At 68.2% G+C, this 55827-nt stretch carries 63 protein-coding genes and 1 tRNA gene (2 of these 64 only partly in view); 9 read left to right on the top strand and 55 right to left on the bottom strand.

The genetic code is table 11. The features are described from left to right. Positions 1-485 carry the 3' portion of a PH domain-containing protein gene (locus ACIBCU_RS08095; RefSeq protein ID WP_399230051.1) on the top strand. Its footprint begins 1069 nt before the window's first position, so 485 of the gene's 1554 nt are visible here — the last part of the coding sequence; its start codon lies off the left edge, out of view; it ends in the stop codon at positions 483-485. Between the two features lie 30 nt (positions 486-515). Here the strand turns inward: ACIBCU_RS08095 and glmM are convergent, their stop codons facing one another. The 4 genes from glmM to ACIBCU_RS08075 form a co-directional block, all read right to left on the bottom strand. After that, positions 516-1874, bottom strand: coding sequence for a phosphoglucosamine mutase (gene glmM / locus ACIBCU_RS08090; RefSeq protein WP_362935009.1), 1359 nt, complete (start codon positions 1872-1874; stop codon positions 516-518). A gap of 219 nt (positions 1875-2093) precedes the next feature. Further along, positions 2094-2621, bottom strand: coding sequence for a 30S ribosomal protein S9 (gene rpsI / locus ACIBCU_RS08085; protein ID WP_362888532.1), 528 nt, complete (start codon positions 2619-2621; stop codon positions 2094-2096). A 45-nt stretch (positions 2622-2666) separates the two neighbouring features. Continuing rightward, a complete protein-coding gene (gene rplM / locus ACIBCU_RS08080) occupies positions 2667-3110 on the bottom strand; it encodes a 50S ribosomal protein L13 (RefSeq protein ID WP_030914195.1) in 444 nt (147 codons plus the stop codon). A gap of 227 nt (positions 3111-3337) precedes the next feature. Then, positions 3338-4957, bottom strand: a complete 1620-nt coding sequence (locus tag ACIBCU_RS08075; protein ID WP_362935012.1) for an ATP-binding cassette domain-containing protein — start codon at positions 4955-4957, stop codon at positions 3338-3340. 67 nt (positions 4958-5024) lie between these two features. Here ACIBCU_RS08075 and ACIBCU_RS08070 point away from each other — a divergent pair, with 67 nt between their 5' ends. Next, positions 5025-5876 (top strand): hypothetical protein, encoded by an 852-nt coding sequence (locus tag ACIBCU_RS08070; RefSeq protein WP_399230048.1) that lies wholly within the window; start codon positions 5025-5027, stop codon positions 5874-5876. Between the two features lie 70 nt (positions 5877-5946). Then, positions 5947-7833, top strand: coding sequence for a hypothetical protein (locus tag ACIBCU_RS08065; protein ID WP_399230046.1), 1887 nt, complete (start codon positions 5947-5949; stop codon positions 7831-7833). On the opposite strand, the gene truA is transcribed toward ACIBCU_RS08065, so the two are convergent. The 32 genes from truA to ACIBCU_RS07905 all read right to left on the bottom strand — a co-directional run bounded on the left by truA (position 7802) and on the right by ACIBCU_RS07905 (position 26024). Continuing rightward, positions 7802-8656: a tRNA pseudouridine(38-40) synthase TruA gene (gene truA / locus ACIBCU_RS08060; RefSeq protein WP_362935021.1), complete on the bottom strand. Its 855-nt coding sequence runs from the start codon at positions 8654-8656 to the stop codon at positions 7802-7804. The two genes, ACIBCU_RS08065 and truA, sit on opposite strands and share 32 nt — an antisense overlap. Positions 8657-8734: 78 nt before the next feature. Next, on the bottom strand, positions 8735-9238 hold the full coding sequence (gene rplQ / locus ACIBCU_RS08055; protein ID WP_362935024.1) for a 50S ribosomal protein L17: 504 nt from the start codon (positions 9236-9238) through the stop codon (positions 8735-8737). Positions 9239-9455: 217 nt separating this feature from the next. Then, positions 9456-10478: a DNA-directed RNA polymerase subunit alpha gene (locus ACIBCU_RS08050; protein WP_024491600.1), complete on the bottom strand. Its 1023-nt coding sequence runs from the start codon at positions 10476-10478 to the stop codon at positions 9456-9458. A gap of 137 nt (positions 10479-10615) precedes the next feature. Beyond that, positions 10616-11020 (bottom strand): 30S ribosomal protein S11, encoded by a 405-nt coding sequence (rpsK, locus tag ACIBCU_RS08045; protein ID WP_003956432.1) that lies wholly within the window; start codon positions 11018-11020, stop codon positions 10616-10618. A gap of 104 nt (positions 11021-11124) precedes the next feature. After that, positions 11125-11505, bottom strand: a complete 381-nt coding sequence (rpsM, locus tag ACIBCU_RS08040; RefSeq protein WP_014047799.1) for a 30S ribosomal protein S13 — start codon at positions 11503-11505, stop codon at positions 11125-11127. A gap of 197 nt (positions 11506-11702) precedes the next feature. After that, positions 11703-11816 carry a 50S ribosomal protein L36 gene (gene rpmJ, locus ACIBCU_RS08035; RefSeq protein WP_003956441.1) on the bottom strand — a complete coding sequence of 38 codons (114 nt, stop codon included), beginning with the start codon at positions 11814-11816 and terminating at the stop codon, positions 11703-11705. A gap of 60 nt (positions 11817-11876) precedes the next feature. Then, complete coding sequence (gene infA / locus ACIBCU_RS08030) at positions 11877-12098, bottom strand: translation initiation factor IF-1 (RefSeq protein WP_003956442.1); 222 nt, start codon at positions 12096-12098, stop codon at positions 11877-11879. A gap of 189 nt (positions 12099-12287) precedes the next feature. Beyond that, positions 12288-13124: a type I methionyl aminopeptidase gene (gene map / locus ACIBCU_RS08025; RefSeq protein ID WP_104788307.1), complete on the bottom strand. Its 837-nt coding sequence runs from the start codon at positions 13122-13124 to the stop codon at positions 12288-12290. A gap of 123 nt (positions 13125-13247) precedes the next feature. Then, positions 13248-13907 carry an adenylate kinase gene (locus tag ACIBCU_RS08020; RefSeq protein WP_399230042.1) on the bottom strand — a complete coding sequence of 220 codons (660 nt, stop codon included), beginning with the start codon at positions 13905-13907 and terminating at the stop codon, positions 13248-13250. Further along, a complete protein-coding gene (secY, locus tag ACIBCU_RS08015) occupies positions 13907-15226 on the bottom strand; it encodes a preprotein translocase subunit SecY (RefSeq protein WP_362935031.1) in 1320 nt (439 codons plus the stop codon). The genes ACIBCU_RS08020 and secY overlap by 1 nt, the downstream gene beginning before the upstream one ends. A 223-nt stretch (positions 15227-15449) precedes the next feature. Further along, the gene (gene rplO, locus ACIBCU_RS08010; RefSeq protein ID WP_014047794.1) at positions 15450-15905 is read right to left on the bottom strand and encodes a 50S ribosomal protein L15; all 456 of its coding nucleotides are present in this window, start codon (positions 15903-15905) and stop codon (positions 15450-15452) included. Between the two features lies 1 nt (position 15906). Further along, a complete protein-coding gene (rpmD, locus tag ACIBCU_RS08005) occupies positions 15907-16089 on the bottom strand; it encodes a 50S ribosomal protein L30 (RefSeq protein WP_214920405.1) in 183 nt (60 codons plus the stop codon). Next, a complete protein-coding gene (gene rpsE, locus ACIBCU_RS08000) occupies positions 16089-16691 on the bottom strand; it encodes a 30S ribosomal protein S5 (protein WP_014047793.1) in 603 nt (200 codons plus the stop codon). The genes rpmD and rpsE overlap by 1 nt, the downstream gene beginning before the upstream one ends. A 47-nt stretch (positions 16692-16738) precedes the next feature. After that, complete coding sequence (gene rplR, locus ACIBCU_RS07995; protein WP_033297607.1) at positions 16739-17122, bottom strand: 50S ribosomal protein L18; 384 nt, start codon at positions 17120-17122, stop codon at positions 16739-16741. Positions 17123-17125: 3 nt separating this feature from the next. After that, complete coding sequence (gene rplF, locus ACIBCU_RS07990; RefSeq protein ID WP_147959075.1) at positions 17126-17665, bottom strand: 50S ribosomal protein L6; 540 nt, start codon at positions 17663-17665, stop codon at positions 17126-17128. Between the two features lie 21 nt (positions 17666-17686). Then, the gene (gene rpsH, locus ACIBCU_RS07985; RefSeq protein ID WP_104788302.1) at positions 17687-18085 is read right to left on the bottom strand and encodes a 30S ribosomal protein S8; all 399 of its coding nucleotides are present in this window, start codon (positions 18083-18085) and stop codon (positions 17687-17689) included. A 221-nt stretch (positions 18086-18306) separates the two neighbouring features. Then, entirely contained in the window at positions 18307-18492 is a 186-nt protein-coding gene (locus ACIBCU_RS07980) for a type Z 30S ribosomal protein S14 (RefSeq protein WP_003948630.1), read from the bottom strand. 2 nt (positions 18493-18494) lie between these two features. After that, on the bottom strand, positions 18495-19052 hold the full coding sequence (rplE, locus tag ACIBCU_RS07975; RefSeq protein ID WP_073718383.1) for a 50S ribosomal protein L5: 558 nt from the start codon (positions 19050-19052) through the stop codon (positions 18495-18497). Further along, complete coding sequence (gene rplX, locus ACIBCU_RS07970; protein WP_362935034.1) at positions 19052-19375, bottom strand: 50S ribosomal protein L24; 324 nt, start codon at positions 19373-19375, stop codon at positions 19052-19054. Before rplX ends, rplE begins: the two co-directional genes overlap by 1 nt. Before the next feature lie 2 nt (positions 19376-19377). Continuing rightward, positions 19378-19746 (bottom strand): 50S ribosomal protein L14, encoded by a 369-nt coding sequence (rplN, locus tag ACIBCU_RS07965; RefSeq protein ID WP_003974257.1) that lies wholly within the window; start codon positions 19744-19746, stop codon positions 19378-19380. Positions 19747-19846: 100 nt separating this feature from the next. Next, positions 19847-20131, bottom strand: a complete 285-nt coding sequence (rpsQ, locus tag ACIBCU_RS07960; protein WP_069171155.1) for a 30S ribosomal protein S17 — start codon at positions 20129-20131, stop codon at positions 19847-19849. Beyond that, entirely contained in the window at positions 20131-20355 is a 225-nt protein-coding gene (gene rpmC / locus ACIBCU_RS07955) for a 50S ribosomal protein L29 (RefSeq protein ID WP_014047786.1), read from the bottom strand. Before rpmC ends, rpsQ begins: the two co-directional genes overlap by 1 nt. Beyond that, a complete protein-coding gene (gene rplP / locus ACIBCU_RS07950) occupies positions 20355-20774 on the bottom strand; it encodes a 50S ribosomal protein L16 (RefSeq protein ID WP_014154587.1) in 420 nt (139 codons plus the stop codon). The genes rpmC and rplP overlap by 1 nt, the downstream gene beginning before the upstream one ends. A gap of 5 nt (positions 20775-20779) precedes the next feature. Then, on the bottom strand, positions 20780-21616 hold the full coding sequence (gene rpsC / locus ACIBCU_RS07945) for a 30S ribosomal protein S3 (protein ID WP_014047784.1): 837 nt from the start codon (positions 21614-21616) through the stop codon (positions 20780-20782). Then, positions 21616-21963, bottom strand: coding sequence for a 50S ribosomal protein L22 (gene rplV / locus ACIBCU_RS07940; RefSeq protein WP_056552397.1), 348 nt, complete (start codon positions 21961-21963; stop codon positions 21616-21618). Before rplV ends, rpsC begins: the two co-directional genes overlap by 1 nt. Before the next feature lie 43 nt (positions 21964-22006). Next, positions 22007-22288, bottom strand: a complete 282-nt coding sequence (gene rpsS / locus ACIBCU_RS07935) for a 30S ribosomal protein S19 (protein WP_003966956.1) — start codon at positions 22286-22288, stop codon at positions 22007-22009. A gap of 12 nt (positions 22289-22300) precedes the next feature. Next, a complete protein-coding gene (gene rplB / locus ACIBCU_RS07930) occupies positions 22301-23137 on the bottom strand; it encodes a 50S ribosomal protein L2 (protein ID WP_099173848.1) in 837 nt (278 codons plus the stop codon). Between the two features lie 39 nt (positions 23138-23176). Beyond that, positions 23177-23500, bottom strand: a complete 324-nt coding sequence (gene rplW / locus ACIBCU_RS07925; protein WP_014154589.1) for a 50S ribosomal protein L23 — start codon at positions 23498-23500, stop codon at positions 23177-23179. After that, positions 23500-24150: a 50S ribosomal protein L4 gene (gene rplD, locus ACIBCU_RS07920; protein ID WP_099173849.1), complete on the bottom strand. Its 651-nt coding sequence runs from the start codon at positions 24148-24150 to the stop codon at positions 23500-23502. The genes rplW and rplD overlap by 1 nt, the downstream gene beginning before the upstream one ends. Before the next feature lie 4 nt (positions 24151-24154). Further along, positions 24155-24799: a 50S ribosomal protein L3 gene (gene rplC, locus ACIBCU_RS07915; protein ID WP_014154591.1), complete on the bottom strand. Its 645-nt coding sequence runs from the start codon at positions 24797-24799 to the stop codon at positions 24155-24157. A 14-nt stretch (positions 24800-24813) separates the two neighbouring features. Beyond that, a complete protein-coding gene (gene rpsJ, locus ACIBCU_RS07910; RefSeq protein WP_003948644.1) occupies positions 24814-25122 on the bottom strand; it encodes a 30S ribosomal protein S10 in 309 nt (102 codons plus the stop codon). A gap of 443 nt (positions 25123-25565) precedes the next feature. Further along, positions 25566-26024, bottom strand: a complete 459-nt coding sequence (locus ACIBCU_RS07905; RefSeq protein ID WP_399230034.1) for a MarR family winged helix-turn-helix transcriptional regulator — start codon at positions 26022-26024, stop codon at positions 25566-25568. Between the two features lie 185 nt (positions 26025-26209). On the opposite strand from ACIBCU_RS07905, the gene ACIBCU_RS07900 reads away from it, so the two are divergent. Both ACIBCU_RS07900 and ACIBCU_RS07895 read left to right on the top strand, forming a co-directional pair. After that, entirely contained in the window at positions 26210-27181 is a 972-nt protein-coding gene (locus tag ACIBCU_RS07900; protein WP_399230032.1) for an alpha/beta hydrolase fold domain-containing protein, read from the top strand. A 55-nt stretch (positions 27182-27236) separates the two neighbouring features. Then, a complete protein-coding gene (locus ACIBCU_RS07895; protein WP_362935045.1) occupies positions 27237-27692 on the top strand; it encodes a GNAT family N-acetyltransferase in 456 nt (151 codons plus the stop codon). A gap of 29 nt (positions 27693-27721) precedes the next feature. On the opposite strand, the gene ACIBCU_RS07890 is transcribed toward ACIBCU_RS07895, so the two are convergent. After that, positions 27722-28882 carry a hypothetical protein gene (locus tag ACIBCU_RS07890; RefSeq protein WP_362935048.1) on the bottom strand — a complete coding sequence of 387 codons (1161 nt, stop codon included), beginning with the start codon at positions 28880-28882 and terminating at the stop codon, positions 27722-27724. A 312-nt stretch (positions 28883-29194) separates the two neighbouring features. Here ACIBCU_RS07890 and ACIBCU_RS07885 point away from each other — a divergent pair, with 312 nt between their 5' ends. Further along, positions 29195-31180 (top strand): PIG-L family deacetylase, encoded by a 1986-nt coding sequence (locus tag ACIBCU_RS07885; protein WP_399230874.1) that lies wholly within the window; start codon positions 29195-29197, stop codon positions 31178-31180. Between the two features lie 109 nt (positions 31181-31289). Here ACIBCU_RS07885 and tuf read toward each other — a convergent pair whose 3' ends face one another. The 13 genes from tuf to ACIBCU_RS07820 all read right to left on the bottom strand — a co-directional run bounded on the left by tuf (position 31290) and on the right by ACIBCU_RS07820 (position 48553). Beyond that, entirely contained in the window at positions 31290-32483 is a 1194-nt protein-coding gene (gene tuf / locus ACIBCU_RS07880) for an elongation factor Tu (protein WP_329231830.1), read from the bottom strand. 158 nt (positions 32484-32641) lie between these two features. Further along, entirely contained in the window at positions 32642-34771 is a 2130-nt protein-coding gene (fusA, locus tag ACIBCU_RS07875; RefSeq protein ID WP_362935051.1) for an elongation factor G, read from the bottom strand. 38 nt (positions 34772-34809) lie between these two features. Then, the gene (rpsG, locus tag ACIBCU_RS07870) at positions 34810-35280 is read right to left on the bottom strand and encodes a 30S ribosomal protein S7 (RefSeq protein ID WP_018101248.1); all 471 of its coding nucleotides are present in this window, start codon (positions 35278-35280) and stop codon (positions 34810-34812) included. Positions 35281-35282: 2 nt separating this feature from the next. Then, entirely contained in the window at positions 35283-35654 is a 372-nt protein-coding gene (gene rpsL, locus ACIBCU_RS07865; protein WP_003948652.1) for a 30S ribosomal protein S12, read from the bottom strand. 492 nt (positions 35655-36146) lie between these two features. Continuing rightward, positions 36147-40046 carry a DNA-directed RNA polymerase subunit beta' gene (locus ACIBCU_RS07860; protein WP_362935054.1) on the bottom strand — a complete coding sequence of 1300 codons (3900 nt, stop codon included), beginning with the start codon at positions 40044-40046 and terminating at the stop codon, positions 36147-36149. A gap of 129 nt (positions 40047-40175) precedes the next feature. Next, on the bottom strand, positions 40176-43661 hold the full coding sequence (gene rpoB, locus ACIBCU_RS07855) for a DNA-directed RNA polymerase subunit beta (RefSeq protein ID WP_362935057.1): 3486 nt from the start codon (positions 43659-43661) through the stop codon (positions 40176-40178). Positions 43662-44272: 611 nt separating this feature from the next. Then, positions 44273-44656 carry a 50S ribosomal protein L7/L12 gene (gene rplL, locus ACIBCU_RS07850; RefSeq protein WP_362935060.1) on the bottom strand — a complete coding sequence of 128 codons (384 nt, stop codon included), beginning with the start codon at positions 44654-44656 and terminating at the stop codon, positions 44273-44275. 85 nt (positions 44657-44741) lie between these two features. Further along, positions 44742-45305 (bottom strand): 50S ribosomal protein L10, encoded by a 564-nt coding sequence (gene rplJ / locus ACIBCU_RS07845; protein WP_104788253.1) that lies wholly within the window; start codon positions 45303-45305, stop codon positions 44742-44744. A gap of 395 nt (positions 45306-45700) precedes the next feature. Next, the gene (gene rplA / locus ACIBCU_RS07840) at positions 45701-46423 is read right to left on the bottom strand and encodes a 50S ribosomal protein L1 (protein WP_014154604.1); all 723 of its coding nucleotides are present in this window, start codon (positions 46421-46423) and stop codon (positions 45701-45703) included. 82 nt (positions 46424-46505) lie between these two features. Next, a complete protein-coding gene (gene rplK, locus ACIBCU_RS07835) occupies positions 46506-46940 on the bottom strand; it encodes a 50S ribosomal protein L11 (RefSeq protein WP_018550660.1) in 435 nt (144 codons plus the stop codon). 178 nt (positions 46941-47118) lie between these two features. After that, positions 47119-48012: a transcription termination/antitermination protein NusG gene (gene nusG / locus ACIBCU_RS07830; RefSeq protein WP_362933797.1), complete on the bottom strand. Its 894-nt coding sequence runs from the start codon at positions 48010-48012 to the stop codon at positions 47119-47121. A 74-nt stretch (positions 48013-48086) separates the two neighbouring features. Next, positions 48087-48374: a preprotein translocase subunit SecE gene (gene secE, locus ACIBCU_RS07825; protein ID WP_031096325.1), complete on the bottom strand. Its 288-nt coding sequence runs from the start codon at positions 48372-48374 to the stop codon at positions 48087-48089. Between the two features lie 106 nt (positions 48375-48480). Then, positions 48481-48553, bottom strand: a tRNA-Trp gene (locus ACIBCU_RS07820). A 214-nt stretch (positions 48554-48767) separates the two neighbouring features. Between ACIBCU_RS07820 and ACIBCU_RS07815 the strand changes: the two genes are divergently transcribed. Beyond that, positions 48768-49994, top strand: coding sequence for a pyridoxal phosphate-dependent aminotransferase (locus ACIBCU_RS07815; RefSeq protein ID WP_362933794.1), 1227 nt, complete (start codon positions 48768-48770; stop codon positions 49992-49994). 123 nt (positions 49995-50117) lie between these two features. Further along, complete coding sequence (locus ACIBCU_RS07810) at positions 50118-51131, top strand: adenosine deaminase (protein ID WP_362933792.1); 1014 nt, start codon at positions 50118-50120, stop codon at positions 51129-51131. Here ACIBCU_RS07810 and ACIBCU_RS07805 read toward each other — a convergent pair. Beyond that, on the bottom strand, positions 51124-51705 hold the full coding sequence (locus tag ACIBCU_RS07805) for a TetR/AcrR family transcriptional regulator (RefSeq protein WP_362933790.1): 582 nt from the start codon (positions 51703-51705) through the stop codon (positions 51124-51126). The two genes, ACIBCU_RS07810 and ACIBCU_RS07805, sit on opposite strands and share 8 nt — an antisense overlap. Positions 51706-51792: 87 nt before the next feature. Here ACIBCU_RS07805 and ACIBCU_RS07800 point away from each other — a divergent pair, with 87 nt between their 5' ends. After that, complete coding sequence (locus ACIBCU_RS07800; RefSeq protein ID WP_399230025.1) at positions 51793-52428, top strand: NAD(P)-dependent oxidoreductase; 636 nt, start codon at positions 51793-51795, stop codon at positions 52426-52428. Between the two features lie 21 nt (positions 52429-52449). On the opposite strand, the gene ACIBCU_RS07795 is transcribed toward ACIBCU_RS07800, so the two are convergent. The 4 genes from ACIBCU_RS07795 to ACIBCU_RS07780 form a co-directional block, all read right to left on the bottom strand. Then, entirely contained in the window at positions 52450-53505 is a 1056-nt protein-coding gene (locus ACIBCU_RS07795; protein ID WP_399230023.1) for a UDP-N-acetylmuramate dehydrogenase, read from the bottom strand. 64 nt (positions 53506-53569) lie between these two features. After that, positions 53570-55000, bottom strand: coding sequence for an MFS transporter (locus ACIBCU_RS07790; protein ID WP_399230021.1), 1431 nt, complete (start codon positions 54998-55000; stop codon positions 53570-53572). Between the two features lie 135 nt (positions 55001-55135). Then, on the bottom strand, positions 55136-55690 hold the full coding sequence (locus ACIBCU_RS07785) for a TetR/AcrR family transcriptional regulator (RefSeq protein ID WP_362933778.1): 555 nt from the start codon (positions 55688-55690) through the stop codon (positions 55136-55138). Between the two features lie 108 nt (positions 55691-55798). After that, positions 55799-55827: the final stretch of a MaoC family dehydratase gene (locus ACIBCU_RS07780; protein ID WP_362933775.1), read on the bottom strand. Its footprint extends 400 nt past the window's final position; the window shows 29 of its 429 coding nt (coding positions 401-429); the start codon falls outside the window, past its right edge — the gene reads right to left on this strand; its stop codon occupies positions 55799-55801.

Below are 55827 nucleotides of genomic sequence, written 5' to 3'. Positions count from 1 at the left end.
TCACCTCTCCCGGCGGCGGTGTGTGGGCGGCCGCCGGCTCGGTGGCCACGCTCACCCTCCTGACCTGGGCCTGGCGCGCCACCCGCGTCCTTACGCCCGGTGACGCCGCCGGGGAGGAGAGGGAGGAGACGCAGGGAGAGCGGTTCCTGCCCGCCCGCTTCCTGGAGCACACCGACTACAACCCGAACGGCTTCGGCACCCACATAGTCCTCGGGGGCGCGGGGCCCGCGGTGACACCGCACCCCGGGCCGGGCCGGTTCGCGGCGAGACGGATCCCGGTGGAGCGGCTCACCGTCGGGGGCGTACGGCGTGTGGTGGGCGGCGACGGCGACGCCGTCCCCCGGGGCTGGCACATCGCCGAGCTCGACGACGCGGGCGCGCCGGTCCGCCTCGCGGCCGCCCCCGCCGACCTGAACCGCATCCTGCACGAGCTGGCCCACGGCCGCCCGGCCCCGGCCCCGGACGCGGGAAGGGCCCGGCCATGAGGCCGGGCCCTTCCGGGAGTTGCGCGCGTGTCAGCCGAGCGCGGACTTCACCACGTCGGCCAGCTGCCCGGCCACGGCGCGGGCCTGTTCGAGGTCGGCTGCCTCGACCATGACCCGTACGAGGGGCTCGGTGCCCGACTTGCGCAGGAGTACGCGACCGGTGTCACCCAGCGCGTGCTCGGCCTGGGACACCGCGGCGGCCACCTCGGGTGAGGTGTCCACGCGGGACTTGTCGACGTCCGGCACGTTGATGAGGATCTGCGGGAGGCGCTGCATCACACCCGCCAGGTCGGCGAGCGTACGTCCGGTGGCGGCGACCCGGGCCGCGAGCATCAGCCCGGTCAGCGTGCCGTCACCCGTCGTCGCGTGGTCCAGGACGATGACGTGCCCGGACTGCTCGCCGCCCAGCGCGAAGCCCTCGGCCTTCATCGACTCCAGGACGTACCGGTCGCCGACGGCGGTCTGGACGAGCTGGATGCCCTCCCGCTCCATCGCCATCTTGAAGCCGAGGTTGGACATGACCGTCCCGACGACGGTGCCCTTGCGCAGCATGCCGGCGTCGCGCATGGCGAGGGCGAGCACCGCCAGGATCTGGTCGCCGTCGACCTCCGCGCCGGTCGCGTCCACGGCCAGGCAGCGGTCCGCGTCGCCGTCGTGCGCGATGCCGAGGTCCGCGCCGTGCTCGACGACGGCGGCCCGCAGCAGCTCCAGGTGGGTGGAACCGCAGCCGTCGTTGATGTTCAGGCCGTCCGGTTCGGCGCCGATGGTGATGACTTCGGCCCCGGCCCGGGCGAACGCCTCGGGCGAGACGCGGGCGGCGGCGCCGTGCGCCTCGTCGAGGACGACCTTCAGTCCGTCGAGCCGGTTCGGCAGGACGCCGATGAGGTGGGCGACGTAACGGTCGAAGCCCTCGGTGTAGTCGGTGACGCGGCCCACGCCGGCGCCGGTCGGACGGCTCCACGGCTGACCGGTGCGGTGCTGCTCGTAGACCGTCTCGATGCGGTCCTCCAGCTCGTCGGCGAGCTTGTGCCCGCCGCGCGCGAAGAACTTGATGCCGTTGTCCGGCATCGCGTTGTGGCTGGCCGAGAGCATGACGCCGATGTCCGCGCCCAACGCGCCGGTGAGGTACGCCACGGCAGGGGTGGGCAGCACCCCGACACGGAGCACGTCCACGCCGGCGCTGGCCAGGCCCGCCACGACGGCGGCCTCCAGGAACTCTCCGGACGCACGGGGGTCGCGGCCCACCAGCGCGGTGGCCCGATGCCCCTCGAAGGTGCCCGCTTCGGCCAGTACGTGCGCCGCCGCGACCGAGAGCCCGAGCGCGAGCTCGGCCGTCAGGTCCGCGTTGGCGACGCCGCGCACGCCGTCCGTGCCGAAGAGTCGTCCCACTGGTGTCCTCCGAAGGTGCTCCGAAACCGCAAACCAAAGTAATCAAAACAGGGCGAAGCGAGGCAAGCCACAACAAAGAAGGGTGCGCCTGAGGCCACCGACCCTATGAACGTGCAAACGTCTTATGCCGTTATACGCCCGCACGAGTTGATAAACGAACGCCCCAGCAGCACGGTGTGTGCCGCCGGGGCGAACGTGTGAAGCAGACGAGCAGGCGATTTAGCGCTTGCTGTACTGCGGGGCCTTACGGGCCTTCTTGAGACCGGCCTTCTTGCGCTCGACCGCACGGTCGTCGCGGGAGAGGAAGCCGGCCTTCTTCAGCGTGGCGCGGTTGTTGTCCGCGTCCGCCTCGTTCAGCGCGCGGGCCACGCCGAGGCGCAGGGCGCCGGCCTGACCGGAGACGCCGCCACCCGAGATGCGGGCGATGACGTCGTAGCGGCCGTCGAGCTCGAGCACCTTGAAGGGCTCGTTGACTTCCTGCTGGTGCACCTTGTTGGGGAAGTAGTCCTCAAGGGTGCGACCGTTGATCTTCCACTTGCCGGTGCCCGGAACGATCCGGACGCGGGCGATGGCGTTCTTGCGGCGGCCCAGGCCGGCCGCGGGCTGCGGGTCGCCGAAGCGGCCCGCGAGCGACTCGGAGGTGTACTCACCCTCGACGGGGACCTCCGACTCGAAGGTGGTCACCTCGGCGAAGGTCTCTTCGCCCTCGGTGCCCTCGACGGGCGTCTCAACAGTGGTCTCGGCCACGATTCTCCTCAGATCTTTCTTTACGTCTTAGGGGGGAGGCCGGAACTACTGCGCGACCTGGGTGATCTCGAACGGGACCGGCTGCTGCGCAGCGTGCGGGTGCTGGTCGCCCGCGTAGACCTTGAGCTTCGAGAGCATCTGACGACCCAGGGTGTTCTTGGGGATCATGCCCTTGATGGCCTTCTCGACAGCCTTCTCGGGGTTCTTCGAGAGGAGCTCGTCGTAACGCACGGAACGGAGACCGCCCGGGAAGCCCGAGTGGCGGTACGCCATCTTCTGGGTCTTCTTGTTACCGGAGAGGTGAACCTTCTCGGCGTTGATGATGATGACGAAGTCGCCCATGTCCATGTGGGGGGCGTAGATCGCCTTGTGCTTGCCTCGGAGGAGGTTCGCAGCCGTGGTGGCCAGACGGCCGAGAACGATGTCCTCGGCGTCGATGATGTGCCACTGGCGAGTGACATCGCCGGGCTTGGGGCTGTACGTGCGCACTTCGTAGCCTTCGCTTCTTCAGTGGATGAGGTCCAGACACATGGCACCCCTGAAGCGATCATGCAGCTGGGGCTCACAATGCCGGGAACGCTGCCCGTATGCGAGCCACTGGTAACTGCTCCAGAGAACCTACGTAAGGGCTCTTCGCGTGAGCACGACGAAGCCGATACGTATAACAACCCCCGACAGTACCCGCCCCGCCCGGGACGGGTCAAAACGCGCCGGCCCTACCGCTCCCGCTCGACCCTGCGCTCGTCCCAGACGGGCTCCGTGGACTCCCGCACCACCCCGTCCGAGCCGAAGACCAGATAGCGGTCGAAGGACTTCGCGAACCAACGGTCGTGCGTGACGGCCATGACCGTCCCGTCGTACACCTCGAGCCCGTCCTGCAGGGCCTCGGCCGACTCCAGGTCCAGGTTGTCCGTCGGCTCGTCCAGCAGCAGCGCGGTCGTGCCGGCCAGCTCCAGGAGCAGGATCTGGAACCGAGCCTGCTGCCCGCCGGACAGCCTCTCGAAGGCCTGGTCGCCCTGGCGCTCCATCTCGTAGCGCCGCAGCACCGACATCGCGCCGCCGCGGTCCTTGGCGTGCTCCGTCCAGAGGATCTCGACGAGCGTCTTGCCCAGCAGCTCCGGATGGGCGTGCGTCTGCGCGAAGTGGCCGGGCACGACCCGCGCCCCGAGCTTCCACTCACCGGTGTGCGCGACCGGCTCCCCGGCCAGCAGGCGCAGGAAGTGCGACTTCCCCGACCCGTTGGAGCCGAGGACCGCGACCCGCTCCCCGTAGTAGATCTCCAGGTCGAACGGCTTCATCAGACCGGTCAGCTCCAGGTTGGCGCACGTCACCGCCCGCACCCCGGTCCGCCCGCCGCGCAGCCGCATCCTGATGTCCTGCTCGCGGGGCGGCTCCGGCGGCGGGCCCGCCTCCTCGAACTTCTTGAAGCGGGTCTGCATCGCGTGGTAGCGGTTCGCCATGTCGGGACTGTTCGCCGCCTGCTGCCGCATCCGCAGGACGAGCGCCTTCAGCCGGGCGTGCTCCTCCTCCCAGCGCCGCAGGAGCTCCTCGAAGCGCGCGAACCGCTCCTTGCGGGCCTGGTGGTACGTCCCGAATCCGCCGCCGTGCACCCAGACGTCCGAGCCGGCGGGGCTGGGCTCCACGCTCACGATCTTCTCGGCGGCCCGCGAGAGCAGCTCCCGGTCGTGGGAGACGAAGAGGACCGTCTTACGGGTCTCCTTGAGCTTCTCCTCCAGCCACCGCTTGCCGGGTACGTCCAGATAGTTGTCCGGCTCGTCCAGGAGCAGCACCTCGTCCGGGCCCCTCAGCAGCGCCTCCAGGACCAGCCGCTTCTGCTCGCCCCCGCTGAGCGTGCGCACCTCGCGCCACTGCGCCTTCTCGTACGGGACGCCGAGCGCGGCCGTGGTGCACATGTCCCAGAGCGTCTCGGCCTCGTACCCCCGCGCCTCCGCCCAGTCGCTGAGCGCCTGCGCGTACGCCATCTGCGCGGCCTCGTCGTCCACGGTGAGGATGCGCTCCTCGGCCGCGTCGACCGCCTCGGCCGCCTCCCTGATACGGGGCTGGGCCACGGACACCAGCAGGTCGCGGACGGTCCGCTCGTCCCGTACGGAGCCCACGAACTGGGCCATCACGCCCAGCCCGCCACTCACCGAGACCGAGCCGCCGTGCGGCTGGAGCTCTCCGGCGAGCAGCTTCAGCAGCGTCGTCTTGCCCGCCCCGTTCGCGCCGACGAGGGCGACGACGGCGCCGTCGGCCACCCGGAACGAAGCGTCGCCGAGCAGCACCCGTCCGTCCGGTAGGTAGTACTCCAGATGGCCCGCTTCAAGATGTCCCATGCACAGCATTGTCACGGCATGCGAACCGTTGACCCAACCGGATTACGGTCGGTCTAGGATTCGCCGCATGAGCTTTGGGCAAGGGGGGCCCTCCTGGGGGCCGGGAGAGAGCCGGACTCCGGACTGGGCGGCGCTGGCGGAGGCGTCCGCGGCACGCGGCAGGCGCAAGAAGTGGCTGATGATCGGCGGTGGCGCGCTGGCCACCGCCGCCGTGGCCGCGATCGTGGCCACGGCCGTCATCACGACGAACGGAGGCGGGGCCTCCGGGTCGGACAAGAACGCGAGCGAGCTGCCGGCCCCCGCCGACCTGCCCTCGGAGACCTCCGTGCCGGAGCCCTCCTTCTCCTCGGTGGCACCGCCGCCCCCGCCGGACCCGAAGGACTACATAGCCGACGAGAGGAAGGACAAGGCGCCGGTCGACGTCAACGCCTTCTTCCCCGGCAGGAAGCTGACCATGGGCGACCGCGTCTACGCCAAGGGCGCCACCGCCCGTACGGCGAACTGCGCCGCGACGACCCAGGGCGCGCTCGGCTCGATCCTCGAGAGCAACGGCTGCGACCAGGTCATCCGCGCGACATACAGCAAGGGGGGCGTGGCGGTCACCGTCGGCCTCGCCGTCTTCGGCACCGAGGCGGAGGCCAGGAAGGCGGCCCAGCAGGCGTCCGGCGGAGTCGCCTCGCTCAGCGGTTCGGGAGTCCCCACCTTCTGCCGCGGCGGATCCGTCTGCCGGCGCACCGCCAACTCCCACGGCCGTTACGCCTACTTCACGATCGGCGGCTACACCAGCGGGAAGAACGTCACCACGGCCTCCAAGGACGCGTACAAGGTGGGTGACGACCTCACCGACTTCACCTTCCGGCAGATCCGTCACCGCGGCGAGGTCCAGGCCTCGGCGGCCGCAGGGGCCCCCGTCGTCTGACCGCCCGTGCTGTGCTCCCTCCCCCCACGCACCAGTCCCCGTCCCTCCCCTCGACCGAGGACCCGCAGCCGTGCGTCTGACCACCCTCTTCACCCTCCCGCGCGTCCTGCGCCACAGTGACGCGACAGGCGCCGGTCTGCCCCCGGACGAGGCCGTGGTCCTCGACGCCCCGGACCCCTCGCTGCGGGTGGCCCTCGCCGCCGCCGCGGCGGGTGACCACGCCCCGGCCGCCGAACTGCTCGCCCTCACCCGCGAGCACGCCCAGTGGGAGCGCAGGGACACCTGTGTCACCCGCCTCGCACGGGCCTCGCTGCACCACCCGGGCTGGCTGGACAGCTGGCTGGAGGAGTCCCCGGAGGATCCCGACGCCGTGCTGGTCAAGGCCGACCAGTACATCTGCCAGGCCTGGCAGATACGGACGGGGGCCCGGGCCAAGCACGTCGAGGCCGACCAGTTCCGGGCGTTCCACGCGGTGCTGCGGGACTCGGTGCCGGTGATATCCGCCGCCGCCGAGCTCAACCCCGACGACCCCGTCCCGTGGCGCGTCGCGCTGACCCAGGCCCGGGGCATCCAGGCCCCCCGGGACGTCTTCGACACCTATCTGGCCGAGGCGAACGCACGCGACCCGCACCACGAGGGCTGCCACACCCAGGCGCTCCAGTACCTCTGCGACAAGTGGTACGGCTCGCACGAGGAGATGTTCGACTTCGCCGAGCGCGCGGCCGACCAGGCACCTCCCGGCTCCCGGCTCCACGCGCTGCCGCTCCAGGCCGTCGTCGAATACCTGATCGCCGACGAGGAGACGTCCGGCCCCGACCACACCGCCCGCGCCGAGGCGGCGGTGACCCGCGCCCAGGCTCTGTCCGACAGCTACGCGCCGGGGGACCGGGAGGCCGCCGGCTTCCGGAACCACCTGGCCCTGGTCCTGTGGTCGATGAACCGCTACGAGGAGGCCCTCACGGCCTTCCGCAGTATCGGGGTGCACGCCACGACCTTCCCGTGGACCTATTTCGGCGAGCCCCGGGCCGAATTCCTGGAGGCCCGCTCCGACACCCGCGTCGAGCTGGCGATGAAGATCCCCTTCTTCCGCCCCTCCCCCGAGCCCCCGGCCACCGGCACGCCCGAATGGGAGCGTGAGCTGGCACCGCGCTCGGTCGCCATCGCCTCCACCGGCCCCACCGAGGTGGCCCAGGCCGCCCTGATCTGCGGCCACAGCCTGCGAACGGCTCCGGCCGGCAGCCATCACACGTACGTCGAGATCGTCCCGGACCCCGTACGCGGCAAACGCGCGGCCCTGCTCCCGGAGGACCCGCTCACCTCGGCGGCCGACAACTTCACCACGGCCGAGGAGTGGCCCGCCCTGGTCCTGCACCGCACCCCGGAACGCAGCAGCTTCACCCTGCTGCACCGGGGCAGGAAGGTGACGGACCACACCTGGGAGACCGCCGCACCCGCCACCGACCACGCCGAGGCGGGCGCGACGGCCGCCGCGCTGGCCCGGGTGTACAAGCTGACCGACCCGCGCCCCCTGGCCCACATCCTGCGGGCCACCGGCGATCCCGCCCGCCACCAGGAAGAGCTCGTCGCCGCCCTGGGCCTCCCGCCGCTGCCCGCCGGATACGGCGGCGAGCAGGAGATCCTCACCGCGCTCCCCGGGGCCAGGGTGCTGGCCCGGCGCGGCTTCCTCGCGGGCATGCGGGACACCATGACCACCAAGGAGGGCGTCCACCCGGAGGCCCCCGCCCCGGACGAACCGCACCCGGCCCGCTGGTGGGTCCTGCGCACGGCCGGACTGCTCTTCTTCAGCGCGGCGGCGGTCTACGCCTGGTGGACGCCCGACATCGGCTGGTTCCGCTCCACCGCGTCCACCGCCGTCGCCCTGTACTTCGCGGCCAAGCTGCTCCGCGCCTGGCGCCGCAGACCGGTCAGCAGCAGCCCACCCCCGGAAGCGTCCTGACGTTCCGGGCCTCCAGGGCCCTGGCCGCCAGCAACGCATCGGCCGGATAGGCCACTTCCTCCAGCGTCAGCCCGTGCGGCCGCACCACGTGCACCGCCGGGTCCCGCACCTTGGCCGCCAGCACCTCGGCAGGCCACCCGGCCGGCCTGCGCCCGTCCCCGACGAACAGCGCCGCCCCGATCAGCGCCCGCACCATGTTGTGGCAGAACGCGTCGGCCTGCACGGTCGCCGTCAGCACACCCGACTCCGCGTCCCGCACCCAGTGCAGCTTCTGGAGCGTACGGATGGTCGTCGCACCCTCACGCTTCTTGCAGTACGCCGCGAAGTCGTGCTCCCCCACCATCAGGGCGGCCGCCTCGTTCATCGCGTCCAGGTCCAGCGGCCGGTCGTGCCAGAGCACATGGCCGCGGGTCAGCGGGTCCACACCGCCCGGCCGGTCCCCCACGCGGTACGCGTAACGCCGCCACAGCGCGGAGAAACGCGCGTTGAACCCCGCGGGGGCCTCGGCCGCCCGCCAGATCCGTACGTCCAGCGGCAGGCGCCCCGCCATCCGCCGCAGCAGCTTCTCCTCGTGCTCGGCCCACACCTCGGCCGGCAGGTCGACGTGCGCCACCTGCCCGCGCGCGTGCACCCCGGCGTCCGTGCGCCCGGCCACCGTCAGGTCGTACGTCACCGACGACCGCGTCACGGTGCGCAGCGCGTCCTCGATCTCGCCCTGCACCGTGCGCCTGCTGGTCTGCTTCGCCCAGCCGGAGAAGTCCTTGCCGTCGTAGGAAAGGTCCATCCGTACCCGTACAAAGCCGGGCTCTGCCTCGTCACTCACCCGCAGATCCTCTCAAAACCGAACGGGCCCGCACCGCCCCGAAGGGTGATGCGGGCCCGTACCTGGGTCTCAGAACGCTCAGGCGTCCTTGGACTCCTCAGCGGCGTCGGCCGGCTTGGCGTCCTCGACGGTCTCGGCCGGAGCCTCGTCCTTCTTGAGGGCGTCTTCCTTGACGGCGCGCTTCGTCGCGGCCTCGGCCTCACCGGTGGCCTGCTGGGCCACGGTCAGCGCCTCGACCAGCTCGATGACGGCCATCGGGGCGTTGTCGCCACGACGGTTGCCGATCTTGGTGATGCGGGTGTAACCACCGGGGCGGTTCTCGTACCGCGGGGCGATCTCGGTGAAGAGCGTGTGCACGATGCCCTTGTCCGTGATCGACTGCAGCACCAGGCGACGGTTGTGGATGTCGCCCTTCTTCGCCTTGGTGATGAAACGCTCGGCGACCGGACGCAGGCGACGTGCCTTGGCCTCGGTCGTGGTGATGCGGCCGTGCTCGAACAGCGACTTCGCGAGGTTGATGAGAAGAAGCTTCTCGTGCGCAGCGCTGCCGCCCAGACGGGCACCCTTGGCGGGCTGAGGCATGGTTTTTCTCCTTGTGTGCTGCACCGGCCGTATCAGGTACCGGTGTCAGTTCCCGCGAGGCGGCCGCCCCGCGGAAGTCTCTTACGTCGCCGGAGCTCTCAGGCCGTCCGATTTTCAGCGGACGCCGGCCACAATCGAGCCGGTCCGGCGATTGAGGACAAGCCCTCTGTCCTGCACAGGGGCGCCCGGAAAGTCCGGGCACCCCCGCCGGAGGCGATCAGTACTGCTCGGTCTCCACGAAACCGGCGTCCGCGTCGTCGTCCGCGCCGAAGGCGTCCGCGGCGGCGGTCGGGTCGAAGCCGGGAGGCGAGTCCTTGAGCGCGAGGCCCATACCGGCCAGCTTCGCCTTGACCTCGTCGATCGACTTCGCACCGAAGTTGCGGATGTCGAGCAGGTCCGCCTCGGAGCGGGCGACGAGCTCACCCACGGAGTGGATGCCCTCACGCTTGAGGCAGTTGTACGAACGGACCGTGAGCTCGAGCTCCTCGATCGGCAGAGCCAGATCGGCGGCGAGCGCGGCGTCCGTCGGGGACGGGCCCATGTCGATGCCCTCGGCGTCGATGTTGAGCTCGCGCGCCAGACCGAACAGCTCGACCAGGGTCTTACCGGCCGACGCCATGGCGTCACGGGGACGCATGGCCTGCTTGGTCTCGACGTCGACGATCAGCTTGTCGAAGTCGGTGCGCTGCTCGACACGGGTCGCCTCGACCTTGTACGTGACCTTGAGCACCGGCGAGTAGATGGAGTCGACCGGAATACGGCCGATCTCCTGGCCCACCTGCTTGTTCTGGACGGCCGAGACGTAGCCGCGACCGCGCTCGACGGTCAGCTCCATCTCCAGCTTGCCCTTGCCGTTGAGCGTGGCCATGACCAGGTCCGGGTTGTGGACCTCGACACCGGCCGGCGGGGCGATGTCAGCAGCGGTGACCAGGCCGGGACCCTGCTTGCGCAGGTACATCACGACCGGCTCGTCGTGCTCCGAGGAGACGACCAGCTGCTTGATGTTGAGGATGAGGTCGGTCACGTCCTCCTTGACGCCCGGCACGGTGGTGAACTCGTGCAGGACACCGTCGATCCGGATGCTGGTGACAGCGGCACCGGGGATCGAGGAGAGGAGGGTGCGACGCAGGGAGTTGCCGAGGGTGTAACCGAAGCCCGGCTCCAGCGGCTCGATCACGAACCGGGAGCGGAACTCGTCGACGACCTCTTCGGTCAGCGACGGACGCTGAGCGATAAGCATGAAGGAATCCTTCAGTCGTGGGCACCCACTATTTGATGCCCGACAGATGAAACAAGGATACGGGCGGCACGCCCTGGGAAGGACATACCGCCCGGATCCAACGCTACTGACGCACGGCCGTCACCGGCCGTGGCGGATCAGACGCGGCGGCGCTTCGGCGGACGGCAGCCGTTGTGCGGCGTCGGGGTGACGTCCTGGATCGAACCGACCTCGAGGCCCGTGGCCTGGAGGGAGCGGATCGCGGTCTCGCGGCCGGAGCCCGGACCCTTCACGAAGACGTCGACCTTGCGCATGCCGTGCTCCTGCGCCCGGCGGGCGGCCGACTCGGCGGCCATCTGCGCGGCGAAGGGGGTGGACTTGCGCGAGCCCTTGAAGCCGACGTGGCCGGCGGAGGCCCAGGAGATCACGTTGCCCGAGGGGTCCGTGATCGAGACGATGGTGTTGTTGAACGTGCTCTTGATGTGGGCGTGCCCGTGAGCGACGTTCTTCTTTTCCTTGCGACGCACCTTCTTGGCTGCGCCCTGACGACCCTTGGGGGGCATGTCTTGACTCCAGATGGAGAGGGGAGGTGATCGGTCCTACAGCGAAGACCGCTGGTTGCTGCGGGCCCCGGATGTCCGGAGATCCGCAGTGCGTCCGCTGAGGACTACTTCTTGCCCGGCTTCTTCTTACCGGCGATGGCGCGACGCGGGCCCTTGCGGGTACGCGCGTTCGTGCTGGTGCGCTGACCGTGGACCGGCAGACCGCGACGGTGCCGGATGCCCTGGTAGCAGCCGATCTCGATCTTGCGGCGGATGTCGCCCTGGATCTCGCGGCGAAGGTCACCCTCGGTGCGAAGGTTGGCGTCGACGTACTCGCGGATCTTGACCAGGTCCTCTTCGGCCAGGTCACGAACGCGGGTGTTCGGGTTCACGCCGGTGGTGGCGAGGATCTCCTTGGACCGGGTGCGCCCGATACCGAAGACGTAGGTGAGGGCAACCTCCACGCGCTTTTCGCGCGGGATGTCAACACCTGAAACGCGTGCCATTCAATGGCTCCAGTTGTTATTTCGGGGGTCTTCCGCAGTACCACTCCCGAACGCCGACCTCGTCCGCGTGGGAAGAGGTGGTACGCCCGGGTCTCCGGCCCCCGCCGGAGGTGTCGTCAGCCGAGGCTTGGACGGGCTCTGCGTATGTACGTGTACGTGCGTCGCGCGAAGAGCTGCGAGATGCAGGTGGTCGTGCGTCAGCCCTGGCGCTGCTTGTGGCGCAGGTTGTCGCAGATGACCATGACCCGGCCGTGACGGCGGATCACCTTGCACTTGTCGCAGATCTTCTTGACGCTCGGCTTGACCTTCATGGGATGTCAGGTTCTCCGGGTCAGTGCCCTCACCACGCCGAAGCGGGATGGCGGCAAGATCTACTTGTACCGGTAGACGATCCGGCCACGCGTCAGGTCGTACGGAGACAGCTCCACGACGACCCGGTCATCCGGGAGGATGCGGATGTAGTGCATCCGCATCTTGCCGCTGATGTGCGCGAGGACTTTGTGACCGTTCTGGAGTTCCACCTTGAACATGGCGTTCGGGAGGGACTCGATCACGGTGCCCTCAATTTCGATGGCACCTTGCTTCTTGGCCACGCTTCGCCTTTCGAATCGGCTACCTTGATCGACTCACGCCTGCCGCATGAAGACACACGGATGCACGAGAGCCGACGAGTCAGTCTACGTCAGCGGATGCCAAAAGACGAATCCGTCAAGTTTGCCCACTTCCTCTGATCCTTAGACACGGATCAGCCGGACAGTCCTGGTGAGCGTCAGGCCGGAGCGTCAGGCCAGCGGGTCGGGCGCGGCCTCCACGCCGTACTGGGCGAGCTTCGCCCGGCCGCAGTCCGGGGAGGTCAGGACCAGCGGGCCCTGTTCCGTGAGGGCGATCGAGTGCTCCCAGTGCGAGGACCAGGTGCCGTCGGTCGTGAGGACCGTCCACTCGTCGGCGAGGACCTTCGTCTGCGCGGTGCCCAGCGAGACCATCGGCTCGATGGCCAGGCAGACGCCGGGGACCAGCTTGATGCCCTTGCCGCGCTTGCGCGAGACGTAGTTCAGGAGGTGCGGGTCCATGTGCATCTCGGTGCCGATGCCGTGGCCGCCGTAGTCCTCGATGATCCCGTACTTGCCGGTCGCCGGGCGGGGCTGGCGGCGGATGTAGGACTCGATGGCCTTCGAGATGTCGACGAGCCGGTTGTTCACCTTCATCGCGGCGATCCCGGCCCACATCGACTCCTCGGTCACCCGGGAGAGCTCGACGAGCTCCGGGGCGTGACCGGTGCCCACGAAGGCCGTGTACGCCGCGTCGCCGTGCCAGCCGTCGATGATCGCGCCGGCGTCGATCGAGATGATGTCGCCGTCCTTCAGGACGGTCTTCTCGTCCGGGATGCCGTGGACGACGACCTCGTTGACCGAGGTGCAGATCGTCGCGGGGAATCCGCCGTAACCCAGGAAGTTCGACTTCGCGCCGTGGTCGGCGATCACCTTGCGGGCGACCTCGTCCAGGTCCTTCGTCGTGGCGCCGGGGACGGCCGCCTCACGGGTGGCGGCGTGAATGGCAGCGACCACGAGGCCCGCCTCGCGCATCTTCGCGATCTGCTCGGGGGTCTTGATCTGCACCATTGCGCGGCGCCTCTCTGCGTACGGAGGGAAACGGTTGAAGCCGTACTCCACGATACGGCGCCAAAACAGTCGGCCGCGACGCCCGAGGGCGCCGCGGCCGGCTGCGTGGTTCTACGGGGCGGTTCAGCCCTCGTCGGACTTCTTGAGGGCCTCCATGGCCCGCTCGGTCACCTCGGTGACCTTGCCGAGCGCGGAGATCGTCACGACCAGGCCCTGGGACCGGTAGTAGTCGATGATCGGCTCGGTCTGCGTGTGGTAGACCTCGAGACGGGTACGGACCGTCTCCTCGGTGTCGTCGTCCCGCTGGTACAGATCGCCGCCGCAGGCGTCGCAGACGCCCTCGGTCGTCGGCGGGTTGTACGTCACGTGGAAGACGTGCGCGCTGTCGTTACGGCAGATACGGCGGCCGGCGATGCGCTTGACCACCTCGTCCTCGGGGACCTCGAGGTCAAGAACCGCGTCGAGCTTGACGCCCTCACTGTGCAGCATCTCGTCGAGTGCCGCGGCCTGCCCCACATTGCGGGGGAAGCCGTCCAGGAGGAAGCCGTTCTCGGCGTCCGACTGGGACATGCGGTCCTTGGCCATCGCGATGGTGACTTCGTCCGGCACCAGCTGTCCCGCGTCCATGAAGGCGCGGGCCTGCTTGCCAAGGTCGGTGCCCTGGCTGATGTTGGCGCGGAAGAGGTCGCCCGTGGAGATGTGCGGAATCGACAGATTCTTGGCAAGGAACGCAGCCTGCGTTCCCTTGCCGGCACCGGGCGGCCCGACGAGGACGATTCGCATCAGCGGAGGAACCCTTCGTAATTGCGCTGCTGGAGCTGACTCTCGATCTGCTTCACGGTCTCCAGACCCACACCCACGATGATCAGGATGCTCGTCCCGCCGAACGGGAAGTTCTGGTTAGCGCCACCGAAGCCTGCCAACGCCATCGTCGGCACCAGAGCGATCAGACCCAGGTACAGCGAGCCCGGCCAAGTGATCCGGTTGAGCACGTAGCTCAGATACTCGGCAGTAGGTCGACCTGCCCGGATACCCGGGATGAAGCCACCATACTTCTTCATGTTGTCCGCGACTTCCTCGGGGTTGAACGAGATCGCCACATAGAAGAATGCGAAGAACACGATCAACAGGAAGTACGTCGCGATGTAGTAGGGGTGGTCGCCCTTGACGAAGTGGTCCTGAATCCAGGTCGCCCAGCCCGCGGTGGAGTTGGAGAACTGAACGATTAGAGCAGGGATATAGAGCAGCGAAGAAGCGAAGATGACGGGAATCACACCCGCCTGGTTCACCTTCAGCGGGATGTAAGTGGACGTACCACCGTAGGACCGGCGCCCGATCATCCGCTTCGCGTACTGGACGGGGATGCGCCGCTGGGCCTGCTCGACGAAGACGACGAGGCCGACCATCACGAAGCCGACGAGGATGACCGTGATGAACTCGATCCAGCCGTCGGCCAGCTTGCCGCTCTGCTTGATGGCCCACAGGGCGCCGGGGAAGCTCGCGGCGATCGAGATGAACATCAGGATCGACATGCCGTTGCCGATGCCGCGGTCGGTGATGAGCTCACCGAGCCACATGACGGCGGCGGTACCGGCGGTCATGGTGATCACCATGACGATGGTCGTGAAGATCGACTGGTTCGGAACGACCTGGTCGGCGACGGAGCAGCCGCTGAAGAGCGCGCCGCTGCGGGCGGTCGCCACGAGGCCGGTGCCCTGGAGGATGGCCAGCGCGACGGTCAGATAACGCGTGTACTGCGTGATCTTGGCCGTGCCCGACTGCCCCTCCTTCTTGAGGGCTTCGAGCCTGGGGATGACGACGGTCAGCAGTTGGAGAATGATGCTGGCCGTGATGTACGGCATGATGCCGAGCGCGAAGATCGTGATCTGCAGCAGTGCACCACCGCTGAACATGTTCACCAGACCGAACAGGCTGTTGTTGCCCTGACTGGCCTGGTCAACACAGGTCTGGACGTTCTCGTAGCTCACCCCCGGTACGGGAATGTGCGCACCGAGACGGTAGAGCACGATGATGCCGAGCGTGAAGAGCAGCTTCTTGCGCAGGTCGGGCGTCTTGAACGCCCGGGCGAACGCGGTGAGCACGGTGCCTCCTGCGACCCCCGCGCAAAAGCGTGAGGTGACGGTCTTGAGGATCGACGATTACGTAACAGTCAAAGGACCCCGGGCGTTTGCCCAGGACTTACCACAGCAACAGTGCACGCCACCTTACCGGCGTACATGCCCCCTAGGAACGACCAACCGGGGATGCCCCAAATGAGAGGCATCCCCGGTCGGGTGTTCAGGCCACAGCCCTGTCCGAGTTGTCTCAGACGAGTTCGGTGACGGTGCCGCCGGCGGCGGCGATCTTCTCCTTGGCGGAGCCGGAGACGGCGTCAACCGAAACCTGCAGCGCCACGGAGATCTCGCCCTGTCCGAGGACCTTGACGAGGTGGTTGTTGCGCACAGCGCCCTTGGCGACCAGGTCGGCCACCGTGACCTCTCCACCCTCGGGGTAGAGCGTCGCGAGCTTGTCCAGGTTCACGACCTGGTACTCCGTGCGGAACGGGTTCTTGAAGCCCTTGAGCTTCGGGAGACGCATGTGGAGGGGCATCTGGCCACCCTCGAAGCGCTCCGGAACCTGGTAACGAGCCTTCGTACCCTTGGTACCACGGCCTGCGGTCTTACCCTTGGACGCCTCACCACGACCCACACGGGTCTTGGCGGTCTTGGCGCCCGGGGCAGGCCGGAGGTTGTGGGCCTTCAGCGGGCTGTTCTCCGCCATGTCAGTCAACCTCCTCAACCGTCACGAGGTGGCGGACGGTCTGAACCATTCCGCGGAACTCGGGGCGGTCCTCCTTGACAACCACGTCGTGCAGGCGCTTGAGCCCGAGCGAACGCAGGGTGTCGCGGTGGTTCTGCTTGCTGCCGATGTACGACTTCGTCTGCGTGATCTTGAGGCGAGCCATTACGCACCCGCTCCCGCACGCGCACGGAGCAGAGCCGCGGGGGCGACGTCCTCGAGGGGCAGACCGCGGCGGGCCGCGATCTCCTCGGGACGCTGCAGGCCCTGGAGGGCCGCCACGGTCGCGTGCACGATGTTGATCGGGTTCGAAGAACCGAGCGACTTCGACAGGATGTCGTGAACGCCGGCGCACTCCAGAACGGCGCGCACCGGGCCACCGGCGATCACACCGGTACCGGGGGAAGCAGGCTTCAGCAGGACGACGCCCGCAGCCTTCTCGCCCTGGATCGGGTGAGGGATGGTGCCCTGGATACGCGGGACCTTGAAGAAGCTCTTCTTGGCCTCTTCGACGCCCTTGGCGATGGCCGCGGGAACTTCCTTGGCCTTGCCGTATCCGACACCGACGGTGCCGTCACCATCGCCCACCACGACCAGCGCGGTGAAGCTGAAGCGACGACCACCCTTCACTACCTTGGCGACGCGGTTGATCGCGACGACACGCTCGACGTACGCGGTCTTCTCGGCGGCAGCGCCACCGTCACGGCCCTTCCGGTCCCGCCGCTCGCCGCCACCGGCACCGCTTCCGCGGCGCTGGGGTCCAGCCATTGGATTTACCTCTCTCTGTTACGTCCGCTGTGCGTTGGAACCGGGGCTTAGAACTTCAGCCCGGCTTCACGGGCGGCGTCAGCCAGAGCGGCAATCCGCCCGGCGTACTGGTTACCACCGCGGTCAAACACGACGGCCTCGACGCCTGCGGCCTTGGCACGCTCGGCGACCAGGGCGCCGACCTGCTTGGCCTGGGCGCTCTTGTCACCCTCCGCACCACGGATGGACGTGTCCAGGGTCGACGCCGACGCGAGCGTGTGGCCCGCGATGTCGTCGATGACCTGAGCCACGATGTGGCGGTTGGAACGCGTCACGACCAGGCGCGGCCTCTCCGGCGAACCGGAGATGTGCTTGCGGACGCGGATGTGGCGACGCTTGAGGGCGGCACGCTTGTAGGCGTCGCCCTTGGCGATCTTTACACCGTATGCCATGGCTTACTTACCCGCCTTTCCGACCTTGCGGCGGATAACCTCGCCGGCGTACTTGACGCCCTTGGCCTTGTACGGGTCGGGCTTCCGCAGCTTGCGGATCTTCGCCGAGACCTCGCCGACCTTCTGCTTGTCGATGCCCTCGACACTGAACTTCGTGGGCGACTCGACCTTGAAGGTGATGCCCTCGGGGGCCTCGATGAGGATCGGGTGGCTGTAGCCCAGGGCGAACTCCAGGTTGGAGCCCTTCGCCTGGACGCGGTAACCGACACCGCTGATCTCGAGCGCCTTGCTGTATCCCGCGGTCACGCCGGTGATCATGTTCGCCACCAGCGTGCGGGACAGGCCGTGAAGGGCCTTGTTCTGACGCTCGTCGTTCGGGCGGACGACGTTGAGCACGCCGTCCTCACCCTTGGTGACCTCGATCGGCGCTGCGACGGTGTGCGAGAGGGAACCCTTGGGGCCCTTCACCGCGACCGTGCGGCCATCGATGGTGACGTCCACACCGGCGGGAACCTGGATGGGGAGCTTGCCGATTCGCGACATGAGCTGTTCCTCCGTTCCCGACTACCAGACGTAGGCGAGGACTTCCCCACCTACGCCCTTCTTGCTGGCCTGCTGGCCGGTCAGGAGACCGTGGGACGTGGAGATGATCGCCACGCCCAGGCCGCCGAGAACCTTCGGCAGGTTGGTGGACTTTGCGTATACACGCAGACCCGGCTTCGAGATGCGCTTGATGCCGGCAATCGAACGCTCGCGGTTCGGCCCGAACTTCAGCTCGAGAACGAGGCTCTTACCGACCTCGGCGTCCTCGACCTTCCAGCCGGTGATGAAGCCCTCCTGCTGGAGGATCTCCGCGATGTGCGACTTGATCTTGCTGTGCGGCATCGAAACATCGTCGTGATACGCCGAGTTCGCGTTACGCAGACGCGTGAGCATGTCTGCGATGGGATCAGTCATGGTCATGAGTTGGCCTTCGGCCTCTCTCGCCGGGGTTTCCTGTATGCGCCATCCCTCTCCCCACTCAGTGGCGGGACGGGTGCGGTGCGGGGACCTACGGCGTAGTAAGTCGGTCAGGGCGGCAGGCGCCCAACCCTTCAAGCCTACGGCATGAAGAGCGGGGCTCCTGCCGACCGGATACTTACCGAGAGCTTTCTGGTCCTACGACGCCCGAGGGCGAAGGAGGATTACCAGGAGCTCTTGGTCACGCCCGGCAGCTCGCCACGGTGAGCCATCTCACGAAGGCACACGCGGCACAGGCCGAACTTGCGGTAGACGGAGTGGGGCCGGCCGCAGCGCTGGCAGCGGGTGTAACCGCGCACGCCGAACTTCGGCTTACGGGCGGCCTTAGCGATCAGAGCCTTCTTCGCCACGGTCAGTTCTCCTTGAACGGGAAGCCGAGGTGACGAAGCAGGGCACGACCCTCGTCGTCGTTGGTCGCCGTGGTGACCACGGTGATGTCCATGCCCCGGACCCGGTCGATCTTGTCCTGGTCGATCTCGTGGAACATGACCTGCTCCGTGAGACCGAAGGTGTAGTTGCCACGGCCGTCGAACTGCTTCGGCGACAGACCACGGAAGTCACGGATACGCGGAAGCGCGAGCGACAGCGTACGGTCCAGGAACTCCCACATGCGGTCACCACGGAGGGTGACGTGGCAGCCGATCGGCTGCCCCTCGCGCAGCTTGAACTGCGCGATCGACTTGCGGGCCTTCGTGACGGCGGGCTTCTGGCCGGTGATCGTGGTGAGGTCCTTGACGGCACCGTCGATCAGCTTGGAGTCGCGGGCGGCGTCGCCCACACCCATGTTGACCACGATCTTGACCAGACCGGGGACCTGCATGACGTTCTCGTACGAGAACTCCTCACGCAGCTTGCCGGCGATTTCCTCGCGGTAGCGCGTCTTGAGACGCGGCGCAGTGGTGGTCGTCATCAGATGTCCTCACCGGTCCGCTTGGCAACGCGGATCTTCTTGCCCTCGTCGTCAAAGCGGTAGCCGACGCGGGTGACGACCTTGCTGCCGTCCTTCTCCACGACCAGCTGTACGTTGCTGACGTGAATCGGGGCCTCGGTGGTGACAATGCCACCCGTCTGCGAACCGCGAGCCGTCTGACCGGCCTTGGTGTGCTTCTTGACCCGGTTGACACCCTCGACGAGGACGCGGTCCTGAGCGGGGAAGGCAACGATGACCTTGCCCTGCTTGCCCTTGTCCTTACCGGTGATGACCTGAACCAGGTCGCCCTTCTTGATCTTCATGCTTACAGCACCTCCGGCGCGAGCGAGATGATCTTCATGAACTTCTTCTCGCGCAGCTCACGGCCCACCGGGCCGAAGATACGGGTGCCGCGGGGGTCGCCGTCGTTCTTGAGAATGACAGCGGCGTTCTCGTCGAAGCGGATGTACGAGCCATCCGGGCGACGACGCTCCTTGACGGTGCGAACGATGACCGCCTTGACGACGTCACCCTTCTTCACGTTGCCACCGGGGATCGCGTCCTTGACGGTGGCGACGATGACGTCACCGATGCCCGCGTAGCGGCGACCCGAGCCACCGAGAACACGGATGGTGAGAATTTCCTTCGCACCCGTGTTGTCGGCGACGCGCAGTCGCGACTCCTGCTGGATCACGTCTATCTCCTGATCGTCTGCCGGTTCCCGGCGGGGGCTCCGGTGAAGGTGCCCCCGCCGAGCCTGGCGGAACTTGCCTGAGGGGGATGCCCCTCAGGAATTACTTGGCCTTCTCGAGGATCTCGACGATGCGCCAGCGCTTCGTGGCGGACAGCGGACGCGTCTCCATGATGACAACGCGGTCGCCGACGCCTGCAGCGTTCTGCTCGTCGTGGGCCTTGAGCTTGTTCGTACGGCGGATGACCTTGCCGTACAGCGCGTGCTTGACGCGGTCCTCGACAGCGACGACGACAGTCTTGTCCATCTTGTCGCTGACGACCAGACCCTCACGGGTCTTACGGAAACCGCGGTCGGTGTTGGTCTCAGTCACAGTCTTCTCGCTCATCAGACGCTCTCCACCGTCTCGATGCCCAGCTCGCGCTCGCGCATCAGGGTGTAGATCCGGGCGATGTCCTTACGGACGGACTTGAGCCGACCGTGGTTCTCGAGCTGGCCCGTCGCCGCCTGGAAGCGGAGATTGAACAGCTCTTCCTTGGCCTCGCGGAGCTTGTTGAGAAGCTCCTCGTTGCCCAGCTCGCGCAGCTCGGACGCCTTGGTACCGGCCGACATCACGACTCACCTGCCTCGCGCCGAACGATCCGGCACTTCATCGGAAGCTTGTGAGCAGCGCGGGTGAGCGCCTCACGAGCAATCTTCTCGTTCGGGTAGGACAGCTCGAACATCACCCGACCGGGCTTGACGTTCGCGATCCACCACTCGGGAGAACCCTTACCGGAACCCATGCGGGTCTCGGCAGGCTTCTTCGTCAGGGGGCGGTCCGGGTAGATGTTGATCCAGACCTTGCCGCCACGCTTGATGTGGCGGGTCATCGCGATACGAGCTGCCTCGATCTGGCGGTTCGTCACGTACGCCGGGGACAGCGCCTGGATGCCGTACTCGCCGAACGCAACCTGCGTGCCACCCTTGGACATACCGCTGCGCTTCGGGTGGTGCTGCTTGCGGTGCTTGACCCTACGGGGGATCAGCATTTCGGTCAGGCCTCCGTTCCGGTGCTCTCAGCCGGAGCAGCGGCGGCGGGAGCGTCGGCCTTGGGGGCCTCCGCTGCCGGCGCGGACTGCTGCGGCTTGCGGCCGCGACCGCCACGCTCGCCACCACGGCCACCACGGCCGGCCGGGCGGTCAGCGCCGCCACGAGCCGGACGGTTGCCGGCGCGAGCCGCTGCGTTCTCGGCGCGGACCTCGGCGATGTTCTTGACGTCGCCCTTGTAGATCCAGACCTTCACGCCGATGCGGCCGAAGGTCGTCTTGGCCTCGAAGAAGCCGTAGTCGACGTTCGCACGGAGCGTGTGCAGGGGCACGCGGCCCTCGCGGTAGAACTCCGAGCGGGACATCTCGGCGCCGCCGAGGCGGCCACCGCACTGGATCTTGATGCCCTTTGCGCCCGCCTTCATCGTGCTCTGCATGCTCTTACGCATGGCACGACGGAAGGAGACACGGGAGGAGAGCTGCTCGGCGACGGCCTGGGCCACCAGCTGAGCGTCCACCTCGGGGTTCTTGACCTCGAGGATGTTCAGCTGGACCTGCTTGCCGGTCAGCTTCTCCAGCTCGCCACGGATGCGGTCGGCCTCGGCGCCACGGCGGCCGATGACGATGCCCGGGCGGGCGGTGTGGATGTCAACGCGGACGCGGTCGCGGGTGCGCTCGATCTCGACCTTCGAGATGCCGGCCCGCTCCATGCCCTTCGTCATCATGCGACGAATGGCGACGTCTTCCTTGACGTAGTCCTTGTACAGCTTGTCGGCGTACCAACGGGACTTGAAGTCCGTGGTAATGCCGAGCCGGAACCCGTGCGGGTTTACCTTCTGGCCCATTACCGGGTTCCTTCCTTGCTGCTGACGACCACGGTGATGTGGCTGGTCCGCTTACGGATCCGGTAGGCACGGCCCTGAGCACGCGGACGGAACCGCTTCAGGGTCGGACCCTCGTCCACGAACGCCTCGCTGATGACCAGCGAAGAGGCGTCGGTGTGGTCGTAGTTGTGTGCAGCGTTGGCGATGGCGCTGTCAAGCACCTTGCCAACCGGCACGCTCGCGGCCTGCGGGGCGAAACGCAGGACCGCCTGAGCCTCCGTGGCGTCCATGCCACGGATGAGGTCCACCACTCGGCGGGCCTTCATGGGCGTGACGCGGATGTACCGCGCCTGGGCCCTGGCTTCCATGGTTGTCCCTTCGGTGTAAGTCATAGTCGTTTCCACCCCGCGGTTAGCGGCGCTTCGACTTCCGGTCGTCCTTGACGTGGCCGCGGAAGGTGCGAGTCGGCGAGAACTCGCCGAGCTTGTGGCCGACCATCGACTCGGTGACGAACACCGGGACATGGATCTTGCCGTTGTGCACCGCGATGGTGTGGCCCAGCATTGCCGGGACGATCATCGAGCGACGGGACCAGGTCTTGATGACGTTCTTGGTGCCTGCCTCGTTCTGTACGTCCACCTTCTTGATGAGGTGGCCGTCGACGAAGGGCCCCTTCTTGAGACTGCGCGGCATCTAAACCCGCTCCTAGCGCTTCTTGTTCGTCTTGCGGCGGCGGACGATGTACTTGCTCGATGCCTTCTTCGGCGAGCGAGTACGACCCTCCTTCTGACCCCACGGCGAGACCGGGTGACGTCCACCGGAGGTCTTGCCTTCACCACCACCGTGCGGGTGGTCAACCGGGTTCATCGCGACACCGCGGACGGTCGGGCGAACGCCCTTCCAGCGCATGCGGCCGGCCTTGCCCCAGTTGATGTTCGACTGCTCGGCGTTGCCGACCTCGCCGATGGTGGCGCGGCAGCGGGCGTCGACCAGCCGGATCTCACCGGAAGGCATACGAAGGTGGGCCATCGTGCCCTCCTTCGCCAGCAGCTGCACGGAGGCACCCGCGGAACGGGCGAACTTCGCGCCGCCACCGGGCCGCAGCTCGATGGCGTGGATGGTCGTACCGACCGGGATGTTGCGCAGCGCCAGGTTGTTGCCCGGCTTGATGTCGGCGCCCGGACCGTTCTCGACGCGGTCACCCTGCGACAGACCACGGGGGGCGACGATGTAACGCTTCTCGCCGTCCGCGTAGTGCAGCAGCGCGATGCGCGCGGTGCGGTTGGGGTCGTACTCGATGTGCGCGACCTTGGCCGGCACGCCGTCCTTGTCGTGACGACGGAAGTCGATCACGCGGTAGGCGCGCTTGTGGCCACCACCCTGGTGGCGAACGGTCACACGACCGGCGTTGTTACGGCCGCCCTTGCTGTGCAGGGGGCGGACCAGCGACTTCTCCGGCGTGGACCGCGTGATCTCGACAAAGTCGGCGACGCTGGAGCCACGACGGCCCGGGGTCGTCGGCTTGTACTTGCGGATACCCATTTCTCAGTCCTCGTCCGATTCCGGACGACTCGACCTCCGTCAGGAGGTCGGGCCGCCGAAGATGTCGATACGGTCGCCCTCGGCGAGGGTCACGATGGCGCGCTTCGTGTCGGCGCGCTTGCCGAAACCGGTCTTGGTGCGCTTGCGCTTACCCTGCCGGTTGATCGTGTTGACCCCGGTGACCTTGACCGAGAAGACCGCTTCCACGGCCTGCTTGATCTGGGTCTTGTTGGAGCCGGGCGCGACGATGAACGTGTACTTGTTCTCGTCGAGCAGCGCGTAGCTCTTCTCGGACACGACCGGCTTGACGAGAACGTCGCGCGGGTCCGAGTAGGTCTTGCTGGTAACGGTCGCCTCACTCATCAGGCGGCGCTCCCTTCGGTCTCAGCGGTCTGGGGGCCAGACACGAAGGACTCGAAAGCGGCCTGGGTGAAGACCACGTCGTCAGAGACGATCACGTCGTACGTGTTCAGCTGGCCCGGCTCCAGGATGTGCACCTGGGGCAGGTTGCGCGCGGACAGCCACGCGGCCTCGTCGGCGCGGTCGACGACCAGGAGCAGGTTGCTGCGCTCCGAGATCTTGCCGAGCAGCGTCTTGGCGGCCTTGGTGGAGATCCCACCCTCGACCACGCCGGTGACGACGTGGATGCGGGAGTGACGCGCCCGGTCCGAGAGGGCACCGCGCAGGGCGGCGGCCTTCATCTTCTTCGGGGTGCGCTGCGAGTAGTCACGCGGCTGCGGGCCGTGGACGACGCCACCGCCGGCGAACTGCGGCGCACGGGTCGAACCCTGGCGCGCGCGGCCGGTGCCCTTCTGGCGGTACGGCTTGCGCCCACCACCACGGACTTCGCCGCGGCTCTTGGTCTTGTGCGTGCCCTGACGGGCAGCTGCCAGCTGTGCGACGACGACCTGGTGGATCAGCGGAACGCTGGTCTTCGCGTCGAAGATCTCCGCGGGGAGCTCGACGGTACCGGCCTTGTCGCCTGCCGGCGAAAGGATGTCAATGGTGCTCATTACCTCAAGCCCCCTTGGCCGCGGTACGGACCAGGACGAGGCCGCCGTTCGGACCGGGGACCGCGCCCTTGATGAGCAGCAGACCCTTCTCCGCGTCAACCGCGTGGATGGTCAGGTTCTGGGTGGTGACGCGCTCGTTACCCATCCGACCGGCCATGCGCATGCCCTTGAAGACACGCCCAGGGGTGGCGCAGCCACCGATCGAACCGGGGGAACGGTGCTTGCGCTGGACGCCGTGGCCGGCGCCGAGGCCCTTGAAGTTGTGACGCTTCATGACACCGGCGAAGCCCTTGCCCTTGCTCTTGCCCGTGACGTCGACCTTGACGCCGGACTCGAACACCTCGGCAGTGACCTCCTGGCCCAGCGTGTACTCGCTGGCGTCAGGGGTGCGGAGCTCCACCAGGTGGCGGCGCGGGGTCACGTCGGCCTTGGCGAAGTGGCCCTTGAGGGGCTTGTTCACCTTGCGCGGGTCGATCTCGCCGAAGGCGATCTGAACCGACTCGTAGCCGTCGCTGTCGTTCGTACGGACCTGCGTCACGACGCACGGACCGGCCTTGACGACGGTCACCGGGACAACCCGGTTGTTCTCGTCCCAGACCTGGGTCATGCCGAGCTTCTCGCCCAGGACGCCCTTGATGTTCTTGCTCATCTCGGCCCGTCCCCTCAGAGCTTGATCTCGATGTCGACGCCTGCCGGCAGGTCGAGGCGCATCAGCGAGTCAACCGTCTTCGGCGTGGGGTCGAGAATGTCGATGAGGCGCTTGTGCGTGCGCATCTCGAAGTGCTCGCGAGAGTCCTTGTACTTGTGCGGCGACTTGATGACGCAGTACACGTTCTTCTCAGTGGGCAGCGGCACCGGGCCCGCGACCGACGCACCAGTGCGCGTCACCGTCTCGACGATCTTCTTCGCCGAGGAGTCGATGACCTCGTGGTCGTAGGCCTTGAGCCGGATGCGGATCTTCTGTCCCGCCATGGCTACTAGTAGTCCTGTCTCTCATAACGCTCTGGAACCCGGGAGTTCTCTTAACTCCGCCTCCGACCCACGCGGTCGGGCGTGTCGCATCCCCTCTACGAAGATCTCCCGAAGGATTTCCCAACCAAGGGGGTGCGGGCCGAAACCGCGCTGCCGGGGGCGAAACCCCACCGGGTGCCTGGTCAGCGCCCTGCTGAACTTCCCGAAAGATTCCCGTACGTCCGACCCGCATGGGGTCGACGAGTACTGTGGGACTCGCTTCCGGTCCTCCCGGCGGGAGGCGCGCAGCATTGACACTCAACCGAGCAACCTGGCTAGTGTGCCATACGGCTCGCGGGCCTGGCCAATCGGGCCGGGGATCTTACCCCCTGCGGGGGACCGGTCAAACGCGGGCACGCTTCGAGGCCCGTCACGACCGGGCGCACATCCGCCCGCCCGGCGCGTCAGCCGCGGGTGACGTTCTCGGTCAGCAGCCGGAGCAGATGCTTGGCGGTGGCGTCCTGCTCGGGCGTCAGGCCCATCGCGTCACCTATGGCGAGAGGCACCGCACGCGCCCGCTCCCGCAGGTCCACGCCGGCCTCGGTGAGGCGCACCGCCACCGAACGCTCGTCGTCCTCCCGGCGTTCGCGGCGGACCAGACCGTTCGCCTCGAGGCGCTTGAGGAGCGGCGAGAGCGTGCTCGACTCCAGCTGCAGCGCTCCGCCCAGATCCCGCACGGAGACGGCGTCCCGCTCCCAGAGGACCAGCATCACCAGGTACTGCGGGTACGTCAGGCCCAGCTCGTCCAGCAGCGGGCGGTAGCGCGCCGTCACCGCCCGCGAGGCCGCATAGAGGGCGAAGCAGAGCTGGTCCTGCAGCTGGAGCGACCCCTCGGTGGGCGGGGTGTTCGTGGCGCTGGCCATGGGGTGGACTCCTCACTTCCGTCGACGGCGGGCCCGTGGGGCGACAGGGATCTTTCAGTGTAGCCCTTCGGGTGTCCGCGATCGCTTCGTGCTCGATTCAATTGTGCACGACTTAGTCGAGCGCTATGGTTCTGCCGTGGCCGCCGCTTCGGGCGGCCGCCCCGCCCTTTCCCGAGGAGCCCGTCATGTCCGAGCAGACCAGCCCGCGTCCGGTCGTACTGGAACCCGCGGCAGCCGCCTTCGCCGAGGCCACGGCGAACCCGCCGTACCTCTTCGACCTCGGTCCGGCCGAGGGCCGCAAGGCCGTGGACGAGGTGCAGTCCGGCCCCGTCGACGCACCCGACGTCACCCAGGAGTGGGTCACCGTCGAGGGCGGACCGACCGGATCGGTCCGGGCCCGCGTCACGCGCCCCGCCGGCGCCGAGGGGCCGCTGCCCGTCGTGCTCTACGTCCACGGAGCCGGCTGGGTGTTCGGCAACGCCCACACGCATGACCGCCTCGTGCGGGAACTGGCCGTCGGGGCCCGGGCGGCCGTCGTCTTCCCCGAGTACGACCTCTCCCCCGAGGCCCGCTACCCCGTGGCCGTCGAGCAGAGCTACACGGTCGCCCGCTGGATCACCACGGAGGGCGCGGCCCACCGCCTCGACCCGGCGCGGCTGGCCGTGGCCGGGGATTCGGTCGGCGGCAACATGGCGACGGTCCTGACCCTGCTCGCCAAGGAGCGCGGCGACGTCTCCTTCGCCCACCAGGTGCTGTTCTACCCGGTCACCGACGCCGCCTTCGACACTCCCTCGTACCACGAGTTCGCCGAGGGCTACTTCCTGCGCCGCGACGCCATGCAGTGGTTCTGGGACCAGTACACGACCGATGAGGGGCAGCGCGCCGAGATCACCGCGTCGCCCTTGCGCGCCACCGTCGACCAGCTCACCGGTCTGCCGCCGGCCCTGGTCATCACCGGTGAGGCCGACGTCCTGCGGGACGAGGGCGAGGCGTACGCGGCCAAGCTGCGCGAGGCTGGGGTGCCGGTGACCGCGGTCCGCTACCACGGCGTCATCCACGACTTCGTGATGCTCAACGCCCTGCGCGGGACGCACGCCGCCGAGGCCGCCATCGCCCAGGCCGTCGCCACCCTGCGCACGGCGCTCTCCACCGCCTGAGGCCGCCGTCGGGCCTCCGCGGCGGCAGGCCACGGAGGCCTGGCAGAATCCGGCCATGCCCACGAGCACCGCCCAGGCCTGGAGCCTGCGCCCCGCCACGCCCGACGACGTCGAGGCCATAGCCGAACTCCGGGCCGTCGTCATGCGTCCCGACCTGGAGCGCCTGGGCCGGTACGACGAGCACCGCGTCCGGCAGCGGCTGCGTGACGCCTACGCCCCCGAGCACACCTCCGTGGTGGAGGTCGACGGGGCCGTCGCGGGGTGCGTCGCCCTGCGGCCCTCCGAGGACTGCTGGTGGCTGGAGCACTTCCTGCTCGCCCCGGAGCTCCAGGACAGAGGCATCGGCACCGCCGTCCTCACCCGGCTCCTGGCCCGCACCGACGCCGACGGCCTGCCGGTCCGCCTGAACGTCCTCCAGGGCAGCGCGGCCCGCAGGCTGTACGAGCGCCACGGGTTCGTCCTGGAGCGGGAGGACGCGGTGGACGTGTTCATGGTGCGGCCCGTCCGGTAGATCCGGAGGGGCTCATCGCTGCCGGGCTCTCACGTACGCGTGACCGTCCCGCAGGACCCGTCGGGCTGCCACTCGCTGCGGTCGTACGGGTCCACGTCCGGCCCCGTGGGGCTCGGCTCCGGCATGTCGCTCGGGAAGGTCGGGTGCAGGAAGCCGTCGTTCACCTCGCAGGAGGTGTTGCCGAAGTTCTGCTCGGAACTGACGACGGAGAGCTTGCCCCGCGTCGCCACGAACCGCTCCGGGTCGTGCAGCGCCGTCGTCAGTTTTCGCCGCACGATCGTGCGCGCCACCTCGTCGCCGCCCGGCTTCACCAGCGGGTAGACGAATGTGTAGTCGGCGTGCACCTCGACGGAGCCCGGGGCGCCCGCTTCGAAGGTCATCCGTCCGCGGGTCTTCACGACGTCCCCGGCCAGCCCTGCCTCGTCCGGGTCGAACCGGCTGAACATCATCAGCGGGTCCTGGTCCTCGCCGGGCTCCGTCAGGGACCGCTCCAGCCGCCCCCGCTCGCCCTTCTGCAGCGGGTCGATCAGGTTCAGCGCCTCGTAGGGCTTCTCCCCCCGCAGGGTGGCGGGATCCAGGTTGGCGGCGACGAGCAGCTGCCGGGTCGCCCGAAGGGCGCGCTCGACCTCGTCCTTGCTCATCCCTCCGGCCGCCTCGGCATCCGGGATCTCGATGCCTGCCGCCCCGTCCGCCCAGCGGAGCGCGGGCGACCCACGGAACGGCTCTTCGCGCGTGGGCCGGTCCAGCGCGGACCCGTCGGCGGGGGCGGCGGTCGGCGGCGTGGTCTCGGCGGGCAGCGGCGCGGCGTCGCCTCCCGGCAGGTGGTCGGTCAGCAGGCTCGGTCGCATGGCGACCACAAGGGCCGCCACCACCACGGTGAACCCCAGGACCGCGGCGATGCGCCGGCTCCTCCGGGGACGGCCGTACCCGATCTGCGGGCCCGTGCGCCAGCCCTCCGGCTGCCACTGTTCGGCCGGCTTGCCCTTACGGCCCCGGCGCTGCCCGCGCGCCGCCTCCTCGTCCAGCGCGCGCAGCCGCGCGGTGACCATCCGGGCGCGGGCCGAGGGCTCCTTCGGCGCGTCGGCCCCGCCCTCCTCCGCCCGCCGGACCAGCTCCGCCCACTGCTCGTCGGAGACGCGATCCGTGCCGTCGCCGTGATCAGGAGGTCCCCCTGGCGTGCTCGTGCTCATCGTTCTGCCCCACTCCCCCATGAAGTTGTCTGGGCAACTTCATCCGGGGGGCGCGAACACGAACAAGGGAACACGGCATTCCGTGACGTTCTTGTGACCGTGACGTGGGGCCTCGCGCATCCGCCGGGCAACCCTGCCGTCCGGATCCCCGTCTATCCCCCCGCAGGAACAGGCGCACAGCCCTGACCTGCACTGACCCACAGCACGCAGCCCTGGGCTCCCGCCCGCCCGCTGCGGGGGGACGCGGACGGAGTGCGTGGCGTGACGGATGGACCTGCCCTGCCCGGAAACGGTGTGCGACGACGCACCGTCATGACGATCGCCGCGGGGGCGGCACTCAGCGCCTGCTCGGTCCCCGCGCCCCGGCGTGCGGATCCCGCCCCGGATCCCGCGCCCGGCCGGCCCATCAGCACCGAGCGGCGTGCGCTGCTCATGCAGATACTCGCCCACCCGGACGACGACCTGTACTTCATGAACCCGGACACCCGGCGCGCCCTCGACGCCGGGACACCACTGGTCTGCGTGTACCTCACGGCGGGTGAGGCCGACGGCGTGAACAAGATCCCCGGCCGGGCCCGCCCGGCGCCGGACAAGGCCGCGTACTCCTCGGCGCGCCACCAGGGCCTGCGACAGGCGTACGCGACCCTGCTCGGGCTGGATAAGTTCGCCCCCTGGGAGATCTCCGCCACCGAGCACGACGGCGGGCACCGGGCCGAGGTCAACACCCTGACCGCCGGGGTGCGCCGGGTCGAGCTGATCTTCCTCGACACCGCCATGCACACCGGCCGCCACCGGCTCGGACTGCCCAGCCTCTGGCAGGACCGCCGGCTGGTCCTGCGCACGGTCGTCCCCGACGGTTCACCGCTGCGGCGCGCCGGCTCGTACACGTACGACGGGCTGATCGACGTCCTCGCCGGGCTGCTGGAGCGCTACGAGCCCACCGTCGTGCACACCCTGGACCCGGATCCGGACATCCAGCACAGCACCGAGGCGGTCCGGCGGGCGGACAGTGAGCAGCACGGGTACTCCGACCACGCCGACCACACCGCGGCGGCCTGCTTCGCCTGGGCGGCGATGATCCGCCGGGTCACCAGGAGCACGCGGGACGGCGCGGGGATACCGGGGTTCGTCGTCACCTCGTTCCGCGGGTACTACAACCGGCACTGGCCGAAGAACCTGCCTCCAGGCGTGCTCGACGGGAAGGCCGCCGCCCTGGTCCCCTACGGCGGCTCGCCCGACTGGGACTGCGGCAATCCGTCCGGGTGCGGCGACTACAACGTGGGCGGCGACCGGCCTCTGACCAACAGGAAGGGCTGGGTCCGCTCCACCCGCCACCGCTATCCGGGTGCCCGCACCGTCATGGCCGCCGAACCCGGCGGGCGGCTCGCGGCGTACGCGGTGGTGGGGCTCCGCCTGGTCCGGTGGCGAGAGACCGACGCCGTCGGCGGGGTGTGGGGCCCGCCCCGCGACCTCGGCGGCGGCCCGCTCGCCCCGGCGCTGGGATCAACCGCCACGGGCGACGGCGGCCTCCTCCTGTTCGGGCTGCGGTTCGCGGCGCTCGGCGGGCACGGGGCCGACAACGAGCGCGAGATCGTCCTGCTGGAGCGGAGCACCCCGGGCGGCGGATTCCTCGCCTGGCGCGGTCTCGGCACCCCCTCCCCCGGCCGGGACGAGGGGCGGCGCACCGGCGTTCCCGTCGCCGTCACGGCACCGGACGGCCGGGTCCACCTCTTCGTGCGCAACGCGGAGAAGGGGCTCAGCACCCGGGTACGGGAGGCTGACCGGAGCTGGGGCGAGTGGCGGGACCTGGGCGGCGGCGAGGTCCAGGACGGCCTGAGCGCCGTGGTGGACGGCAGCGGCCGGGTCCATGTGTACGCCGCGGGCCATCACGCGGTGCACCACTGGACCCAGGACACTCCGGGCGCCTGGCTCACCGCCCGTACGCAGATCGACGCCGGCCCCGTACCGGGTGACGCGCCCACGGCGCTGTTGGCGGCGGACGGGTCCGTCGACCTGTTCTACCGGGGCCAGACGCAGGCCGTGACGACGGCAGTCAGGGGCGGGGCGGCCACGGACCTCACCGGCTTCGACGGGTACGGGGAGCTGACCGCCGCGGGTCCCGCGCTGCTCGGCCGCACGGTCGGCGGCCTGCTCCAGCTCCGTACGGGCACGCGGCTCTCGGTGCGGTCGCACGGGCCCGTCGCACTGGACGGAGCCGCGCTCCGGGTCGGCGACGACGGCCGCCCGGTGGTGGTGGGGCTGGGGACGGACGCGCTTCCCTGGACGTGGCGCCCGTAACCCGTACGCCCACGCACACAGAAGAGGGGCCCCGTCCCACCGCTCGCGCGGCGGGCCGGGGCCCCTCTCGGTGCTCTGTGCGGAGCAACCAGGTCAGACAGTCAGGTGATTACTTGACGATCTTGGTGACCTGGCCGGCGCCCACGGTCCGGCCACCCTCACGGATGGCGAACTTCAGGCCCTCTTCCATGGCGACCGGCTGGATCAGCGCGACGTCCATGAGGGTGTTGTCACCCGGCATGACCATCTCGGTGCCCTCGGGAAGGGTCACAACGCCCGTCACGTCCGTGGTACGGAAGTAGAACTGCGGGCGGTAGTTGTTGAAGAAGGGGGTGTGACGGCCACCCTCGTCCTTCGACAGGATGTAGGCCTGGGCCTGGAACTCGGTGTGCGGCGTGACCGAACCCGGCTTGATGATGACCTGGCCGCGCTCGACGTCCTCGCGCTTGATGCCACGAAGCAGCAGACCGACGTTCTCACCGGCCTGGCCCTCGTCGAGCAGCTTGCGGAACATCTCGATGCCGGTGACCGTGGTGGTGGTCTTCTCCTGCTTGATGCCCACGATGTCAACGGTCTCGTTGACCTTGAGGACACCACGCTCGATGCGGCCGGTGACGACCGTACCGCGACCGGTGATCGTGAAGACGTCCTCGATCGGCATGAGGAACGGCTTCTCGACGTCACGCTCGGGCTGCGGGATGGACTCGTCGACGGCCTTCATCAGGTCGAGAACGGTCTTGCCCCACTCGGCGTCGCCCTCGAGGGCCTTGAGCGCCGAGACCTTGACGACCGGAAGGTCGTCGCCCGGGAACTCGTACTCGGAGAGGAGCTCACGAACCTCGAGCTCGACGAGCTCCAGGATCTCCTCGTCGTCCACCATGTCGGCCTTGTTCAGCGCGACGACGATGTACGGCACGCCTACCTGGCGGGCCAGGAGCACGTGCTCCTTGGTCTGCGGCATCGGGCCGTCGGTGGCCGCGACCACGAGGATGGCGCCGTCCATCTGCGCCGCACCCGTGATCATGTTCTTGATGTAGTCGGCGTGACCCGGGCAGTCGACGTGCGCGTAGTGACGCGACTCCGTCTGGTACTCGACGTGCGCGATCGAGATCGTGATACCGCGCTGGCGCTCTTCAGGAGCCTTGTCGATCTGATCGAAGGCCGAGGCCTCGTTCAGGTCCGGGTACGCGTCGTGCAGCACCTTGGTAATGGCGGCCGTGAGGGTCGTCTTACCGTGGTCGATGTGACCGATGGTGCCGATGTTGACGTGCGGCTTAGTCCGCTCGAACTTTGCCTTCGCCACTGGGGTCCTCCTGAGTGGTTCTGTACGCCTTGCTTCATCGGCGCCAGGTGATCTTTGCTGGAATGCCGGTGCCGGGGGCATTCGCCACGCTGCTTACGCGCTGCGACGAATGCCCGACCGGGCTCCGGTGACAAGCCTAAAGCGTGAGCTCGGAAGAGTTACTCGCCCTTGGCCTTCGCGATGATCTCCTCGGCGACGTTCCGCGGAACCTCGGCGTAGGAGTCGAACTGCATCGAGTAGCTTGCGCGACCCGAGGTCTTGCTGCGGAGGTCTCCGACGTAGCCGAACATCTCCGAGAGGGGCACGAGGCCCTTCACGACGCGAGCGCCGCTGCGCTCCTCCATGGCCTGGATCTGGCCACGGCGGGAGTTGAGGTCGCCGATGACATCGCCCATGTAGTCCTCGGGCGTGGTGACCTCGACGGCCATCATCGGCTCGAGGAGCACGGGGGACGCCTTGCGGGCACCCTCCTTGAACGCCTGCGAACCGGCGATCTTGAAGGCGAGCTCCGAGGAGTCGACCTCGTGGTAACCACCGTCGAGAAGGGTGACGCGGACGCCCACCATCTCGTAGCCGGCCAGGATGCCGAACTGCATGGCTTCCTGGGCACCCGCGTCCACCGAGGGAATGTACTCACGGGGGATACGGCCACCGGTGACCTTGTTGACGAACTCGTAGGAGGCGTCGCCACCCTCGATGGGCTCGAGGGCGATCTGCACCTTCGCGAACTGGCCGGTACCACCAGTCTGCTTCTTGTGCGTGTAGTCGATGCGCTCGACGGTCTTGCGGATCGTCTCGCGGTACGCGACCTGGGGCTTGCCGACGTTCGCCTCGACGCGGAACTCGCGCTTCATGCGGTCGACGAGCACCTCGAGGTGAAGCTCGCCCATACCACCGATGATGGTCTGGCCGGTCTCCTCGTCGGAGTGCACCTGGAAGGAGGGGTCCTCCTCCGAGAGCCGCTGGATGGCGACACCCAGCTTCTCCTGGTCACCCTTGGACTTGGGCTCGATGGCGACCTGGATGACCGGCGCCGGGAAGTCCATGGACTCCAGGATCACCGGGTGCTTGTCGTCGGACAGCGTCTCACCCGTGGTGGTCTGCTTCAGGCCCATGACGGCGACGATGTCACCGGCGCCCACCGACGCGATCTCCTCACGCTTGTTCGCGTGCATGCGGTAGATCTTGCCGATGCGCTCCTTCTTGCCCTTGACCGAGTTCAGCACCGCGGTGCCGGCCTCGAGGCGACCGGAGTAGATCCGGACGAAGGTGAGCTTGCCCAGGTGCGGGTCACTCGCGATCTTGAACGCCAGGCCGGAGAACGGCTCGTCGTCCGAAGGCTTGCGCTTGATGACCAGCTCCGGGTCCTTGACGTCGTGGCCTTCGATGGCCTCGACGTCCAGGGGGGAAGGCAGGTAGCGGACGACCGCGTCGAGCAGGGGCTGGACGCCCTTGTTCTTGAACGCCGTGCCACAGAAGACGGGGGTCACGGTGACGGAGTCGGCCGAGCCCTTCGACGCGAGGGTGATCCGACGGATCGCCTCGTGCAGCTGCTCCTCGGTGGGCTCGACGCCCTCGAGGTACAGCTCCATCATCTGGTCGTCGTTCTCCGAGACGGCCTCAAGGAGCTTGCCGCGCCATTCCTCGGCGGCCTCCTTGTGGGTGTCCGGGATCTCGACGGTGTCGTACATCTCGCCCTTGGCGGCCTCGTCCGACCACACGAAGGCCTTCATCGACACGAGGTCGACGACGCCCTTGAAGTCGGCTTCGGCACCGATGGGGAGCTGCATGACCAGCGGAACCGCACCGAGGCGGTCGACGATCATGTCGACGCAGCGGTGGAACTCGGCGCCGGTGCGGTCGAGCTTGTTGACGAAGCAGATGCGCGGCACGCCGTAGCGGTCCGCCTGACGCCAGACGGTCTCGGACTGCGGCTCGACGCCGGCCACACCGTCGAACACGGTGACGGCACCGTCGAGGACGCGGAGCGAACGCTCCACCTCGACGGTGAAGTCGACGTGACCGGGGGTGTCGATGATGTTGATGGTGTGGTCAACATCATTGAGCGGCCAGTGACAGGTCGTCGCGGCCGACGTGATCGTGATGCCGCGCTCCTGCTCCTGCTCCATCCAGTCCATCGTGGCAGCGCCGTCGTGGACTTCACCGATCTTGTACGAAACGCCGGTGTAGAAGAGGATCCGCTCGGTGGTGGTCGTCTTGCCCGCGTCGATGTGGGCCATGATCCCGATGTTGCGGACCTTGGCCAGGTCAAGCGAAGTGGTGGCCATAAGGCTCAATCTTCTCTCGGTCTCGATGGGGTGAGCGACTACCAGCGGTAGTGCGCGAAGGCCTTGTTGGACTCGGCCATCTTGTGGGTGTCCTCGCGCTTCTTGACGGCAGCGCCAAGACCGTTGGAGGCGTCGAGCAGCTCGTTCATGAGGCGCTCGGTCATGGTCTTCTCGCGACGGGCGCGGGAGTAACCGACGACCCAGCGGAGCGCGAGGGTGGCGGCGCGACCGGGCTTGACCTCGATCGGCACCTGGTAGGTGGCGCCACCGACACGGCGGGACTTGACCTCGAGCGAGGGCTTGACGTTCTCAAGCGCGCGCTTCAGCGTGATGACCGGGTCAGCGCCGGTCTTCTCGCGGAGGCCTTCCATGGCGCCGTACACGATCCGCTCGGCGGTGGAACGCTTGCCGTCGAGGAGGATCTTGTTGATCAGCGAGGTGACAAGAGGAGAGCTGTAGACCGGGTCGATGATGACCGGGCGCTTCGGGGCGGGGCCCTTACGAGGCATTCTTACTTCTCCTTCTTGGCGCCGTAGCGGCTGCGGGCCTGCTTGCGGTTCTTGACACCCTGGGTGTCGAGCGAACCGCGGATGATCTTGTAACGAACACCCGGCAGGTCCTTCACACGGCCGCCACGCACGAGCACGATGGAGTGCTCCTGCAGGTTGTGTCCCTCACCCGGGATGTAGGCCGTGACCTCGATACCGGAGGTCAGACGCACACGCGCGACCTTACGGAGGGCCGAGTTCGGCTTCTTCGGGGTGGTCGTGAACACACGCGTGCAGACGCCACGACGCTGGGGCGAACCCTCGAGCGCGGGCGTCTTGTTCTTCTCGACCTTGTCCTGCCGGCCCTTCCGGACCAGCTGCTGGATCGTAGGCACTACTTCTCCGGTTTCTGTGTGCCGTTCGGTGAAACTAACCTGGAACAGTCACCGACCCACGCGGTCGGGTGTGTCGAACACTGCACGCCCCTGCTGGAAGGCAGACGGAACACAGATTGCGGTGGCCACTTACGGACTCGCCATGCGGTTGAGGACACGCACCCGAGCCCAGGCACACCCCAGGCACAAGGCTTGAGCGTACCTACCTCACGGAGCTGGGTCAAAACAAATGCCGTCCACCCCGGGCTCCCCGTCCCTGGGGCCCGGCACCACCGGGCACGACGCCCGCCTCCGGCGACGGCCCTTCGGTCGGCACAGCCCCTCTCACCAGCATGAACGACTCTACCGCGCCCCGCCACCGCGTCGGAGGCCCGACAGGCCCCGGCCGGCTACAGGTCACCCCGGGTGACCGACCTCACGACGGCCGACCCCGGGCACGCAGAAGGGCGCCCACCCCGTACGTGACGGGGTGGGCGCCCTTCTCACTCACTTCTACTGGTTGTACGGACCGTAGTCGTAGTCCTCCAGCGGAACGGCCTGGCCGGAGCCCGTGCCGAACGGCGAGTAGTCGATGTCGTCGTAGCCGACGGCCGAGTACATCGCGGCCTTGGCTTCCTCGGTCGGCTCGACCCGGATGTTGCGGTAGCGGGAGAGACCCGTACCGGCCGGGATGAGCTTACCGATGATGACGTTCTCCTTGAGGCCGATCAGGGAGTCCGACTTGGCGTTGATCGCCGCGTCGGTCAGGACCCTGGTGGTCTCCTGGAAGGACGCCGCCGACAGCCACGACTCGGTGGCGAGCGAGGCCTTGGTGATACCCATCAGCTGCGGACGGCCGGAGGCGGGGTGACCGCCCTCGGTGACCACACGACGGTTCTCGGTCTCGAACTTCGAGCGCTCGACGAGCTCGCCCGGCAGCAGCTCCGCGTCGCCGGACTCGATGATCGTCACACGGCGCAGCATCTGCCGGATGATGATCTCGATGTGCTTGTCGTGGATCGACACACCCTGCGAGTTGTAGACCCTCTGGACCTCGCCGACCAGGTGGACCTGGACCGCGCGCTGACCGAGGATCCGCAGCACGTCGTGCGGGTTGGTGGCACCGACGGTGAGCTTCTGGCCCACCTCGACCGCGTCGCCCTCGCCGACCAGGAGACGGGCACGCTTGGAGATCGGGAACGCCGTCTCCTCGCTGCCGTCGTCCGGGGTGACGACGAGCTTCTTGGTCTTCTCGGTCTCCTCGATCCGGACACGGCCCTTGGCCTCCGAGATCGGGGCGACACCCTTGGGCGTACGCGCCTCGAAGAGCTCGACGACACGCGGCAGACCCTGCGTGATGTCGTCACCGGCCACACCACCGGTGTGGAAGGTACGCATCGTCAGCTGGGTACCGGGCTCACCGATGGACTGGGCGGCGATGATGCCGACCGCCTCACCGATGTCGACCAGCTTGCCGGTGGCGAGCGAGCGTCCGTAGCAGAAGGCACAGGTGCCGACCGCGGACTCACAGGTCAGGACCGAGCGGGTCTTGACCTCCTCGACGCCGGCGCCCACGAGGGCGTCGATCAGGACGTCACCGAGGTCGACGTTGGCAGGCGCGATGACCTTGCCGTCGACGACGACGTCCTCGGCGAGCATGCGGGCGTAGACCGAGGTCTCGACGTCGTCCGTCTTGCGGAGGACACCGTCGGCGCCCTTGACGGCGATCTTCAGCTTGAGGCCACGGTCGGTGCCGCAGTCCTCCTCGCGGATGATCACGTCCTGCGAGACGTCCACCAGACGACGGGTCAGGTAACCCGAGTCGGCGGTACGCAGGGCGGTGTCCGCCAGACCCTTACGGGCACCGTGCGTGGAGATGAAGTACTCCAGAACGGTGAGGCCCTCACGGAAGGACGCCTTGATGGGACGGGGAATCGTCTCGTTCTTGGCGTTCGACACCAGACCACGCATACCCGCGATCTGACGCATCTGCATCATGTTTCCTCGGGCACCCGAGTCGACCATCATGAAGATGGGGTTCGTCTTCGGGAAGTTCGCGTTCATCGCCTCGGCAACCTCGTTGGTCGCCTTGGTCCAGATCGCGATGAGCTCCTGCGTGCGCTCGTCCTTGGTGATGAGACCGCGCTCGTACTGCTTCTGGACCTTCTCGTCCTGCTCCTCGTAGCCCTTGACGATGGCCTTCTTGGCCTCGGGCACGACGACGTCGGAGATGGCCACGGTCACACCGGAGCGGGTCGCCCAGTGGAAACCGGCCGCCTTCAGGTTGTCGAGCGTCGCCGCCACGATGACCTTGGGGTAGCGCTCGGCCAGGTCGTTGACGATCTCGGAGAGCTGCTTCTTGCCCACCGAGTAGTCGACGAACGGGTAGTCCTCGGGCAGCAGCTCGTTGAAGAGCGCGCGGCCCAGGCTCGTACGCAGCCGGAAGGTGTCACCCGGCTGGTACTCGGGCTCGCCCTCCTCGGCGACCGGCGGCACCCAGCCACGCGGGGGCATGGTGCCCACCGGGAAGCGGATGTCGACCTTCGCCTGGAGCGACAGCTCGCGGGCGTCGAAGGCCATGGTGGCCTCGGCCGTGGAGCCGAACGCGCGGTCCGTGCCCTTGACGTTGCGGCCCTCTTCGTCCGTGGTGAGGAAGAAGAGGCCCAGCACCATGTCCTGGGTCGGCATGGTGACGGGACGGCCGTCGGCCGGCTTCAGGATGTTGTTCGAGGACAGCATCAGGATGCGGGCCTCGGCCTGCGCCTCCGCGGAGAGCGGCAGGTGCACGGCCATCTGGTCACCGTCGAAGTCCGCGTTGAACGCGGTGCAGACGAGCGGGTGGATCTGGATGGCCTTGCCCTCGACCAGCTGCGGCTCGAAGGCCTGGATGCCGAGGCGGTGCAGGGTGGGCGCGCGGTTCAGCAGCACCGGGTGCTCGGCGATGACCTCTTCGAGGACGTCGTACACGACGGTGCGGCCACGCTCGACCATGCGCTTGGCCGACTTGATGTTCTGCGCGTGGTTCAGGTCCACCAGGCGCTTCATCACGAACGGCTTGAAGAGCTCCAGCGCCATCGCCTTCGGCAGACCGCACTGGTGCAGCTTGAGCTGCGGACCGACGACGATCACGGAACGCGCGGAGTAGTCCACGCGCTTGCCGAGGAGGTTCTGACGGAAACGGCCCTGCTTGCCCTTCAGCATGTCGCTGAGGGACTTCAGGGGACGGTTACCGGGACCGGTGACCGGGCGACCACGACGACCGTTGTCGAAGAGGGCGTCCACGGCCTCCTGGAGCATGCGCTTCTCGTTGTTCACGATGATCTCGGGCGCACCGAGGTCGAGAAGCCGCTTCAGGCGGTTGTTGCGGTTGATCACACGGCGGTACAGGTCGTTCAGGTCGGAGGTCGCGAAGCGGCCACCGTCCAGCTGCACCATCGGACGCAGGTCCGGCGGGATGACCGGCACGCAGTCGAGCACCATGCCCTTGGGCTTGTTGCTGGTCTGCAGGAACGCGGAGACGACCTTGAGGCGCTTGAGCGCACGGGTCTTCTTCTGGCCCTTGCCGGTACGGATGATCTCGCGGAGGCGCTCGGCCTCCTCGTCGAGGTCGAAGGACTCCAGGCGCTTCTGCAGGGCGGCGGCGCCCATGCAGCCGTCGAAGTACGTGCCGAAGCGGTCACGCAGCTCGCGGTAGAGCAGCTCGTCGCCCTCGAGGTCCTGGACCTTGAGGTTCTTGAAGCGGCTCCACACCTCGTCGAGACGGTCGATCTCGCGCTGCGCACGGTCACGCAGCTGCTTCATCTCACGCTCGGCACCTTCGCGCACCTTGCGGCGTACGTCGGCCTTGGCGCCCTCGGCCTCGAGCTCGGCCAGGTCGGTCTCGAGCTTCTTGGCACGGTTCTCGAGGTCCGAGTCACGGCGGTTCTCGACCTGCTGACGCTCGACGGAGACGTGCGCCTCCAGCGACGGGAGGTCACGCGTGCGGCGCTCCTCGTCGACGAACGTGATCATGTACGCGGCGAAGTAGATGACCTTCTCGAGGTCCTTCGGCGCGAGGTCCAGCAGGTAGCCCAGACGCGACGGGACACCCTTGAAGTACCAGATGTGGGTGACGGGAGCGGCAAGCTCGATGTGACCCATGCGCTCACGGCGCACCTTGGCGCGCGTGACCTCTACGCCACAGCGCTCACAGATGATGCCCTTGAAGCGGACACGCTTGTACTTGCCGCAGTAGCACTCCCAGTCCCGGGTCGGACCGAAGATCTTCTCGCAGAAGAGTCCGTCCTTTTCGGGCTTGAGCGTGCGGTAGTTGATGGTCTCCGGCTTCTTCACTTCGCCGTGGGACCAGGTCCGGATGTCGTCCGCGGTGGCAAGGCCGATCCGCAGCTCGTCGAAGAAGTTGACGTCGAGCACTTGTCGTCAATCCCTCTTTCGGGGGTTCGAGCCCCCTCGCTTCACGCGAGAAATCGGGGCACTTCAGCAATGGTCTGAACGGGTCCGGGGAGAGCCGGCCGGATCACGAGGATCCGGCCGGACAACCCGTCAGACCTCTTCGACGCTGCTCGGCTCGCGCCGGGACAGGTCGATACCGAGCTCCTCCGCCGCGCGGAAGACGTCCTCGTCCGTGTCGCGCATCTCGATGGACATACCGTCCGAGGACAGCACCTCCACGTTGAGGCAGAGCGACTGCATCTCCTTGATGAGCACCTTGAAGGACTCGGGGATACCGGGCTCGGGGATGTTCTCGCCCTTGACGATCGCCTCGTAGACCTTCACGCGGCCGGTCACGTCGTCGGACTTGATCGTCAGCAGTTCCTGGAGGGCGTATGCGGCGCCGTAAGCCTCAAGGGCCCACACCTCCATCTCACCGAATCGCTGCCCACCGAACTGCGCCTTACCACCCAGCGGCTGCTGCGTGATCATGGAGTACGGGCCGGTCGAGCGCGCGTGGAGCTTGTCGTCGACCAGGTGGTGCAGCTTGAGGATGTACATGTAGCCGACCGAGACCGGCTCGGGGAACGGCTCGCCGGAGCGGCCGTCGTACAGGTTGGCCTTGCCCGAGGGCTGGACCAGCCGGTCGCCGTCGCGGTTCGGGATCGTGGCCTGGAAGAGGCCGGTGATCTCGTCCTCGCGCGCACCGTCGAAGACGGGCGTGGCGACGTTGGTGCCGGGGGCGACCTGGTCGGCGCCGATGGCCTGCAGGCGCTTGGCCCACTCGTCACCGAGGCCGGAGACGTCCCATCCGCGGCTGGCGAGCCAGCCGAGGTGGATCTCCAGGACCTGTCCCGGGTTCATTCGGGACGGGACACCCAGCGGGTTGAGGATGATGTCGACCGGGGTGCCGTCCTCCAGGAACGGCATGTCCTCGATCGGGAGGATCTTCGAGATGACGCCCTTGTTGCCGTGACGGCCGGCGAGCTTGTCACCATCGGTGATCTTGCGCTTCTGCGCGACGTAGACGCGGACCAGCTGGTTCACGCCCGGCGGCAGCTCGTCGCCCTCTTCGCGGTCGAAGACGCGGACGCCGATGACCTTGCCGATCTCGCCGTGCGGGACCTTCAGCGAGGTGTCGCGCACCTCGCGCGCCTTCTCACCGAAGATCGCGCGGAGCAGACGCTCCTCCGGGGTCAGCTCGGTCTCACCCTTGGGCGTGACCTTGCCGACGAGGATGTCGCCGGCGACGACCTCGGCACCGATACGGATGATGCCGCGCTCGTCGAGGTCGGCGAGGACCTCCTCGGAGACGTTCGGGATGTCCCGGGTGATCTCCTCCGGGCCGAGCTTGGTGTCACGGGCGTCGACCTCGTGCTCCTCGATGTGGATCGAGGAGAGGACGTCGTCCTGCACGAGGCGCTGCGACAGGATGATCGCGTCCTCGTAGTTGTGACCCTCCCACGGCATGAACGCCACGAGCAGGTTCTTGCCGAGCGCCATCTCACCGTTCTCGGTGGCCGGCCCGTCGGCGAGGACCTGGCTCTCGATCACGCGGTCGCCCTCGGAGACGACGACCTTCTGGTTGACCGAGGTGCCCTGGTTGGAGCGCGAGAACTTCGAGATGCGGTACGTGGTGTACGTGCCGTCGTCGTTCGTCACGGTGATGTAGTCCGCGGAGACCTCCTGGACCACACCCGCCTTCTCGGCCTTGAGCACGTCACCGGCGTCGGTGGCACAGCGGTACTCCATGCCGGTGCCGACCAGCGGCGCCTCGCTCTTGATGAGCGGGACGGCCTGACGCATCATGTTCGCGCCCATGAGGGCACGGTTGGCGTCGTCGTGCTCGAGGAACGGGATCATCGCGGTGGCGACCGACACCATCTGGCGCGGCGAGACGTCCATGTAGTCGACGTCGTCGCCGGGGATGTAGTCGATCTCGCCGCCACGACGGCGGACCAGGACACGGGCCTCGGTGAAGCGCATGTCCTCGGAGAGCGTCGCGTTCGCCTGGGCGATCACGAAGCGGTCCTCTTCGTCGGCCGTCAGGTAGTCGACGTCGTCGGTGACGACGCCCTCGACGACCTTGCGGTACGGCGTCTCGATGAAGCCGAACGGGTTGATGCGCCCGTAGGAGGCCAGCGAGCCGATCAGACCGATGTTCGGGCCTTCGGGCGTCTCGATCGGGCACATGCGGCCGTAGTGCGACGGGTGAACGTCACGGACCTCGAAGCCGGCCCGCTCACGGGAGAGACCACCCGGGCCGAGGGCGTTGAGACGACGCTTGTGCGTCAGACCCGACAGCGGGTTGTTCTGGTCCATGAACTGGGACAGCTGGCTGGTGCCGAAGAACTCCTTGATGGAGGCGACGACCGGCCGGATGTTGATCAGGGTCTGCGGCGTGATCGCCTCGACGTCCTGAGTGGTCATGCGCTCGCGCACGACGCGCTCCATACGGGCGAGACCCGTACGGACCTGGTTCTGGATCAGCTCACCGACGTTACGGATACGGCGGTTGCCGAAGTGGTCGATGTCGTCGGTCTCGACCATGATCGAGCGGCCGGACTCACCGACGGTCTCGGCCTCACCGGCATGCAGCTTCACCAGGTACTTGATGGTGGCGATGATGTCGTCGCTGGTGAGGACACCGGCGTCGAGCGGCTCTTCGGCGCCGAGCTTCTTGTTCACCTTGTAGCGGCCGACCTTCGCGAGGTCGTAGCGCTTCGGGTTGAAGTAGAGGTTCTCGAGCAGCGTCTGAGCGGCCTCGCGCGTGGGCGGCTCGCCCGGACGCAGCTTGCGGTAGATGTCGAGCAGCGCGTCGTCCTGGCCCTGGGTGTGGTCCTTCTCCAGGGTGGCGCGCATCGACTCGTACTCGCCGAACTCCTCGAGGATCTGCTCGGTGGTCCAGCCGAGAGCCTTCAGGAGGACGGTGACGGACTGCTTGCGCTTGCGGTCGATACGGACACCGACCATGTCGCGCTTGTCGATCTCCATCTCCAGCCAGGCACCCCGGGACGGGATGATCTTGGCGGAGAAGATGTCCTTGTCGGACGTCTTGTCGATGGAGGAGTCGAAGTAGACACCCGGCGAGCGCACGAGCTGCGACACGACGACACGCTCGGTGCCGTTGATGACGAAGGTGCCCTTGTTGGTCATGAGCGGGAAGTCGCCCATGAAGACCGTCTGGGACTTGATCTCGCCGGTCTCGTTGTTGGTGAACTCGGCCGTGACGAAGAGCGGCGCGGCGAACGTGAAGTCGCGCTCCTTGCACTCGTCGATCGAGTTCTTCGGGGGCTCGAAGCGGTGGTCGCGGAAGGTGAGCGACATCGACCCGGAGAAGTCCTCGATCGGGGAGATCTCCTCGAAGATTTCCTCCAGGCCGGACTTGGTGGGGACGTCTTGTCCGCTGTCCAGAGCAGCCTCGACGCGAGCCTTCCAGGCGGCATTGCCGAGGAGCCAGTCAAAGCTCTCGGTCTGCAGCGCGAGGAGGTTCGGAACCTCGAGGGGCTCCTTGATCTTTGCAAAAGAGATGCGCAGCGGGGCGGTGCTGGCACCGTTGTTCGTATTCGAGGTCGAGGCGTTGCGCGAGGCGGCCAAGAGGGGGTCCTTCCGAGGGCTCGGACTCACTACGCGCGTACCGGCCCCAAGCCGCACACAGAGACAGGAATCCCAAGGTCAGGGAATGTCCGGTCATCGGTGCTAGGCGTGGGCATGCCCCTGGTGACGGGCAGGAGGCAGCTAACAGGCAGCGCAAAGGGTCAGTGTAGCCAAGCGGCACACTGATGTCCAGTCGGGGTTCTCAGAGACCCACGTTGCTCTCAACAGCTGTTCTCAACACCTATGAATAGCCCTCGCGCGGTGTGCGCTCTTCTTTACTGCCCTCTTCGCTCTCGATCCATGCCTCGGATGCGGATCGAGATGACGACGCGTCCTGAGAATTGCGCGCCGCGTGCGGTTCGTCAAGGCCCCGGGGGGTCCGGCGGACGCCCGGCGATCTTCACCTGCGCCGGAAGGACGCCGGTTGACGCCTCGCGGCGCCCCCGGAGGAACGCACGGCGAAGATCACCCTACTCGTCGCGCACGGAAGATCAAGGCAGCCTCCGGGGGCACGCCAAAGGGCGACCACCCGGATGGGTGATCGCCCTTCGCGATGTGACATCCCCGCCTTGCGGCAGAGACGGTCCTGAGGAGTCAGAGGACTCGCAGGGTCACTTGACCTCGACGGAAGCGCCGGCGGCCTTGAGGGACTCGGCAGCCTTCTCGGCGGCCTCCTTGGCGACCTTCTCGAGGACCGGCTTCGGGGTGCCGTCGACGAGGTCCTTGGCCTCCTTCAGACCCAGCGAGGTCAGCTCACGCACAACCTTGATGACCTGGATCTTCTTCTCGCCGGCACCCGTGAGGATGACGTCGAACTCGTCCTGCTCGGCCTCGGCCTCGGCCGGGGCGCCGCCCTGGGCGGGACCGGCAACGGCGACGGCCGCGGCGGCGGTGACGTCGAACTTCTCCTCGAAGGCCTTCACGAACTCGGAGAGCTCGATGAGGGTGAGCTCCTCGAACTGAGCGAGCAGGTCTTCCTGGCTGAGCTTCGCCATGATGGCGTCCTTCCACTAATTCGGCAGGTGCCGGTTGTTTATGTAGGCGGGCGTACGGGCCCGCTGCGAGCCGTGGGGCGGAGTGTTACTCCGCCACCTCGGCATCGGCGGGAGCCGGCGTACCGGCACCGCCCTGCTCGGCCTTCTTGGCGCGAAGCGCTTCCGCGGTGCGGACGAACTTCGACGGCAGAGCCTGGAAGAGCTGCGCAGCCTGAGTCTGCTTGCCCTTCATGGCGCCGGCCAGCTTGGCGAGCAGAACCTCGCGGGACTCGAGGTCCGCGAGCTTCTTGATCTCATCGGCGGACAGCGCCTTACCGTCAAGGACACCGCCCTTGATGATGAGGTTGGGGTTGTCCTTGGCGAAGTCACGAAGACCCTTCGCCGACTCCACCGGGTCACCGGTGACGAAGGCAACCGCCGTCGGACCCGAGAACAGGTCGTCCAGCGTGTCGATCCCGGCCTCGTTGGCCGCAATCTTGGTCAGCGTGTTCTTCACCACGGCGTACTGGGCGTTCTCACCGAGCGAACGGCGCAGCTCCTTGAGCTGTGCCACGGTGAGACCCCGGTACTCGGTCAGCACGGCGGCGTTCGAGCTGCGGAACTGGTCCGTCAGCTCGGCTACCGCGGCAGCCTTGTCGGGCCTTGCCATGAGCGTCGGCCTCCTTCCGGGTGATGAGGACCGCTCAGAAGGGGCCGGGAAAGACGAAACGCCCCGGCGCAGGCGCCAGGGCGTAGCTCGACCGGACGGATCCGGGAGCTTTCCACAGTCACCTGCGCAGGTCGCCCGTCTTGACGGATCCTTCGGTCACCGTTTCCCCTTACGAGGACGCGGCGACGACCAGCGGTCTTTGGCTTCCTGGTGAGCGTACGCGACCGGGGCCGTTCGGAGCAAATCCGTCCCGGTTCGACCGGTGCGAGAGGTTTGAACGCCGTTCGGACGGCCCGCGGAGCACCTGTACGTACGAGGACGGGCCCCGCAGCCTCCGAGGAGGCTGCGGGGCCCGTCCCATGCCGTGACGGCGGCTACCGGGTGAGCACGGGGGCTCAGACGGCGGCCGGGTCCTCCTCGACGAGGAGGTTGCGCACGCGGTTGGCGTCCAGCGGGATGCCGGGGCCCATCGTCGTGCTCATGGTCGCCTTCTTGATGAAGCGACCCTTCGCGGCGGACGGCTTCAGACGGAGGATCTCCTCCAGCGCCGCGCCGTAGTTCTCGACCAGCTTCGTGTCATCGAAAGAGGTCTTTCCGATGATGAAGTGCAGGTTCGAGTGCTTGTCGACGCGGAACTCGATCTTTCCGCCCTTGATGTCGTTGACAGCCTTGACGACATCCGGGGTGACGGTGCCGGTCTTCGGGTTCGGCATCAGACCACGCGGACCGAGCACGCGGCCCAGACGGCCGACCTTGCCCATGAGGTCCGGCGTGGCGACGACGGCGTCGAAGTCCAGACGGCCCTTCGCCACCTCGTCGATGAGCTCGTCGGCGCCGACGATGTCGGCGCCCGCGGCTTCCGCGGCCGCAGCACGGTCACCGGTCGCGAAGACCAGGACCCGGGCGGTCTTGCCGGTGCCGTGCGGGAGGTTCACGGTGCCACGGACCATCTGGTCGGCCTTGCGAGGGTCAACACCCAGGCAGAACGCGACCTCGACGGTGCCGTCGAACTTGGTGGCGGCGGTGTCCTTGGCGAGACGGACGGCCTCGAGCGGGGCGTACGTACGCTCCCGGTCGATCTTCGCGTCCGCAGCGCGGAGGTTCTTGCTGCGCTTCACATCTACTCCTGTGGTTTTCAGAGTGTGGAGTCGTGGTGCGGACCAGCGCTTGGTCCTACCACTGTGGGGCTACGGGGCTGACTCAGCCTTCGACCGTGATGCCCATGGAACGGGCGGTGCCAGCGATGATCTTCGACGCGGCGTCGAGGTCGTTGGCGTTCAGGTCGGGGAGCTTGGTCGTGGCGATCTCGCGGACCTGGTCGGCCGTGAGCTTGGCGACCTTGGTCTTGTGCGGCTCGCCGGAGCCCTTGTCCACACCCGCGGCCTTGAGGATCAGCTTGGCGGCCGGCGGAGTCTTCGTGATGAAGGTGAAGGAGCGGTCCTCGTAGACCGTGATCTCCACCGGCACGACCATGCCACGCTGCGACTCGGTCGCGGCGTTGTAGGCCTTGCAGAACTCCATGATGTTGACGCCGTGCTGGCCCAGTGCGGGACCGACCGGCGGCGCCGGGTTGGCCGCACCGGCGTTGATCTGGAGCTTGATAAGCCCCGTGACCTTCTTCTTCTTGGGAGGCATTGCTCTCTCCGGGTCCTAGTGAGAGTGTTTCGCCGCCATTCCGGTCATCCGGATGGAGGCATACCGCACAACGATAACGGGTATAGCTGCGCGACCAAAAACCGAGCAGGTCAGACCGGCTGCGAAGCCTGTCTGACCTGCTCGGTAGGCATGTGTCCAGAGACGGGCCGAAAGGCCGTCAGTTCTTCTGGATCTGGTCGAAGCTGAGCTCGACCGGGGTCTCGCGACCGAAGATCTCGACGAGGCCCTTGACCTTCTTCGAGTCGGCGTTGATCTCGTTGATCGTCGCCTGCAGGGTCGCGAACGGGCCGTCGGTGACGGTGACCGAGTCGCCCACCTCGAAGTCCAGGACCTGGACCTCGACCTTGCGGGCCGGAGCCGGCTTGCCCTCGGCCTCGGCCGCCTCGCGGGCCGCCTTCTCCTCGGCCTCGGGGGCGAGCATCTTGACGATCTCGTCCAGGGTCAGCGGGTACGGGTCGTAGGCGTTGCCCACGAAGCCGGTGACGCCGGGGGTGTTGCGGACAACACCCCAGGACTCGTTCGTCAGGTCCATGCGCACCAGGACGTATCCCGGGAGCTTGTTCTGACGGACGTTCTTCCGCTCACCGTTCTTGATCTGGACGATCTCTTCCTCGGGCACCTCGGCCTGGTAGATGAAGTCCTCGACGTTGAGCGAGACGGCGCGCTGCTCCAGGTTGGCCTTCACGCGCTTCTCGTAACCGGCGTACGTGTGGATGACGTACCACTCGCCGGGAAGCCCACGGAGCTCTTCGCGCAGGGCGGCGACGGCGTCGACGGGGGCGGCCGGCTCGGCCTCCTCCTCGTCGGACTCGTCGGCGGCGGACTCTTCCGCTGCCTCTTCGTCCTCGGCGGCCTCTTCGTCCTGGGCGGCATCGTCGGACTCGACACGCACGGCATCCTGCTCGGCGGGCTCGCCCGCGGCGGCGTCAGCAGCGTCGACCTGGTCCGGGGCCACGGCATCCGCCGCCTCGACGATGTCGAGCTCGTCCTCGGCGGACTCGACGGCGCTCGCCGTGGGCTCGGCGTCGTCGTTCAGGTTCGGGTCAGACACGATGGCTGCTTCTTCCTGGATACAAATGGGTGGAACATGCGAAAGGGGCGCCGATGAGGCGCCCTCCGCGGGGATCAGCCGAAGACGTACTTGATGACCCGCGCGAATCCGAAGTCAATCACGGTGACGAGACCGATCATGACGACCACGAACACGATCACCACGGCCGTGTACGTCGACAGCTGGCTGCGCGTCGGCCATACGACCTTGCGGAGCTCGGCGACGATCTGGCGGTAGAACAGCGCGAGACGGCCCAGAGGGCCCTTCTTGCCGCGCTTGCCGCCCTTCCGGGTCTTCTTCTTCGACTCGGGGGCTTCGTCCTCGGCATCAGGCATGTCGATGGAGCCCACGGCGTCCGTCACGCTACTCACCTGATTCCGGGTCGTGGCCGTGCCGCGCCCGGTGGAGCCGCACGGCGGTGCATTGAAGTACGTACATGCGCACACATCCTGGCGAAGGAGTGTGTAGCAGGGCCGGAGGGACTTGAACCCCCAACCGCTGGTTTTGGAGACCAGTGCTCTACCAATTGAGCTACGACCCTTTGTGGTTTCCACCAACCTACCGCATCTTCCCCGGTGGGCCGGTTGGGAAAACGGTGTGGCTGATGAAGGCCAACGACAGGTGAGTGTACGTGCTCAGGGGCGCCGCGTCGAACAGACAACAACCGACCGGTCCTGCCCGGATGCTGTCCGAGTCCTGTCCGGTCCCTGAAACCCCTGTGCCGAGGGGTTTTCCGGTCTGCGAGCATGGGGGGCATGAGCGCTGCAACTTCTCCGTCCGAGCGCCGGGTTTCGGCCCGCATCGGTGCGATCTCCGAGTCCGCCACCCTCGCCGTCGACGCCAAGGCCAAGGCCCTCAAGGCCGCCGGGCGTCCGGTGATCGGCTTCGGCGCCGGCGAGCCCGACTTCCCGACCCCCGGTTACATCGTGGACGCCGCCATCGAGGCGTGCCGAAACCCGAAGTACCACCGCTACACCCCGGCGGGCGGGCTCCCCGAGCTCAAGGCCGCCATCGTGGCGAAGACGCTGCGCGACTCCGGCTACGAGGTCGACGCCTCCCAGGTCCTGGTGACCAACGGCGGCAAGCAGGCCATCTACGAGGCCTTCGCCGCGGTCCTCGACCCGGGCGACGAGGTCATCGTCCCCGCGCCGTACTGGACGACCTACCCCGAGTCCATCCGTCTCGCCGGCGGTGTCCCGGTCGACGTCGTGGCCGACGAGACCACCGGCTACCGGGTCTCGGTCGAGCAGCTCGAGGCCGCGCGCACCGAGCGCACGAAGGTCGTCCTGTTCGTCTCCCCGTCCAACCCGACGGGCGCGGTCTACAGCGAGGCCGAGACCGAGGCGATCGGCCGCTGGGCCGTCGAGCACGGCCTCTGGGTGATGACGGACGAGATCTACGAGCACCTGGTCTACGGGGACGCGGCCGCCGCCTCGCTCCCCGCGGTCGTGCCCGAGCTGCGTGACAAGTGCATCGTGGTCAACGGTGTCGCCAAGACGTACGCCATGACCGGCTGGCGGGTGGGCTGGATCATCGGCCCGAAGGACATCGTGAAGGCCGCGACCAACCTGCAGTCGCACGCCACCTCCAACGTCAACAACGTCGCGCAGGCCGCCGCGCTGGCCGCCCTCACGGGGAGCCTGGACGCGGTCGCCGAGATGCGGACCGCCTTCGACCGCCGACGCAAGACGATCGTGCACATGCTCAACGAGATCGACGGCGTGCTCTGCCCCGAGCCCGAGGGCGCGTTCTACGCGTACCCGTCGGTGAAGGCACTGCTCGGCAAGGAGATCCGCGGCAGGCGCCCCGCGGACTCCGTCGAGCTCGCGGCCCTCATCCTGGACGAGGCCGAGGTCGCCGTGGTGCCGGGCGAGGCGTTCGGTACGCCGGGGTACCTGCGGCTCTCCTACGCGCTGGGCGACGACGACCTCGTCGAGGGCATCTCCCGGCTCCAGAAGCTGCTGGGCGAGGCCCGCGACTGACGCGGGAGACCCACCTGAGTGGAGTGGCCCCCGGCTCCGGCCGGGGCCACTTTTTTGTTCGACGGGTAACTCACATGGGCATCCCGCTACCGCCGCGCCCCTCGGGTGCGGCAAGATCGATCGATGGAGCGTGACGTACGGCTGTTGCCCAAGGCCCACCTGCACCTGCACTTCACCGGGTCGATGCGGCCCACGACCCTGCTCGAACTCGCGGACAAGTACGGCGTGCATCTGCCCGATGCCCTGACCGGTGGTGAGCCGCCCAAGCTGCGGGCGACCGACGAGCGCGGCTGGTTCCGTTTCCAGCGCCTGTACGACATCGCCCGGTCCTGCCTCCGCTCGCCGGAGGACATCCAGCGGCTCGTGCGCGAGACCGCCATGGAGGACGTCGCGGACGGCTCCGGGTGGCTGGAGATCCAGGTCGACCCGACCTCGTACGCCCCGCTGCTCGGAGGGCTCATCCCGGCGATCGAGATCATCCTGGACGCCGTGGACCGTGCGGCCCGCGAGACCGGGCTCGGGATCCGGGTGGTGATCGCGGCGAACCGGATGAAGCATCCGCTGGACGCCCGAACGCTGGCCCGGCTCGCCGTGCGGTACGCGGACCGGGGCGTCATCGGCTTCGGGCTCTCCAACGACGAACGCCGCGGGATGGCCCGCGACTTCGACCGTGCCTTCGCCATCGCCCGCGAGGGCGGACTGATCGCGGCCCCGCACGGCGGCGAGCTGTCGGGCCCGTCCAGCGTCCGGGACTGCCTGGACGACCTCGACGCGTTCCGGGTCGGGCACGGCGTGCGGGCGGCCGAGGATCCGAGGCTGCTGCGCAGGCTCGCGGAGCGGGGGGTGACCTGCGAGGTCTGCCCCGCGTCCAATGTGGCGCTCGGCGTCTACGAGAAGCCCGCCGACGTACCCCTGCGCACTCTGTTCGAGGCAGGGGTGCCGATGGCGCTCGGCGCGGACGACCCACTGCTCTTCGGTTCCCGGCTGGCCGCGCAGTACGACCTCGTACGCCGCCATCACGCGTTCACGGACGAGGAGCTGGCCGAGCTGGCGCGGCAGTCCGTGCGGGGATCGGTGGCGCCCGTCGAGGTGCGGGAGAAGCTGCTGGACGGGATCGACGCGTGGCTGGCTAGCTGATGCCGCCCAGCAGGGTGCGGGCGAGGGACGCGGCGAAGTCGTCCAGCGGCTGCGGGGCCCCGCCCATCTCGTAGGCGAAGGCTCGCTGGGCGCAGGCGCCCAGCAGGAGCGATGCCGCCGCGTAGGTGTCGGCCCCGGGAACGACGCGGCCCGCCCGCTGTTCGGCGCGGAGATAGGCGTCGAGGCCCTGGATCGGCTTGTGCGGGCCGGTGCCCATCTCGCGCATCGCCGCTTCGTGACGGCGCTTGAGGCGGGGCTCGGCGTACAGCGAGGCGAGGACCGGGAAGGTCTGCTCGTAGAAGAGCGCGGCCTGGCGGGCGACCTCGGTGAGGTTCTGTTCCAGATCCCCTTCACCCGCCTCCAGGTCCCCCAGGAGCGGGCCGAGCCTCGGCATGCGTTCGCCGAGGACGGTCACGAAGAGCTCTTCCTTGCTCGCGAAGTACTTGTACAGCGCCGCTTCGGAGCAGCCGGCCGCCTTGGCGATCTCCTTCGTCGTCGTCCGTGCGAGACCGATGCCGAGCATGAGCTCATGAGCCGCATCGACGATGCGGACGCGGGCCGGCTTCTGCTCCATGAATGCTCCAGCAAGGCTTGACGAAAGGGTGAGCGTCCACTCACCCTATGGGTAAGTGATTACTCACCCACTCAGGAGGGCGGCGCGATGAGGCTCACAGTGTTCGGGGCGACGGGGGCAATCGGCCAGGAGGTCGTGCGGCAGGCGCTGGCGGCGGGGCACGAGGTGACGGCGGTGGTCCGTGACCCCGCCCGGCTCCCGGACGGGCTCGGTGGCGCGGCCCTGCACGCGGTCGTCCCGCTGGGCGACGGGGCGGCGGTGCGCGAGGCGGTCGCGGGGCGGGACGCCGTGCTCTCCGGGCTCGGGGCCCGCGGCCGGAAGGCCGGTGACGTCGCGGAGCGGCTCACCGGGCAGGTGCTGGAGGCCATGGAGGCGGAGGGGGTGCGGCGGCTGGTGGTCGTGAGTGCGGCCCCGGTCGGCCCGGAGCCGGCGGACGACCCGCTGCTGGACCGGGCGGTCCGCAGGGTGATCGGCGCGGTCCTCAAGGAGGTGTACGCGGATCTGACGCGCATGGAGGCAGCGCTGGCCGCCAGTGCGACGGACTGGACGTCGGTGCGGCCGCCGAAGCTGACGAACGGCCCGCTGACGGGGACCTACCGGACGGTCGTGGGCGGCTCCCCGCGCAGCGGCCGGTCCATCGCGCGGGCCGATGTGGCCCACGCGATGCTGGCGCTGGTCGACGATCCGGCTGCGGTGAAGCAGGGTGTGGGGGTCGCCTACTGAGCGCGGCGCCCCCGCGCCCGGCTAGAGGCTGACGCCCACCGTCACCGGTTCGTTGACGAGGGTGACCCCGAAGGCCTCGTGCACCCCGGCGACGACCTCGCGGGCCAGGGCCAGCAGGTCCTCGGTGGTCGCGCCGCCCCGGTTGGTGAGGGCGAGCGTGTGCTTGGTGGAGATGCGGGCGGGGCCGGCGCCGTACCCCTTGGTGAAGCCGGCCTTGTCGATGAGCCAGGCGGCCGAGATCTTCACCCGTCCGTCGCCCGTGGGGAAGGCAGGGGGCGTGACGTCCGCGCCCAGGCGCTCGGCGGCGCGGGAGAGGAAGAGCGCGTGCTCCGCCTCGTCGAGGATCGGGTTGGTGAAGAAGGACCCGGCCGACCAGGTGTCGTGGTCCTCCGGATCGAGCACCATCCCCTTGCCCGCCCTCAGCCGGAGGACGGTTTCGCTGGCCGAGACGGCGGGAACGCGGTCACCCTGTTCGACACCCATGGCCCTGGCCGTCTCGGGGTAGAGGAGGGGCGCCGACTGTCCGCCCGCGTCCTCGAGACCGAACCGGACCCGCAGAACGACGAAACGGTCCGGCTCGGCCTTGAAGCGGCTGTGGCGGTACGAGAACGCGCACGCCTCGTTCGGAAGGGTGACCGTCTCCCGGGTGTGCCGGTCGTAGGCGACGACCTCGGTGATGACCGAGGACACCTCCTGCCCGTAGGCGCCGACGTTCTGGATCGGTGTCGCCCCGGCGGACCCGGGGATCCCGGCGAGGCATTCGATCCCGGCCAGCCCCGCCTCGACCGTACGGGCCACGGCGTCGGTCCAGACCTCGCCGGCGGCCAGTTCGAGCGCCGTACCGGAGAGCTCGAAGCCCTTGGTCGCGATGCGCAGGGCCGTCCCGTCGAAGCCCTTGTCTCCGATGACCAGGTTGGAACCGCCGCCGACGACCAGGAGGGGGGTGCCGCTGTCGTCGGCCTCGCGTACGGCGGCGATCACCTCCGCGTCGGTGGTGGCCGTCAGGAGGCGGTTGGCCGGACCGCCGAGCCGGAAGGTGGTCAGGGGGGCGAGGGGGGCGTCGTGGAGTTCCTGCACGGGGACAAGAGTACGGTCCACGTCCCGGGAGCGGGCCATGGACCGTACGGACGGGGACGGGAGGTCAGGCGGCGACGGACACACGCTCCTCGGAGGATTCGGGCGCCGGGCCGGTCGCCCGCCCGCGGCGCGGGATGAGCACGGCCGTGAGCGCGGCGACGGCCACCACACCGGCACCGATCCATACGGCCGGCACGGTCCCGTCGGTGAAGGCCTGCGGGGACCCGTATCCGCCCTGGGCGGAGAAGACCGCGGCCAGCACGGCGACCCCGAGGGCACCCCCGACCTCGCGCAGGGCGTTGTTGGCCCCGGAGGCGATGCCCTGCTCCCCCGGCCTGACGCTGGACATCACGAGGCTGGCGGCCGGCGCGAAGTACAGGGCCATGCCGATGCCGCCGACGATCAGGCCGGGCAGCTGGGCCGCATAGGAGACGTCCGGTTCCAGGACCGCAGCGAAGAGGCCGAGACCCACCGCCTGGAGGGCGAGGCCGGTCACCACCACGGGGCGGCCGCCGAACCGGTCGGCCAGATATCCGGCGACGGGCGCCACCAGCATCGGCATCCCGGTCCACGGCAGCATCCGCAGGCCCGCCTCGGTCGGCGAGTAGCCCAGCACGTTCTGGAGGAACTGGCTGAGCAGGAAGATCGAGCCGAACATGCCCAGGAACATCAGCAGGCTCGCCATGTTGATGCCGAAGAAGGCCCGGTCGCGGAAGAGCCGCATGGGCAGGACGGGGTTCTTCGCGCGGAACCCGTGGCGGACGAAGACGCCCAGGAGGAGCGTCCCCGCGATCAGCCCGGTCAGCACGAGCGGCTCGGTCCAGCCGTCGCTGGTGCTGCTGACGAGCGCGTAGACGATGCCGAAGAGGCCTCCGCTGACCAGGAGGGTGCCGGGTACGTCGAGCCGCGCCTCGGGGGCGTAGGACTCGGCCAGCCGCAGTCGTGCCAGGGGCAGCAGGATCAGGCCGACCGGGACGTTGAGCCAGAAGATCCACTGCCAGGAGACGTGTTCGGTGAGGCTCCCGCCGATCAGGGGGCCGCTGGCGACCGCGAGTCCGGTGACCGCGCCGAAGAATCCGAGCGCCATGCCGCGCCTGGCGGGCGGGACCGCGGCGGTGAGCAGAGTGAGGGTGAGCGGCATCATGACCGCGGCCCCGACGCCCTGGACGGCCCGGAAGGCGATGAGTTCGTTGATCCCCGGTGAGAGGGCGGCGGCCGCGGAGGCGGCGGTGAAGACCGAGAGGCCGACGAGGAAGAGCCGGCGCCGGCCGAAGCGGTCACCGAGTGCGGCGCCCGTCATCAGCAGCACCGCGAAGGTGAGGGTGTAGGCGTTCACCGTCCACTCGAGCTCCTCCAGCCGGCCACCGAGGCTCTCGCGGATGGACGGCAGGGCGGTGGTGACGACGAGGTTGTCGAGTGCCGCCATGAATCCGGCGACGCTCGTGATGACGAGGGCCCAGACGGCTCCCCCACGACTGGATGCTTGCTGCTTCACTGCTACCCCCCCAAGGGTTAGTTATCCATGACTAACTTCAGCGGACAGGAGAACGGGTGGACCACCGAGGGCTTCCGGCGCCCCCGGACGGAGCCGCCCCGCCGACGAGTGGTCCCGGCGGGTGGCGCCGCCCGGTCAACTGGGCCCGGTCGCGAGATGGAAGCCGGACCACACGCGATGACCGGCCGGAAAGCCCATCGAGGCCAGCGCGTTGATGAGCATGCCGTAGGCCAGGAACGACGTGGTCTCACCCTGGTCCGCCCCCAGCAGGAGGTGGATCTCGTCCCACATCGCCACCCAGCCGAGCCGCAGGCGCTCACCGAACTCGTGGTCACCCGCCGCCTCGGCCGCCGCGACAGCCGCGTACATCTGCATCTGCATCAGCAGCTTGTCGGGGTCGTCCACGATCAGCCGCTGGTACGCCTGAGCCAGGGCCTGCGACAGCTCCTCCCCCTCCAGCCCCTCGGCCGCCCGCTGGAACACCTCCCGGGTGTCCGCGAGGCACCGCTCGGACGCGGCGAGGAAGATGGCCTGCTTGCCGGGGAAGAGCCGGAACAGATACGGCTGCGAGACGCCGACCCGCTTGGCGATCGCCTCCGTCGAGGTGCCGTTGTACCCGCTGCGGGCGAACTCGGCGACCGCCGCCCGCACGACGCTCTCCCGCCTGTCCTCTGCGCTCATCCTTGCCATGCCCGTAAGTTATTGGTCACTCACTAACATGTCAAGGGCGGCGTCCGCGTGGAAGCCGACAGCGGAGGGACGCCGCGTGGGCACCCCTCCGCTCGGTGGCTGCGCCGCTCAGGCGAGGCGGACGACGGCGCGGGACA

The organism is Streptomyces sp. NPDC051064, assembly GCF_044455985.1.
In the GTDB taxonomy this organism is placed as follows: Bacteria; Actinomycetota; Actinomycetes; order Streptomycetales; family Streptomycetaceae; genus Streptomyces.
This window is presented reverse-complemented; position numbering and strand designations above follow the sequence as displayed.

Coding starts and splice junctions, on each gene's coding strand:
- rplC (WP_014154591.1), bottom strand. CDS start 24,799: ATGAGCAAGAACATCAAGGGCGTCCTGGGCGAGAAGCTCGGCATGACC.
- rplP (WP_014154587.1), bottom strand. CDS start 20,774: ATGCTGATCCCCCGTAGGGTCAAGCACCGCAAGCAGCACCACCCGAAG.
- rpsG (WP_018101248.1), bottom strand. CDS start 35,280: ATGCCTCGTAAGGGCCCCGCCCCGAAGCGCCCGGTCATCATCGACCCG.
- rplE (WP_073718383.1), bottom strand. CDS start 19,052: ATGACGACCACCACTGCGCCGCGTCTCAAGACGCGCTACCGCGAGGAA.
- ACIBCU_RS07805 (WP_362933790.1), bottom strand. CDS start 51,705: ATGGAGCAGAAGCCGGCCCGCGTCCGCATCGTCGATGCGGCTCATGAG.
- rplW (WP_014154589.1), bottom strand. CDS start 23,500: ATGAGTGAGGCGACCGTTACCAGCAAGACCTACTCGGACCCGCGCGAC.
- rplB (WP_099173848.1), bottom strand. CDS start 23,137: ATGGGTATCCGCAAGTACAAGCCGACGACCCCGGGCCGTCGTGGCTCC.
- rpsC (WP_014047784.1), bottom strand. CDS start 21,616: ATGGGCCAGAAGGTAAACCCGCACGGGTTCCGGCTCGGCATTACCACG.
- rplO (WP_014047794.1), bottom strand. CDS start 15,905: ATGGCGGAGAACAGCCCGCTGAAGGCCCACAACCTCCGGCCTGCCCCG.
- rplQ (WP_362935024.1), bottom strand. CDS start 9,238: ATGCCTCAGCCCGCCAAGGGTGCCCGTCTGGGCGGCAGCGCTGCGCAC.
- ACIBCU_RS08050 (WP_024491600.1), bottom strand. CDS start 10,478: ATGCTTATCGCTCAGCGTCCGTCGCTGACCGAAGAGGTCGTCGACGAG.
- ACIBCU_RS08020 (WP_399230042.1), bottom strand. CDS start 13,907: ATGCGAATCGTCCTCGTCGGGCCGCCCGGTGCCGGCAAGGGAACGCAG.
- ACIBCU_RS07800 (WP_399230025.1), top strand. CDS start 51,793: ATGAGGCTCACAGTGTTCGGGGCGACGGGGGCAATCGGCCAGGAGGTC.
- rpsQ (WP_069171155.1), bottom strand. CDS start 20,131: ATGAGCGAGAAGACTGTGACTGAGACCAACACCGACCGCGGTTTCCGT.
- ACIBCU_RS07885 (WP_399230874.1), top strand. CDS start 29,195: ATGACGATCGCCGCGGGGGCGGCACTCAGCGCCTGCTCGGTCCCCGCG.
- ACIBCU_RS07895 (WP_362935045.1), top strand. CDS start 27,237: ATGCCCACGAGCACCGCCCAGGCCTGGAGCCTGCGCCCCGCCACGCCC.
- rpsM (WP_014047799.1), bottom strand. CDS start 11,505: ATGGCACGCGTTTCAGGTGTTGACATCCCGCGCGAAAAGCGCGTGGAG.
- rplF (WP_147959075.1), bottom strand. CDS start 17,665: ATGTCGCGAATCGGCAAGCTCCCCATCCAGGTTCCCGCCGGTGTGGAC.
- rplV (WP_056552397.1), bottom strand. CDS start 21,963: ATGGAAGCCAGGGCCCAGGCGCGGTACATCCGCGTCACGCCCATGAAG.
- rplR (WP_033297607.1), bottom strand. CDS start 17,122: ATGGCATACGGTGTAAAGATCGCCAAGGGCGACGCCTACAAGCGTGCC.
- rplL (WP_362935060.1), bottom strand. CDS start 44,656: ATGGCGAAGCTCAGCCAGGAAGACCTGCTCGCTCAGTTCGAGGAGCTC.
- rplX (WP_362935034.1), bottom strand. CDS start 19,375: ATGAAGATCAAGAAGGGCGACCTGGTTCAGGTCATCACCGGTAAGGAC.
- map (WP_104788307.1), bottom strand. CDS start 13,124: ATGGTGCAGATCAAGACCCCCGAGCAGATCGCGAAGATGCGCGAGGCG.
- rpmD (WP_214920405.1), bottom strand. CDS start 16,089: ATGGCTCGCCTCAAGATCACGCAGACGAAGTCGTACATCGGCAGCAAG.
- ACIBCU_RS07815 (WP_362933794.1), top strand. CDS start 48,768: ATGAGCGCTGCAACTTCTCCGTCCGAGCGCCGGGTTTCGGCCCGCATC.
- rplD (WP_099173849.1), bottom strand. CDS start 24,150: ATGAGCACCATTGACATCCTTTCGCCGGCAGGCGACAAGGCCGGTACC.
- ACIBCU_RS07890 (WP_362935048.1), bottom strand. CDS start 28,882: ATGAGCACGAGCACGCCAGGGGGACCTCCTGATCACGGCGACGGCACG.
- rpsJ (WP_003948644.1), bottom strand. CDS start 25,122: ATGGCGGGACAGAAGATCCGCATCCGGCTCAAGGCCTACGACCACGAG.
- rpmJ (WP_003956441.1), bottom strand. CDS start 11,816: ATGAAGGTCAAGCCGAGCGTCAAGAAGATCTGCGACAAGTGCAAGGTG.
- rplJ (WP_104788253.1), bottom strand. CDS start 45,305: ATGGCAAGGCCCGACAAGGCTGCCGCGGTAGCCGAGCTGACGGACCAG.
- ACIBCU_RS07810 (WP_362933792.1), top strand. CDS start 50,118: ATGGAGCGTGACGTACGGCTGTTGCCCAAGGCCCACCTGCACCTGCAC.
- rpsK (WP_003956432.1), bottom strand. CDS start 11,020: ATGCCCCCCAAGGGTCGTCAGGGCGCAGCCAAGAAGGTGCGTCGCAAG.
- rpsH (WP_104788302.1), bottom strand. CDS start 18,085: ATGACCATGACTGATCCCATCGCAGACATGCTCACGCGTCTGCGTAAC.
- ACIBCU_RS07785 (WP_362933778.1), bottom strand. CDS start 55,690: ATGGCAAGGATGAGCGCAGAGGACAGGCGGGAGAGCGTCGTGCGGGCG.
- ACIBCU_RS08075 (WP_362935012.1), bottom strand. CDS start 4,957: ATGGGACATCTTGAAGCGGGCCATCTGGAGTACTACCTACCGGACGGA.
- rplK (WP_018550660.1), bottom strand. CDS start 46,940: ATGCCTCCCAAGAAGAAGAAGGTCACGGGGCTTATCAAGCTCCAGATC.
- rpsE (WP_014047793.1), bottom strand. CDS start 16,691: ATGGCTGGACCCCAGCGCCGCGGAAGCGGTGCCGGTGGCGGCGAGCGG.
- rpmC (WP_014047786.1), bottom strand. CDS start 20,355: ATGTCGGCCGGTACCAAGGCGTCCGAGCTGCGCGAGCTGGGCAACGAG.
- ACIBCU_RS07900 (WP_399230032.1), top strand. CDS start 26,210: ATGTCCGAGCAGACCAGCCCGCGTCCGGTCGTACTGGAACCCGCGGCA.
- ACIBCU_RS07905 (WP_399230034.1), bottom strand. CDS start 26,024: ATGGCCAGCGCCACGAACACCCCGCCCACCGAGGGGTCGCTCCAGCTG.
- fusA (WP_362935051.1), bottom strand. CDS start 34,771: ATGGCCACCACTTCGCTTGACCTGGCCAAGGTCCGCAACATCGGGATC.
- rpsS (WP_003966956.1), bottom strand. CDS start 22,288: ATGCCGCGCAGTCTCAAGAAGGGGCCCTTCGTCGACGGCCACCTCATC.
- ACIBCU_RS08070 (WP_399230048.1), top strand. CDS start 5,025: ATGAGCTTTGGGCAAGGGGGGCCCTCCTGGGGGCCGGGAGAGAGCCGG.